This is a genomic window from Bradyrhizobium sp. USDA 4516 (genome assembly GCF_054055915.1).
In genome coordinates this window covers 8901419-8957883 of record NZ_JBSRXT010000001.1, presented here as the reverse complement: position 1 = coordinate 8957883, position 56465 = coordinate 8901419, and the positions used below count along the sequence as shown (strand labels likewise).

The 56465-nt window shown below is 63.7% G+C and carries 52 protein-coding genes (2 of these 52 running past the window's edge); 38 read left to right on the top strand and 14 right to left on the bottom strand.

All coding sequences use genetic code 11. The features are described 5' to 3' along the window. Nucleotides 1-446, top strand: the 3' portion of a protein-coding gene (locus ACVI1L_RS41635; RefSeq protein ID WP_057020520.1) for a TetR/AcrR family transcriptional regulator. Its footprint begins 241 nt before the window's first position; 446 of the gene's 687 nt are visible here — the last part of the coding sequence; its start codon lies off the left edge, out of view; its stop codon occupies nucleotides 444-446. A 6-nt stretch (nucleotides 447-452) separates the two neighbouring features. Here ACVI1L_RS41635 and ACVI1L_RS41630 read toward each other — a convergent pair whose 3' ends face one another. Together ACVI1L_RS41630 and ACVI1L_RS41625 are read right to left on the bottom strand one after the other, a co-directional pair. Continuing rightward, nucleotides 453-1328 (bottom strand): polysaccharide deacetylase family protein, encoded by an 876-nt coding sequence (locus tag ACVI1L_RS41630; protein WP_316398179.1) that lies wholly within the window; start codon nucleotides 1326-1328, stop codon nucleotides 453-455. Nucleotides 1329-1340: 12 nt separating this feature from the next. After that, nucleotides 1341-2438 (bottom strand): LLM class flavin-dependent oxidoreductase, encoded by a 1098-nt coding sequence (locus ACVI1L_RS41625; RefSeq protein ID WP_456785460.1) that lies wholly within the window; start codon nucleotides 2436-2438, stop codon nucleotides 1341-1343. A 169-nt stretch (nucleotides 2439-2607) separates the two neighbouring features. Here ACVI1L_RS41625 and ACVI1L_RS41620 point away from each other — a divergent pair, with 169 nt between their 5' ends. The 8 genes from ACVI1L_RS41620 to ACVI1L_RS41585 all read left to right on the top strand — a co-directional run bounded on the left by ACVI1L_RS41620 (nucleotide 2608) and on the right by ACVI1L_RS41585 (nucleotide 11088). Next, nucleotides 2608-3489 (top strand): FAD binding domain-containing protein, encoded by an 882-nt coding sequence (locus ACVI1L_RS41620; protein ID WP_057020517.1) that lies wholly within the window; start codon nucleotides 2608-2610, stop codon nucleotides 3487-3489. Further along, nucleotides 3486-3971, top strand: a complete 486-nt coding sequence (locus ACVI1L_RS41615) for a (2Fe-2S)-binding protein (RefSeq protein WP_057020516.1) — start codon at nucleotides 3486-3488, stop codon at nucleotides 3969-3971. Before ACVI1L_RS41620 ends, ACVI1L_RS41615 begins: the two co-directional genes overlap by 4 nt. Next, nucleotides 3968-6358 carry a xanthine dehydrogenase family protein molybdopterin-binding subunit gene (locus ACVI1L_RS41610; protein ID WP_456785459.1) on the top strand — a complete coding sequence of 797 codons (2391 nt, stop codon included), beginning with the start codon at nucleotides 3968-3970 and terminating at the stop codon, nucleotides 6356-6358. The genes ACVI1L_RS41615 and ACVI1L_RS41610 overlap by 4 nt, the downstream gene beginning before the upstream one ends. Before the next feature lie 67 nt (nucleotides 6359-6425). Continuing rightward, the gene (locus ACVI1L_RS41605) at nucleotides 6426-7679 is read left to right on the top strand and encodes an ABC transporter substrate-binding protein (RefSeq protein ID WP_456785458.1); all 1254 of its coding nucleotides are present in this window, start codon (nucleotides 6426-6428) and stop codon (nucleotides 7677-7679) included. A 53-nt stretch (nucleotides 7680-7732) separates the two neighbouring features. Next, a complete protein-coding gene (locus ACVI1L_RS41600) occupies nucleotides 7733-8617 on the top strand; it encodes a branched-chain amino acid ABC transporter permease (protein ID WP_038377831.1) in 885 nt (294 codons plus the stop codon). Between the two features lie 9 nt (nucleotides 8618-8626). Next, nucleotides 8627-9613: a branched-chain amino acid ABC transporter permease gene (locus ACVI1L_RS41595; RefSeq protein ID WP_057020513.1), complete on the top strand. Its 987-nt coding sequence runs from the start codon at nucleotides 8627-8629 to the stop codon at nucleotides 9611-9613. Beyond that, nucleotides 9610-10380, top strand: a complete 771-nt coding sequence (locus ACVI1L_RS41590; protein ID WP_456785677.1) for an ABC transporter ATP-binding protein — start codon at nucleotides 9610-9612, stop codon at nucleotides 10378-10380. The genes ACVI1L_RS41595 and ACVI1L_RS41590 overlap by 4 nt, the downstream gene beginning before the upstream one ends. 3 nt (nucleotides 10381-10383) lie before the next feature. Next, nucleotides 10384-11088 carry an ABC transporter ATP-binding protein gene (locus ACVI1L_RS41585; protein WP_310880003.1) on the top strand — a complete coding sequence of 235 codons (705 nt, stop codon included), beginning with the start codon at nucleotides 10384-10386 and terminating at the stop codon, nucleotides 11086-11088. A gap of 36 nt (nucleotides 11089-11124) precedes the next feature. Here the strand turns inward: ACVI1L_RS41585 and ACVI1L_RS41580 are convergent, their stop codons facing one another. Further along, nucleotides 11125-12273: a zinc-dependent alcohol dehydrogenase gene (locus ACVI1L_RS41580; RefSeq protein ID WP_456785457.1), complete on the bottom strand. Its 1149-nt coding sequence runs from the start codon at nucleotides 12271-12273 to the stop codon at nucleotides 11125-11127. Between the two features lie 194 nt (nucleotides 12274-12467). Here ACVI1L_RS41580 and ACVI1L_RS41575 point away from each other — a divergent pair, with 194 nt between their 5' ends. From ACVI1L_RS41575 to ACVI1L_RS41555, 5 genes are read left to right on the top strand one after another with little or no spacing between them, the layout of a single operon-like run. Next, nucleotides 12468-13475, top strand: a complete 1008-nt coding sequence (locus tag ACVI1L_RS41575) for an ABC transporter substrate-binding protein (RefSeq protein WP_069275426.1) — start codon at nucleotides 12468-12470, stop codon at nucleotides 13473-13475. 38 nt (nucleotides 13476-13513) lie between these two features. Beyond that, entirely contained in the window at nucleotides 13514-14329 is an 816-nt protein-coding gene (locus tag ACVI1L_RS41570) for an ABC transporter permease (RefSeq protein WP_057020508.1), read from the top strand. A 4-nt stretch (nucleotides 14330-14333) separates the two neighbouring features. Next, a complete protein-coding gene (locus ACVI1L_RS41565) occupies nucleotides 14334-15119 on the top strand; it encodes an ABC transporter permease (RefSeq protein ID WP_456785456.1) in 786 nt (261 codons plus the stop codon). Next, entirely contained in the window at nucleotides 15116-16180 is a 1065-nt protein-coding gene (locus ACVI1L_RS41560; RefSeq protein WP_456785455.1) for an ABC transporter ATP-binding protein, read from the top strand. The genes ACVI1L_RS41565 and ACVI1L_RS41560 overlap by 4 nt, the downstream gene beginning before the upstream one ends. 3 nt (nucleotides 16181-16183) lie before the next feature. Continuing rightward, nucleotides 16184-17020, top strand: a complete 837-nt coding sequence (locus ACVI1L_RS41555) for a phosphodiesterase (protein ID WP_057020505.1) — start codon at nucleotides 16184-16186, stop codon at nucleotides 17018-17020. Between the two features lie 217 nt (nucleotides 17021-17237). On the opposite strand, the gene ACVI1L_RS41550 is transcribed toward ACVI1L_RS41555, so the two are convergent. Next, on the bottom strand, nucleotides 17238-17390 hold the full coding sequence (locus ACVI1L_RS41550; RefSeq protein ID WP_225645868.1) for a hypothetical protein: 153 nt from the start codon (nucleotides 17388-17390) through the stop codon (nucleotides 17238-17240). On the opposite strand from ACVI1L_RS41550, the gene ACVI1L_RS41545 reads away from it, so the two are divergent. Then, nucleotides 17380-18051: a Crp/Fnr family transcriptional regulator gene (locus ACVI1L_RS41545; protein WP_229188843.1), complete on the top strand. Its 672-nt coding sequence runs from the start codon at nucleotides 17380-17382 to the stop codon at nucleotides 18049-18051. The genes ACVI1L_RS41550 and ACVI1L_RS41545 overlap by 11 nt on opposite strands. A 120-nt stretch (nucleotides 18052-18171) precedes the next feature. Next, nucleotides 18172-18453 carry a hypothetical protein gene (locus ACVI1L_RS41540; protein WP_057020504.1) on the top strand — a complete coding sequence of 94 codons (282 nt, stop codon included), beginning with the start codon at nucleotides 18172-18174 and terminating at the stop codon, nucleotides 18451-18453. A 64-nt stretch (nucleotides 18454-18517) separates the two neighbouring features. Here the strand turns inward: ACVI1L_RS41540 and ACVI1L_RS41535 are convergent, their stop codons facing one another. From ACVI1L_RS41535 to ACVI1L_RS41525, 3 genes are all read right to left on the bottom strand, one after another. Next, on the bottom strand, nucleotides 18518-19612 hold the full coding sequence (locus ACVI1L_RS41535; RefSeq protein WP_456785454.1) for an amidohydrolase family protein: 1095 nt from the start codon (nucleotides 19610-19612) through the stop codon (nucleotides 18518-18520). A gap of 103 nt (nucleotides 19613-19715) precedes the next feature. Continuing rightward, on the bottom strand, nucleotides 19716-20708 hold the full coding sequence (locus ACVI1L_RS41530; protein ID WP_456785453.1) for a Bug family tripartite tricarboxylate transporter substrate binding protein: 993 nt from the start codon (nucleotides 20706-20708) through the stop codon (nucleotides 19716-19718). Nucleotides 20709-20731: 23 nt separating this feature from the next. Next, nucleotides 20732-21469, bottom strand: a complete 738-nt coding sequence (locus tag ACVI1L_RS41525; protein WP_456785452.1) for a cyclase family protein — start codon at nucleotides 21467-21469, stop codon at nucleotides 20732-20734. Nucleotides 21470-21581: 112 nt separating this feature from the next. On the opposite strand from ACVI1L_RS41525, the gene ACVI1L_RS41520 reads away from it, so the two are divergent. Next, entirely contained in the window at nucleotides 21582-22388 is an 807-nt protein-coding gene (locus ACVI1L_RS41520; RefSeq protein ID WP_456785451.1) for an SDR family NAD(P)-dependent oxidoreductase, read from the top strand. Here ACVI1L_RS41520 and ACVI1L_RS41515 read toward each other — a convergent pair. From ACVI1L_RS41515 to ACVI1L_RS41505, 3 genes are all read right to left on the bottom strand, one after another. Further along, on the bottom strand, nucleotides 22385-23374 hold the full coding sequence (locus ACVI1L_RS41515; protein ID WP_456785676.1) for an IS481 family transposase: 990 nt from the start codon (nucleotides 23372-23374) through the stop codon (nucleotides 22385-22387). The genes ACVI1L_RS41520 and ACVI1L_RS41515 overlap by 4 nt on opposite strands. Nucleotides 23375-23659: 285 nt before the next feature. Further along, the gene (locus ACVI1L_RS41510; RefSeq protein WP_456785450.1) at nucleotides 23660-24361 is read right to left on the bottom strand and encodes a molybdate ABC transporter substrate-binding protein; all 702 of its coding nucleotides are present in this window, start codon (nucleotides 24359-24361) and stop codon (nucleotides 23660-23662) included. A 40-nt stretch (nucleotides 24362-24401) separates the two neighbouring features. Continuing rightward, a complete protein-coding gene (locus tag ACVI1L_RS41505; RefSeq protein ID WP_456785675.1) occupies nucleotides 24402-25322 on the bottom strand; it encodes a tripartite tricarboxylate transporter substrate binding protein in 921 nt (306 codons plus the stop codon). Nucleotides 25323-25527: 205 nt separating this feature from the next. On the opposite strand from ACVI1L_RS41505, the gene ACVI1L_RS41500 reads away from it, so the two are divergent. The 3 genes from ACVI1L_RS41500 (at nucleotide 25528) to ACVI1L_RS41490 (ending at nucleotide 29682) form a co-directional block, all read left to right on the top strand. Beyond that, the gene (locus tag ACVI1L_RS41500; protein ID WP_456785449.1) at nucleotides 25528-26598 is read left to right on the top strand and encodes an ABC transporter substrate-binding protein; all 1071 of its coding nucleotides are present in this window, start codon (nucleotides 25528-25530) and stop codon (nucleotides 26596-26598) included. A gap of 125 nt (nucleotides 26599-26723) precedes the next feature. After that, nucleotides 26724-28823 (top strand): molybdopterin oxidoreductase family protein, encoded by a 2100-nt coding sequence (locus ACVI1L_RS41495; RefSeq protein WP_456785448.1) that lies wholly within the window; start codon nucleotides 26724-26726, stop codon nucleotides 28821-28823. A 79-nt stretch (nucleotides 28824-28902) separates the two neighbouring features. Beyond that, nucleotides 28903-29682 (top strand): enoyl-CoA hydratase/isomerase family protein, encoded by a 780-nt coding sequence (locus tag ACVI1L_RS41490; RefSeq protein ID WP_456785447.1) that lies wholly within the window; start codon nucleotides 28903-28905, stop codon nucleotides 29680-29682. A gap of 81 nt (nucleotides 29683-29763) precedes the next feature. Here ACVI1L_RS41490 and ACVI1L_RS41485 read toward each other — a convergent pair whose 3' ends face one another. The 3 genes from ACVI1L_RS41485 to ACVI1L_RS41475 all read right to left on the bottom strand — a co-directional run bounded on the left by ACVI1L_RS41485 (nucleotide 29764) and on the right by ACVI1L_RS41475 (nucleotide 34050). After that, nucleotides 29764-30192, bottom strand: a complete 429-nt coding sequence (locus ACVI1L_RS41485; RefSeq protein WP_057020496.1) for a GlcG/HbpS family heme-binding protein — start codon at nucleotides 30190-30192, stop codon at nucleotides 29764-29766. Continuing rightward, complete coding sequence (locus ACVI1L_RS41480; protein WP_456785446.1) at nucleotides 30185-33163, bottom strand: FAD-binding and (Fe-S)-binding domain-containing protein; 2979 nt, start codon at nucleotides 33161-33163, stop codon at nucleotides 30185-30187. The genes ACVI1L_RS41485 and ACVI1L_RS41480 overlap by 8 nt, the downstream gene beginning before the upstream one ends. Before the next feature lie 134 nt (nucleotides 33164-33297). Continuing rightward, on the bottom strand, nucleotides 33298-34050 hold the full coding sequence (locus ACVI1L_RS41475) for a GntR family transcriptional regulator (RefSeq protein ID WP_057020494.1): 753 nt from the start codon (nucleotides 34048-34050) through the stop codon (nucleotides 33298-33300). A gap of 132 nt (nucleotides 34051-34182) precedes the next feature. Here ACVI1L_RS41475 and ACVI1L_RS41470 point away from each other — a divergent pair, with 132 nt between their 5' ends. The 9 genes from ACVI1L_RS41470 to ACVI1L_RS41430 all read left to right on the top strand — a co-directional run bounded on the left by ACVI1L_RS41470 (nucleotide 34183) and on the right by ACVI1L_RS41430 (nucleotide 44664). Then, nucleotides 34183-35385: a pyridoxal-phosphate-dependent aminotransferase family protein gene (locus tag ACVI1L_RS41470; RefSeq protein ID WP_057020493.1), complete on the top strand. Its 1203-nt coding sequence runs from the start codon at nucleotides 34183-34185 to the stop codon at nucleotides 35383-35385. A gap of 45 nt (nucleotides 35386-35430) precedes the next feature. Beyond that, nucleotides 35431-36714: an MFS transporter gene (locus tag ACVI1L_RS41465; RefSeq protein ID WP_157345167.1), complete on the top strand. Its 1284-nt coding sequence runs from the start codon at nucleotides 35431-35433 to the stop codon at nucleotides 36712-36714. A gap of 128 nt (nucleotides 36715-36842) precedes the next feature. Beyond that, a complete protein-coding gene (locus tag ACVI1L_RS41460; RefSeq protein WP_456785445.1) occupies nucleotides 36843-38036 on the top strand; it encodes a pyridoxal-phosphate-dependent aminotransferase family protein in 1194 nt (397 codons plus the stop codon). 48 nt (nucleotides 38037-38084) lie between these two features. Beyond that, the gene (locus ACVI1L_RS41455) at nucleotides 38085-38882 is read left to right on the top strand and encodes an enoyl-CoA hydratase/isomerase family protein (protein ID WP_057020490.1); all 798 of its coding nucleotides are present in this window, start codon (nucleotides 38085-38087) and stop codon (nucleotides 38880-38882) included. Between the two features lie 432 nt (nucleotides 38883-39314). Then, a complete protein-coding gene (locus ACVI1L_RS41450) occupies nucleotides 39315-40292 on the top strand; it encodes a Bug family tripartite tricarboxylate transporter substrate binding protein (protein WP_456785674.1) in 978 nt (325 codons plus the stop codon). Nucleotides 40293-40494: 202 nt separating this feature from the next. Then, complete coding sequence (locus ACVI1L_RS41445) at nucleotides 40495-41370, top strand: S-methyl-5'-thioadenosine phosphorylase (RefSeq protein WP_057020489.1); 876 nt, start codon at nucleotides 40495-40497, stop codon at nucleotides 41368-41370. A 40-nt stretch (nucleotides 41371-41410) separates the two neighbouring features. Beyond that, nucleotides 41411-42511, top strand: coding sequence for an S-methyl-5-thioribose-1-phosphate isomerase (mtnA, locus tag ACVI1L_RS41440; RefSeq protein ID WP_456785444.1), 1101 nt, complete (start codon nucleotides 41411-41413; stop codon nucleotides 42509-42511). Between the two features lie 76 nt (nucleotides 42512-42587). After that, on the top strand, nucleotides 42588-43130 hold the full coding sequence (locus ACVI1L_RS41435; protein ID WP_456785443.1) for a tripartite tricarboxylate transporter TctB family protein: 543 nt from the start codon (nucleotides 42588-42590) through the stop codon (nucleotides 43128-43130). Nucleotides 43131-43152: 22 nt separating this feature from the next. Next, nucleotides 43153-44664, top strand: coding sequence for a tripartite tricarboxylate transporter permease (locus ACVI1L_RS41430; RefSeq protein WP_456785442.1), 1512 nt, complete (start codon nucleotides 43153-43155; stop codon nucleotides 44662-44664). A gap of 55 nt (nucleotides 44665-44719) precedes the next feature. Here ACVI1L_RS41430 and ACVI1L_RS41425 read toward each other — a convergent pair whose 3' ends face one another. After that, nucleotides 44720-45913, bottom strand: coding sequence for a CaiB/BaiF CoA transferase family protein (locus tag ACVI1L_RS41425; protein ID WP_456785441.1), 1194 nt, complete (start codon nucleotides 45911-45913; stop codon nucleotides 44720-44722). A gap of 298 nt (nucleotides 45914-46211) precedes the next feature. Between ACVI1L_RS41425 and ACVI1L_RS41420 the strand changes: the two genes are divergently transcribed. The 9 genes from ACVI1L_RS41420 to asnB (ACVI1L_RS41380) form a co-directional block, all read left to right on the top strand. After that, a complete protein-coding gene (locus ACVI1L_RS41420) occupies nucleotides 46212-47765 on the top strand; it encodes a lipopolysaccharide biosynthesis protein (protein WP_456785440.1) in 1554 nt (517 codons plus the stop codon). 2 nt (nucleotides 47766-47767) lie between these two features. Next, nucleotides 47768-49606 (top strand): asparagine synthase (glutamine-hydrolyzing), encoded by a 1839-nt coding sequence (gene asnB, locus ACVI1L_RS41415; protein WP_456785439.1) that lies wholly within the window; start codon nucleotides 47768-47770, stop codon nucleotides 49604-49606. 3 nt (nucleotides 49607-49609) lie between these two features. Further along, entirely contained in the window at nucleotides 49610-50704 is a 1095-nt protein-coding gene (locus tag ACVI1L_RS41410) for a glycosyltransferase family protein (protein WP_456785438.1), read from the top strand. Nucleotides 50705-50854: 150 nt separating this feature from the next. Next, the gene (locus tag ACVI1L_RS41405) at nucleotides 50855-51694 is read left to right on the top strand and encodes a methyltransferase domain-containing protein (RefSeq protein WP_456785437.1); all 840 of its coding nucleotides are present in this window, start codon (nucleotides 50855-50857) and stop codon (nucleotides 51692-51694) included. Then, nucleotides 51691-52260, top strand: coding sequence for an acyltransferase (locus ACVI1L_RS41400; protein ID WP_057020481.1), 570 nt, complete (start codon nucleotides 51691-51693; stop codon nucleotides 52258-52260). Before ACVI1L_RS41405 ends, ACVI1L_RS41400 begins: the two co-directional genes overlap by 4 nt. After that, the gene (locus tag ACVI1L_RS41395) at nucleotides 52250-53101 is read left to right on the top strand and encodes a class I SAM-dependent methyltransferase (protein ID WP_229190098.1); all 852 of its coding nucleotides are present in this window, start codon (nucleotides 52250-52252) and stop codon (nucleotides 53099-53101) included. The genes ACVI1L_RS41400 and ACVI1L_RS41395 overlap by 11 nt, the downstream gene beginning before the upstream one ends. A gap of 15 nt (nucleotides 53102-53116) precedes the next feature. Beyond that, a complete protein-coding gene (locus ACVI1L_RS41390) occupies nucleotides 53117-54034 on the top strand; it encodes an NAD-dependent epimerase/dehydratase family protein (protein WP_338128948.1) in 918 nt (305 codons plus the stop codon). Between the two features lie 227 nt (nucleotides 54035-54261). After that, nucleotides 54262-55215, top strand: a complete 954-nt coding sequence (locus ACVI1L_RS41385) for a glycosyltransferase family 4 protein (protein ID WP_456785436.1) — start codon at nucleotides 54262-54264, stop codon at nucleotides 55213-55215. A gap of 170 nt (nucleotides 55216-55385) precedes the next feature. Then, nucleotides 55386-56465 carry the 5' portion of an asparagine synthase (glutamine-hydrolyzing) gene (gene asnB / locus ACVI1L_RS41380; protein ID WP_456785435.1) on the top strand. 735 nt of this gene lie beyond the right edge of the window, so 1080 of the gene's 1815 nt are visible here — the first part of the coding sequence; it begins with the start codon at nucleotides 55386-55388; the stop codon falls past the right edge of the window.

Below are 56465 nucleotides of genomic sequence, written 5' to 3'. Positions count from 1 at the left end.
AAATCGGCTGGGAGAAGGTGCTCTCGGACCGGTCACGTCCGCTCCGCGTGCGGCTCCAGGAATTTTACGAAATCTATACCGACGCGATCTTCAATCGAAGATGGCTCCGGATCTATCTCTACTCCGGCCTGAAGGGCCTCGATATCAATCGCTGGTATGTTGGCATGGTCAAGGACAAGATCCTGACGCGCATTCTCAGGGAATGCCGCCACGACGCCGGCCTCGCGACGCAAGGCAGGCCCAGCGCCGCAGAACTCGAGTTGGCCTGGGTGTTTCACGGCGGCATCTTCTATTATGGCGTACGCAAGTACATCTACGAAGCGCCTGTCCTCGAGGACAAGGCGCAGATGATCAGTGATGCGCTGGATATCTTCCTCGCGGGATTTGAGAGGATGGCCGAGAGCGCGACCGATCGTCGACGGGCGCCGATCAAGGTCGTCGGCTGACACGCGCTACATTGTCGCCATCTGACCCCGATACCAATCCCCGATCTCGCTTGCCGTCATGAGGGCGACGCCGTCATGGCCGATGACGTAGTCGAGCAGGGCCTCCAGGTACTTGATACGGTGCGGCACGCCCGTGATGTAGGGATGCACCGAGATGGCCATGATCCGCGCATTCTCTGCGCCCTCAAGGTACAGCCGATCGAACTGGTCAGTGCAGCGCGTCAGGAACTGTTCCGACGGAAGGTGTTGCAGCGCGTGAATGACGATGTCGTTGGTCTCGACCGAATAGGGAATCGTCGTCACGGTGCCGTGCGGCGTGGCGATGTCCTGGGGGAGATCGTCAATCACCCAATCGGCCACGTATTCGATCCCGTTGAGGCGCAGGAGATCGAGCGTTTCTTCGGTTTCGGTCAGGCCCGGGCTTTCCCATGATCGCGGCGGCTTGCCGGTAAATCCAGCAATCGTGTCGACCGCGCGCTTGATTGCGTCCGCCTGGTTCTCGACCTTGTGCATCGGGCCCTGAACAAACCCGTGTCCCATGAATTCGAATCCCGCCTCGCGCGCCGCCGACGCCACACGCGGATAGCTGTTGCAGACGTTGGCGTTCGCAGCCAGCGTCACCGGTATCTTTCGATCGGTGAGGGCTTTGAACTGTCGCCAGAAGCCGGCGCGCATGCCGTACTCATGCCACGACCAGTTCGGCACGTCGGGCAGCAGGGGCTGGCCCATCGGTGGGCTCAGCACGGTGCGTGGCATCGCATTCTCGATGCGCCATTCCTCGACATTGAGGATAACCCACACGGCAAGCTTCTTGCCGTCAGGTAATGTCAGTTTCGGTCGGTCGACCTGCGCCTGGTACGGAATGCGATCAGTAAAGGCCATGTCGAACCTCCTTCACGTCGATGATCCGGCAGCGGTGGCATTGATCCGCGGCAGGACCTTCTCGGCCATCAGGATCATCGATTGACGGCCAAGCTCGCGGTCTTTCCAATCCTTGCCGGCGTAAAGCAGGGTTCCAAAGGTGCCAATCTCTTCCTGGAACGCCAGCAACTGGTCAGCCACGCTTTCGGGCGTGCCGTAGATGATCAATTTGTCGCAGATCGATTCCAGTGTGACCTCAGCGTCGGCTTGATCCCGTCGCGTCTTGAACAACTCGAGCCGGCCGCTGCGCTTCAGCTTCGCGAACAACTGGTGATAATAGTACGCGTACGGACTGTCGGGCGACGTGGCATAGGCCTTCGCGGTCGCTGCATCCCTTGCCACGAACACGCTCTTGGCGACACGCCAATTGGCAGGCTCGGCTGCCCGGTTCACGCGCGCGCAACCCTCGACATATTTCGGCCAGTGACTCTTCACCCAGGCCGGCATCAGGAAGTTGGCCGAGATCGGATCCCAGCCGCGCGCCGCCGCCTCCGTGACGCCCTTTGAGAATGGCGCAACCGCGGTCACCACGATTGGCGGGTGAGGGGCCTGCAAGGGGCGAGCGACGATTCCCTGGCCGATATCCTCGATCAAAGTCCTTTTGACCGAAATGTTCCAATATTTGCCCTGCAAATCATAGGGCGGCTTACCGGCCCAGATATCAAGAACCTGATTGATGGCCTCGAGGAACATGGCATTACGGTCGGCATCGAGATTGCCGAAAACCTCCGCGTCGGACAGCAATCCACCAGGACTGATTCCAAGTATGAAACGGCCGTCAAGCATGTGATCAAGCATGGCGACAGCCGCTGCGACTGCTGCCGGATGCGTGTTTGGCATGTTGACGGTGCCGGTTCCAAGCTTGATCTGCTTGGTTGCGGCTGCGAGCCAGGCAATGAAGGCGATGCTGGAGGTGATGTTCTCGGCCTTGTCGGTGACGTGCTCGCCGACATACGCCTCGGTGAAGCCGAGCTCGTCCGCGAGTAGAAAAGCCTCGCGATCCTCCCGGAGCGATTGCCGCCAATCCTTGTCGAGAGGATGGATCGGCATCGTAAAAAAACCGAGCTTCATGATCCGCCTCCCCGCGACTTGAACTTTTGGTGGCAAGGAACCTGCGGCCTTCCCGAGGCGAAGACAAGCCCTGCCGCACAAATAATCACTCGATAAACAAGCTTGACCTTTGAAGAGGGCGGCCCTCTAATCGGGCAAACCAAAATTGGGCCCGGGAGGCCACGCCCACATGAAAGCCGCGGCTTTCGCCTACGCCCGCGCGACCAGCGTCGTGAACGCGCTGGAGTTGCTCGCCAAGCACGGCGACAAGGCGAAGGTTCTGTCGGGTGGTCAGAGCCTGATGCCGGCGATGAACCTGCGGCTCCTATCTCCGGACATTCTGGTCGATATCGGCGGCCTCGCCGAGTTGCGCGGCATCACCGTGAGGGGAGACGTGCTGGTCATTGGCGCGCTGACCCGGCACGTCGATCTGCTCAGATCGCCGGAGGTTGCACTGCACGCGCAGCTGTTGCGCGATGCCGTTGCCCACGTTGCCCATCCCGCAATTCGCAATCGCGGAACGATCGGCGGTAGCCTCGCTCACGCCGATCCTGCCTCGGAGCTGCCGGCCTGTGTTGTGGCGCTTGACGCCACGATCGTTGTTCGGGGCTCGGCCGGCGAACGCCGGATTACTGCGACGGAGTTTTTCAAGGGAATCTACGAAACGGCGCTGCTGCCGGACGAGTTGCTTGTCGCGGTCGAGGTGCCGGTCGCAGGCCAAGGCTCGACATTTTTCTTTCAGGAATTCGCCCGGCGGCATGGCGACTACGCTGTCGTTGGTCTCGCCGCCCGTGCTGTTGTTGCAGCCGGCGGGTTCTCAGCCCTTCGGCTCGGCTTCTTTGCTGTTGGCGATCGGCCATTGCTCGCAGCGGCGGCCGGCAAACTGATCGATGCCACGGTAACTCCCGCCTTGCTCGCAGAGGCGGCGGCCGCATTGGCCGATGAACTCGATCCACAGGAGGACCAGCAGGCGACCGCGGCCATGCGTCGACACCTCGCGACGGTCTTGCTCCGGCGCTGCGTGGCAGCATTGCTCGCACGGCCAGAACTGGAAACGGGAGTCGGCAAGTGAACGCTCCGGTGCCGGTCTCGCTTCTGGTCAACGGCGAACCCATCAACGCCTTCGTCTTGCCGCGGCTCAATCTTGCTGATTTCCTCCGGGAAAATCTCAAACTGACCGGAACCCACGTTGGGTGCGAGCACGGCGTTTGCGGTGCCTGCACGGTCCGACTCGATGGCGAGATCGTTCGCTCCTGTCTGATGCTGACGGTCCAGGCGCAGGGCGCGTCAGTTGAGACAATCGAGGGGCTGTCTGACAGCGGTGAAATAGCCGATCTTCAGGCGGCATTTCGCGAACGCAATGCATTGCAGTGTGGCTATTGCACGCCTGGGATGCTGATCACGGCGCAGGACCTGCTGAAGCACGTGTCCGTGCCTGATCGTCGAGCAATCCGCGAGCATCTTTCCGGCAACTATTGCCGCTGCACGGGCTATCAGGCCATTGTGGATGCGGTTGAGGCGACAGCCATCACGCGCGCGGAGCGGGGCGTATGACGGTGACGCGGGCGCCAGCAGACGCGCTTTCGGTGCTTGATCGCCCGAATTCCTACATCGGCAAGACCGTACCGCGGCCGAACCTCGACAGGTTGCTGCAGGGGCGGGGCCAATATGTCAGTGATCTCGAATTGCCGCGGATGGCGCATGTGGTTTTTCTACGGTCGCCACATGCCCACGCCAAAATCGCAGCGATCGACGCCGACGCGGCAAGGCGCATGCCCGGTGTCGTTTCCATCGTCACGGGTCGTGAACTTGAAGCGGTCATCACGCCGTGGGTCGGGGTGCTCTCGCACCTGAAGGGACTCAAGTCAGCGCCGCAGCACGCGATCGCGGTCGACCGCGTGTGCTGGCAGGGCGAGGCTGTTGCAGCGATTGTGGCTGCCAGCCGTGCTGCAGCCGAAGATGCCATGGAGCATATTTCGGTCGACTACGAGGAGCTCGAGGCGGTCACGGACATGCGTGCTGCGCTCGATCCGGCAGTTCCCGTCATTCACGCTGCGCTCGGCGACAATCTTGCCTTTGAGCGGACGCTCGACGCCGGCGACGTCGATCGTGCATTGTCGGGGTCCGAACTCGTTGAGGCCGACTTCGTATTCGGGCGCCACACCGGCGTGACACTTGAACCGCGGGCCGTCGTTGCCGATTGGAATGCGGCCGAGGCACGGCTCACGATCTATCAGGGCACGCAGGCGCCCCATATGGTGCAGAACATCGCGGCGCTGCATCTTGGGTTAAGGGAAGCGCAGGTCCGGGTGGTCTGCAAGGATGTCGGCGGCTCGTTCGGCATCAAGGTCCATATCTACGCCGACGAAATGGCGACCTACGCGCTGTCCAAGCTGTTGCGCCGGCCAGTCAAGTTCGTGGCGGACCGCGTCGAGAGTTTCAACACGGACATCCACGCCCGCGATCATCGATGCAGGGGGCGGATCGGCGTCAGGCCGGACGGCACCATCACAGCCTTCGAGATCGACGACCTGACGGGGATCGGCCCGTATTCGATGTATCCGCGCACCAGCGCCATCGAGGCAAATCAGGTGGTCAATCTGGTCGGTGGGCCCTATGCCACGGCGAACTATCGGGCGCGGGCGCGCGTCGTTTTCCAGAACAAGAACGTGATGTGCCAGTACCGGGCGGTCGGACACCCGATCGCCTGTTCGGTCACCGAAGGCTTGGTCGATCTGGCGGCAGCGAAGATCGGCATGGACCCCGTCGAAATCCGGCGGCGCAATCTGATCGCCGACGATGCCTATCCGTGTGCATCACCCTCGGGCATGAAGTTCGAGCAGCTCTCGCATCACGCCTCGTTGACCAAGCTGCTTCAGATGATGGATTATGACGCGTTGCGCGCTGAGCAAGCGGCCTTGCGCGCCAGAAACGTCCATCGCGGCATCGGAATCGCGAGCTTCATCGAGGTGACCAATCCCAGCGCTGCCTTCTATGGCGTGGGCGGCGCGAAAATCTCGTCGCAGGATGGCGTTGCAGTCCGGCTCGACGCGCAAGGGTCGGTGATCTGCCAGACCAGTATCACGGAACAGGGGCAAGGGTCGGAATCGCTGACGGCCCAGATCGTCGGCAGCGTGCTTGGCGTTTCGATGGAACGCGTTCGCGTCATCCTGGGCGACACCGACAACACGCCCTATGGCGGTGGCACCTGGGCCTCGCGCGGTGCCGGCATCGGTGGCGAAGCTGCATTGCAGGCAGCCAAGGGTCTGCGAGAGAACATTCTGAACGTCGCCGCGGCCATCCTGCAATCGACGCTGGACGGGCTCGATATCGTCAACAACACGATCGTCAATGCCGACGACGGCGCGCCGCGCATCGAACTGAACGAGCTGGCGCGGATCGTCTATTTTCGGCCCGACACCCTGCCGCCCGGCATCCAGCCCGAATTGATGGCGACCCGGCATTTCGTTCCGCGCCAGTATCCCTTTGCGTTCACCAATGGCGTTCAGGCCTCATGGCTTGAGGTCGATACCGGGACCGGGTTCGTTAAGCTGCTGAAGCATTGGGTTGTCGAAGACTGCGGCACCATCATCAACCCGCAACTGGTCGACGAGCAGATCCGGGGCGGGGTCGTGCAGGGGCTCGGCGCGGCGCTATTCGAGAAGTGCATCTACGACGAACGCGGTCAGCTGACCAATGCCAATATGGCGGACTATCTGGTCCCGATGTCCGGGGAGATGCCCGATATCGAGGTCGGCCACGTGGTGTCTCCGACGCAGGAATCGGAGCTGGGAGCCAAAGGGGCAGGGGAGGCGGGGACGGCCGGCGCGGCAGCGGCGGTTGCCAACGCGGTCAATGACGCGCTCCGGCCGTTTGGCGCAACAATTACCGAGATTCCGCTCACGCCTCAGGTTATCCTGACCGCCTTGGGACGGATCTGAGCGGAGACGTTCCGGGCAACGATAATACGATAAGCAAAGCGCAGACAGTTCTTGGGGAGGAATAGTCATGACGAAGAAGGTCACCAAAGCTGGATCGATATCACGGCGTCGTCTGCTGACGACGGCAAGCGCCGGCGCCGTTCTCGCCGTCTCGCCTTTTCGCATCAATCTGCTTCGGGCCCAGGATGCGCCCATCAAGATCGGCTTCCCGGTTCCTTTGACCGGTCCATACGGCGCCGAGGCCCAGGATCAGGTGCGGGCGGGTCAGCTTGCTGTCGCCCAGTTCAATGATGCTGGCGGCCTCCACGGCCGCAAGGCCGAACTCGTCGTGCGTGACGACAAGCTGAATCCCGGTGAGGCCGCGACACGGACCCTGGAATTGGTCGAGAAGGAAAAGGTGAATTTCGTCGTCGGCAGTCTGTCCGCGGCGGTTCAGCTCGCGATCAACAACGTCACCAAGGAGCGCGGCGTCATCTTCAATTCGATTAGCCAGTCCGACGCCATCAACGAGGCGGCAGATTTCAGCAAATACACGTTTCACGAAGCGCTGAACCCGCACATGACGTCAGGGGCGGTCGGTCGCTACGCCTTCACCAAATTCGGCAAGAAGGTGGCGTTCCTCACGGCGGACTATGCTTACGGTCACGAGATGGTTCGCGGCTTTCTCGAGGTCGGCAAGGAATTCAACATCGAGAATCTCGGTGACATCCGCCATCCGTTAGGAACGACTGATTTCTCGACCCTGCTGCCACGTCTCCAGGCGCTGAAGCCCGATATTCTATGCATCAGCAATTTCGGCCGGGACCAGCAAATCGCACTGAAACAGGCAACCGACTTCGGCATCAAGAAATCGATCCAGATCATCGCGCCGCTGCTGTCGCATGCCAGTCGCGTTGCGGCGGGCCCCCAGGCATTCGAAGGCGTCGTCGGGGGCTGCTCGTTCTTCTGGGGCATCGAGGACAAGTTCGCCTCGACCAAGGCGTTCAACGACGCGTTCCGCAAGATGTATGACGGCAAGTTGCCTACCGACTACGGTGCGCTCGGCTATGGCGGTGTTCGGACGGTGCTCGAGGCGGTCAAGGGTGCGGGCAGCGTGGAGACCGACAAGGTCGTCGCGGCGTTGGTGGCTCTGAAGTACGACTACTACAAGGGGCCGCAATACTATCGCAAATGCGATCACCAGTCGGTGCAATCGGTGCTCGTAATCAAGTCGAAGTCCAAGGACATGAAGAACGAGTCCGACGTCTTCGAGGTTCTATCGACCGAAGAGCCTAACGAGAAGAACCTGCGTAGCTGCGACGCGCTTGGCCACAAGAGCTGAGCCATGCGCCGACGCGCACCGCGGGGCGGTGCGCGTCGCGCTGAGGGGGACAAATGGCGGGCCTGAGCTTTGACCTGATTGCACTGCAACTATTCGCCGGGCTGGCGCTTGGTGCCATCTACGTGCTGTTTGCGATCGGCCTCTCGCTGATCTTCGGGATGTTGACCGTCGTCAACTTCGCCCATGGCGCCTTCTACATGGTCGGCGCCTATGTCGGGCTGTACCTGATCTCGATCGGCGGCAATTTCTGGCTCTGCTTGCTGGCGGTACCGCTTCTGATCGGGCTGTTCGGCCTTGCCGTCGAGCGCGTGCTGATCCGGCCGCTCTACGGTCGCGGCATCGATTATCCGCTGCTGCTGACCTTCGGGCTGAGCTACGTCATGGTCGAATGCGTACGCATTGCGTTCGGCAAGACCGGTTATCCCTTCGATACGCCCGAGCTTCTGCAGGGGGCTGTCAACATCGGTGTTGGATATTTTCCGCTCTACCGCTTGTTCGTGATCGGCGCGACGGCCGTCGTCTTGTTGGCGCTCTGGCTGTTTCTGGAAAAAACCAGCTTCGGACTCATTATCCGCGCCGGCGCGCGCGATCCGCAAATCGTCCGCGTCCTTGGGGTCGACGTTTCCAGGGTCTGGTTGATCGTGTTCGGGATAGGCACCGCGATTGCTGGCTTTGCCGGGCTGTTGGCTGCGCCGCTTCAAGGCGTCATTCCCGAGATGGGCGGCACGATTCTCGCCGAGGCTTTCGTGGTGACGGTCGTAGGAGGTATGGGTTCGATCGGTGGCGCCGTACTGGCGGGCCTCCTCGTCGGTGTGGTGGTCAGCATGACCTCGCTGTTTGCGCCCGAGATGGCCAAGGTCTCGATCTTTGCCCTGATGGCGATCGTCCTGATCGTTCGTCCCCAAGGCTTCTTCGGCCGCGCCGGATTGATGAGCTGAGAGCCAAGGATGACCGGAGCCACCGAATCCGTCAAACAACCACATGCCACGACGGGCAGTTGGTACGAATTCGCAACGCGCCATCGCGCCAGCATTGTGGCCGCGGCGATCCTGATTTTCCCGTTGGTGATGCCGTTCACGGCCCTCGCGGTGAACATCCTGATCTATGGATTGTACGCCGTCGGCTTCAACCTCGTGTTTGGTTATCTCGGTCTGCTGTCGTTTGGTCACGCGGCGCTGTTCGGAACCGGCGCCTACCTCTGTGGCATCGCCATCGTGCATTTTGGCTGGCCATGGTATGCGGCCATCGCGGCCGGGATCGCCGGCGGCCTGTTGATGGCTTCGTTGATTGGCGTACTCGCGATCAGGACCCGCGGCATCTACTTCGCGATGGTGACGATGGCGCTGTCGCAATGTGTCTACTACCTGTTCTATCAGGCGGTTGACCTGACCGGTGGCGAAAACGGCCTCCGCGGCATCAACGTCCGCACCATCGATCTGTTCGGCTTGCGGCTCGACTTCATCAATCCGATGATCCGTTACTATGTTATCGCCGCCTTCGTGATTGCCGCTTTTTTCGTGATGTCGCGCATTCTTGCCTCGCCATTTGGCGCCGTCATTGAGGCCGTGCGGGAGAATGAGATGCGCGCCCGCGCGTCAGGCTATGACGTAACCAAGACCCGATTGCTGACCTTCGTTTTGTCTGGCGGCTTCTGCGGTCTCGCGGGAGCCTTGCAGGCGCTGCATCTGTCGATCGTTCCGATCGAGATCCTGCACTACGAGACGTCGGGCCTGGTCGTGATGATCGCATTGCTGGGCGGTATGGGAACATTCTTCGGACCAATGATCGGCGCCGCCGTCTTCCTGGTCCTGGAGAACGTGGTCTCGGTGTGGACGGTTCACTGGCAACTGATCGTTGGCGCCATTTTCATTGCCTGCGTGCTGTTCTTCCCCGCCGGCATCTGGGGCACACTGATCGCGCGAGGCAGGCGATGAGCGCCGCGGAAGGCCAAACCAAGGAAATCATTCTGCGCACCAGGGGCGTCGGCAAGACGTTCGGGAAGTATGTTGCGCTGAACGATATTTCGGCGGAGTTTTCCCGAGGAGCGATCACCTCCATTATTGGTCCGAACGGGGCCGGCAAGAGCACCTATTTCAATTTGCTGTGCGGCGCGTTTGCGCCCACTAAAGGCAGCGTTGAATTCGAGGGGAAGGATGTCACCGGCCTGCCGCAGCACCGCTTTGCGCATATGGGCATCGCAAAGTCCTTTCAAATCACCAGCGTGTTTCCGCAGCTCACGACCCGTGAAAACATCCGCGTCGGTCTGCAGGCGCTGGTGTCGAGATACGATATCTGGCGTCCCCGCGCGCGCCTGACCGAGCTGGTCGAGCGGGCGGACGAGCTGCTTGCCCTGGTCGGATTGTGGGAATCTCGCGAACGTGCCGCCAAGACGCTGGCCCATGGCGAGCAGCGGGCGCTGGAAATCGGCATGGCACTTGCGAGCCAACCCCGGTTGCTGTTGCTGGACGAGCCGACGGCCGGCATGAGCCCGGAGGAAACCCGGACCATGATGGATCTGATCGTGAAGCTCGCAAAGGAGCGTACGGTCATCCTCGTCGAGCACAAGATGAAGCTGGTGCTCGGGATCAGCGATCGCATCCTCGTGCTGCATCACGGAGAACTCCTCGCCGAAGGAACGCCGCAGGAGGTCCGGCAGAACGAGGCGGTGAAGCGGGTCTATCTCGGCCAGCGGGAGCATTGACGAATGCTGCAGATCGGCAAGCTCAATGCCTGGTACGGTGCAAGTCACGCGCTGCAGGACATCACTCTTGACGTGACCAAAGGCGAGATCGTCTGCCTGATCGGCCGCAATGGAGCCGGCAAGACAACGACGCTGAAATCGATCATGGGGTTGATGGGACGAACGCGCGGCTCGGTCACCTTCAAGGGCAAGGAGCTGCTGAGCCGGCCGGCGCATGTGCGCTTCGCGCTGGGACTTGCCTATGTTCCCGAAGAGCGGCGGATTGTGCAGGGATTGTCGGTCCGGGAAAATTTGCGGCTCGGGCTGGTGGCGTCGCCGGCGAAGAAGCGGGAAGCCGAGCTGATCGACGAGATCGCGATGATATTCCCGCGGCTGGCCGAGCGCATGGACCAGGAGGCGGTCACGATGTCCGGCGGCGAGCAGCAGATGCTGGCGATCGCGCGGGCGATGATCGCAAAGCCCGACCTGATCATGCTGGATGAGCCTTCGGAGGGCATCATGCCGGTCCTGGTCGACGAGATGTTCGAGCTATTCCGCAACATGAAGGCGCAGGGAACGACGGTGCTGCTGGTTGAGCAGAATGTCGAGCTCGCGCTTGGCATCGCCGATCGTGCCTACGTCCTTGATCAGGGGGCGGTGGTGCACCAGGCGTCGGCGCAGGCCCTGCTGGCCGACGACGAGATCAAGGAACGATATTGTTCGGTGTGAACGGGCTGTCCGGTCTCCCGCCGGCGCGAACGGACCTCACTCCGCAGCGCGCGCGATCGCGTCGGCCTTGCGAGTGGTGACGACGACCTTGATCGCGTCATCCACGCGATCCCGTGCATATCTGAGCGCCGTCGGCAGGTCTTCCAGCGGAAACGTATGCGTGTGGATCCTCGTCGCGTCGAACCGCTTCGCCGCCATCAATTCCATGGCGCGGTGAGTGGCGCTGCGGCCCTCGCCGCGGATCCCGTAAGCATAGATGTTGTTTCGCACGAGATGCGCGATGTCCAGCGTCGCAGCCTCGTGCGGGAAGGCGGCCAGACAAATCTTGCCGCCACGATTGGTCATGTGGATGGCCTGGTTGAGTGTCGCTTCGGTGCCGGCACATTCGACGACATAGTCCGCACCGATCCCCCCTGTTAGTTGCTTTACGACCTCAACGGCGTCTTCGTCGTTGATGTTGATGACGCGGTCGGCCCCCAGTTCCTGGCCGATCGCCAGCCGCTTGTTGCGCGTGCCGGTCAAAATCACCGGACTTGCGCCAAGCGCCTTGGCCACAGCAACTGCGAGAAGTCCGATCGGCCCCGGGCCGATCACCACGACGCTCTCGCCGGCCACCAATCCTCCCAATTCCGTCAAGCCGTACATCGACGTGCCCGCGGTCACCACGAGCGTCGCCTCCGCGTCGCTCATGCTATCCGGTACACGCGCCAGCGTATTGATGTGGTTGACCGCGTACTCCGCGAATCCGCCGTCGGTCGTAAAACCATTGGCGCGGTGGCCCTTCTCCGGCTTTCCATAGTTGAGACAGGACGTGTACATGCCCTGGCAGCGTTTGCATTGACCGCAGCCGGCGTGGATTTCGACGCTGACCCGCTCACCGATCCTGAATTCGTCAACGTCCGGCCCGAGTGCGGCGACCGTGCCCATGTACTCGTGCCCCGGCGTAAAGTTCTTGTTGAAGGGCAGGCCGCCCTGAATGCTTGCCGGCGACCCGGCATGGATAATTTCGAGATCGGTGGCGCAGATCGCAACCGCGTCGATGCGCACCAGCACCTCGGCACGCGAGGGGACCGGCGTCGGCTTTTCGCGAAGCAGGAGCTGGCCGGGGTCACCAAGGACCCAGGCTGTCATCAGGCCGGGAACGGGCAGATCGGGCGATGTGCTGACGCCGGGCGGCTGGTACATGGGCGCTTCCTCTTTTGGCTCGCAGCCTAGCGCGAAACGACGGGCTGCCGTGAGCGCCCGATGGTCGGCATCGGGGCCGTTGCATTTGCTGCACGGCAGCAAGCGCGTCGCAAAACATTCATACGCGGCCTATACTTGGTCGCCCGGTTGATGTTGAAATCCTCATTGCATCCTCTCCCAGACCGGAGCCTCCCATGAAGACCGTCCGCCTTGTCCTTGCGTTGCTGGCGCTGATGCTGATCGCGCCGTGGCAATCCGCCAGGGCGGCCGACGTGATCTGCTACAATTGCCCGCCGGAATGGGCGGATTGGGCGTCGATGCTGAAGGCGATCAAGGCGGATCTCAACTACGATATCCCGCACGACAACAAGAATTCCGGTCAGGCACTGGCCCAGATCCTGGCCGAGAAGAGCAATCCGGTCGGCGATATCGGCTATTTCGGCGTGACTTTCGGCATGAAGGCCAAAGCGCAGGACGCGCTCGAGCCTTACAAGCCGGCGCATTGGGATCAGGTCCCGGCTGGCCTCAAGGACGCGGATGGCTACTGGACCACGATCCACTCCGGCACGCTCGGCCTGTTCGTGAACAAGGATGCGCTTGGCGGCAAGCCGGTGCCGGCCTGCTGGAAGGATCTCCTGAAGCCCGACTACAAGGGGATGGTCGGCTATCTCGATCCGTCGTCGGCGGCGGTCGGCTATGTCGGCGCGGTCGCCGTCAATCTGGCGCTCGGCGGCTCGCCAGGCAACTTCGATCCGGCGATCAGCTTCTTCAAGGAGCTGCGCAAGAACGATCCTATCGTACCCAAGCAGACGTCGTATGCCCGCGTCGTCTCCGGTGAGATGCCGATCCTGTTCGACTACGACTTCAATGCCTATCGTGCGAAATATTCGGAGAAGGGCAACTTCGAGTTTGTGATTCCCTGCGAGGGATCGGTGGTGTTTCCCTATGTCGTTGGTCTCGTGAAGAACGCGCCCGACAAGGAGAAGGCCAAGAAGGTGATGGACTATCTCTTGTCCGACAAAGGGCAGGCGATCTGGACCAATGCCTATCTGCGTCCGGCCCGTCCGATCGAGCTGCCGGCTTCCGTGAAGGGGAAATTCCTCCCCGACAGCGACTACGCCCGCGCCAAGAGCGTCGACTGGGGCGAGATGGAAAACGTGCAAAAAGCCTTCGTCGACCGCTATCTCGCCGAGGTTCGCTGAGGCAATATGGTGCCCTTCGCCGGGGCACCATTCTTCCGATGTCGCAAAAATCCTTCGTTTGGCTTTGCCTGCTGCCGCTCGCGGTCGTGACCACGGCATTCTTCCTGCTGCCGATGGCACGGCTGGTGGTTGCGGGCGCCGAAGGACCGCACGGGCTCGCCGAATATCTCGCCATCCTGACCGAAGCTCGTTATCGCGCGACGCTGATCAATACTGTGTTGCTGGCGGCGGCAACGACGGTCGTCACGCTGATCGTGGCGACGATTGCCGGAATGTTTCTGCAGCGGCACCGCTTTCCAGGGCGGGCCGTGCTGATCGCGACGCTGACTTTTCCGCTGGCGTTTCCCGGCGTGGTGGTCGGCTTCATGATCATTCTGTTGGCCGGGCGGCAGGGGCTGATCGGCGATCTGTCGAACCGGATCTTCGGCGAGAAATTCGTCTTCGCCTATTCGATCTACGGGTTGTTCCTCGGCTATCTCTACTTCTCGATCCCGCGCGTGATCCTCACCATCATGGCGGCCGTGCAAAAGCTCGATGTCGGTCTGGAGGAAGCCGCGCGTTCGCTCGGCGCCAGCCCCTGGGCGGTCCAGCGTGACGTCGTGCTGCCCGCGCTCGCGCCGGCCTTCGTTGCGTCCGGCGCGATCGCATTTGCGACCGCGATGGGGGCCTTCGGGACTGCGTTTACGCTGGCGACGAATATCGATGTGCTTCCGATGCTGATCTATACCGAGTTCACGCTGGCCGCCAATTTCGCGACCTCGGCCGCGCTGTCGGTGGGACTTGGCCTGATCACCTGGCTCATCCTCGCGCTCGCCCGCTCGTTCAGCGGTAGCGCGGTCGCGGCGGCCGGGTGAACGCATGCGCGATCGCTTGATCTTCGGCGGCCAGTTCATCTTCACGCTGCTCGTTGCCGCCTTCCTGGTGGTCCCCGCGGGTTTGTCGATCTCCGCCGGCGTCACCGTGAACTACTTCCGGGGCATCCAATCCGGCGTGACCCTGCAATGGGTCGCGCAGGTCTGGGAGCTCTATGCCGGCACCATCCTGCTCTCCTTCGTGATCGCATTCGCGACCCTTGCCGTCACGCTGCTCGCCGGCGTTCCCGCAGCCTATGCGCTGCATGCGCGGGGAGGCCGGCTTGCGCGCATCGTCGAGGAGATCATTACGCTGCCCTTGGCGATCCCCGGACTTGCGATTGCGCTTGCACTGCTGCTCGCCTATGGCAGCTTCGGCGACTTTCGCCGTTCCTGGCTGTTCATCCTGGTCGGCCACGTGATCTTCACTATGCCGTTCATGGTGCGGTCGGTGATGGCGGTGTTCGCAACCGTGGACATCAAGACGCTGGATGAGGGGGCGGCTTCGCTGGGGGCGTCGCCATGGCGACGCTTCCGCGACGTCATCGTGCCGAACGCACTGCCGGGAATTCTCGCCGGCGCGTTGATGGTGGTCACGCTGTCGCTCGGCGAATTCAACCTGACCTGGATGCTGCATACGCCGTTGACGAAGACACTGCCGATCGGGCTCGCCGACAGCTACGCCTCGATGCGGCTCGAGGTGGCGTCGGCCTATACGTTGATCTTCTTCGTGATGATCATTCCGCTGCTGGTCGCGATGCAGCTGCTGGCCGACAGGGATCACAAGCGATGAGCACGGCCGGGCATGGCGCAGCGGTGCGGATCGAGGCGTGCGGCAAGACCTTTGCCGACGGCACGCGCGCGCTCGATCCCGCAACCCTCGACATTGCGCGCGGCGAGACGCTGGTGCTGCTTGGGCCGTCCGGCTGCGGCAAGACCACGATGCTGCGCATCATCGCAGGGCTCGAGCTGCCGGATGTCGGCGGCAAGGTCCTGTTCGACGGCAAGGACATGACCTCGGTCCCGATCGAGCGGCGCAATGTCGGGATGGTGTTCCAGTCCTACGCCCTGTTCCCCAACATGACGGTGGCGGACAATATCGCCTACGGGCTGAAGATCCGTGGTGTTGCCAGGGGCGAGCGTGCCGCACGCGTCGCCGAGCTGGTTGCTCTGACGAACATCACGGGATTGGAGAATCGCCGCATCGACCAGCTTTCGGGCGGCCAGCGTCAGCGCGTCGCACTGGCACGTGCCGTCGCGATCCGGCCCGGGATTTTGCTGCTCGACGAGCCCTTGACCGCGCTCGACGCCGCGCTGCGGGACCGGCTGCGCGGCGAGCTCAACCGGCTGTTGCGCGCGCTTGGGATCACGACGATCTATGTCACCCACGATCAGGCCGAAGCCATGGAATTGGGCGACCGGATTGTCGTGATGCGGAAAGGCGCAATCGCCCAGATCGGCACGCCGCGCGAGGTCTACTTCGCGCCGAAGGACCGGTTTGTGGCGGAGTTCATCGGAGCGGCGAACATTGTCGAGGCTCCGATCGAGAACGGCGTGTTGATCCTGCCCGGCGGGCGACTGCCGATCGAGGGTGGCGCGACGACCGCGAACGCGACCGTCATGATCCGCCCTGAAACCATTCGCGTGACGGAGGCGGGCGAGGGGATACTCTCGGGAATCGTCGATTCCGTCAGCTTCATCGGCGACCGGCAGCGGCTCGTCGTGAGTGATGCATCGAGCAAGCCGCTCAATGTCGACGCTCCCAACACGATTCAAGCCAGGATCGGCGATCGTGTCGGGCTTTCGATTGCGCCCGACGCTGTCCGTCTGCTTTCCTCCGAACCACGAGATTGATCGATGCCGTCGAAACCGGTCCTCATCGCCCAGATTTCCGACCTCCACATCAAGCCGCCGGGAGCGTTGGCCTATGGCCGGGTCGATACCGCGAAGGCGCTTGAACGCTGCGTGGCCGCGCTCGGCGCATTCGAGCCGGCGCCTGATTTCGTCGTCATCTCGGGTGACCTTGTCGATACGCCGTCGGTCGAGGAATACGACTATCTCAAACGACTGCTCGCGCCGCTGCGCGTTCCGTTTGCCGGAATTCCCGGCAATCACGACTCGCGTGCGTGGATGCGCGCCGCGTTTCCTGCCGCACCCTATGTTCACGCGACAGGCCCGCTCGACCAGCAGATCGAGGTGAATGGCCTCGATCTGCTGCTGCTTGACTCAAGCGTTGCCGGGAAGCCTCATGGCATGCTCGAACCGTCGACGCTGCAATGGCTGGACGCGACACTGGCGGCAGCAGACCGGCCCGCGCTGCTTTTCCTGCATCACCCGCCGTTCAAGGGCGGTATCTGGCACATGGACCGCCAGGACCTTTTCAATGCCGCAGAACTGGCAGCAATCATCAGGCGTCACCCGCGGGCGCGTTTGATCGGCTGCGGGCATGTGCATCGTGCCATGCTGACTTCCTTCGCCGGGATTCCCGTGACATTGTGCCCCGCGCCGAACCATGCGGTCGACCTTGACCTCGGACAGCTCCGCGAGCCATCGTTCAAGGTGGAACCGCCGGCGTTTCACGTGCACACGTGGTTTTCCGGGCCGGATTTTGGACAGTTGGTCACGCACCAGGTCCCGATCGGTCAGTTTGACGGGCCGCATCCGTTCTTTGGGCCAGACGGCAAGCTGCTGTGAGTTGGCCGCGTTGACCCCTCGTACAGACGGATCCACCAGGCGAGATTGTTGCGGATCGGCCGAGCATGTCAGATCAAGGGCAGCCCGCAGCTGCAATTGAGCGTTGCATCGACGCAGATTTATTCCAAATTGTACCTTGGATGCCTTCTGTCCCAACTGCGCGGGCCCGGACCTTTGTTGCTGTAGGGCCCCGGGGGGGCTATACTTCCGTCTGCTTTCATTGATCGATGGCTTTGTCGGCGTCCGCTGTGCTGGCGGGCCGATTGAACGCAACACAATCAGTCTGGATCACGATGACCGGTGCGTCGCCCATAGAACGAACTTCCGGCGCGCCGTTGTTTTCGAACAACAAGCTGTCGGTGTTGCGCAAGCATCCCTATTTCGCCGATCTCGAGCCCGAGGCATTCGATCAGCTCTGCCGCTACGCCAAGCACACCACGCTGAAGCGGGGCACGACGATCTTTTCCAAGGGCGATCCGGGCACCAGCCTGATTGCGGTGATCTCGGGCACGGTCAAGATCAGCATCTCGTCGCCGGATGGTCGCAACGCGATTTTGAACCTGATCGAGGCCGGAGAGATATTCGGCGAGATCGCGCTGCTCGACGGCTTGTCGCGGACGGCCGATGCCACCGCCAACACCAATTGCGAGCTGTTCGTCATTGACCGGCGCGAGTTCATTCCGTTCGTGCGCAGCCAGCCGACGCTTGCGATGAAGTTCATCGAGCTGCTTTGTGAAAGACTGCGCCGGACCAGCGATCAGGTCGAGCAGGTCATCCTGCAGAACTTGCCCGGCCGTTTGGCCAGCGCGCTGCTGCGCCTGAGCGACAAGCACAAGCCGCAAGGACGCACCATCTCGATCACCCAGCAGGAGATCAGCGAGATGGTCGGGATGACGCGCGAGAGCATCAACAAGCAGCTCCGCGCGTGGGCGATACGCGGTTGGGTCAGGCTCGAGCATGGCGCGATCGTCGTGCTGAAGCCGGAGACGCTCCAGGAACTGGTCGACGCCGGGGCGAACGACGGCGAGTAGTCGCGCCGGCTGCCCGGTTGGTCGCGCATTTCACGAAACGGTGAGCTGAACAAGGCCTGTGAAGCCATTCACATCGGCCTTGCGTGCGCTGCGGTAAGTGACGCGTCAGGGGAGCACAATATGGACGAATCCATGCAGAGCTCTTTCGACAAGCGACGCCAGGACCCACAGCACAATTACCAAAGCTTCAGCATCAAGCTTGTCGCGTTGCCGTTGCTCGTCGTCGTTGCGTTGATCGGGATGCTGGTCAGTCGTCCGGCGGCGGTCAGATGGATATCGGACGCGGCGCAAGCCGAGTTCGTCGGAACCGACACCGTCTACACTGATCCGATACCCAATATCGCGCGGGTGGCACCAACGATTCGGCCGGGCAGCGAGATCCGGACGGTGAAGGCCTACTGATCGTTGATGCTGTCGTTGCGCGGCAAGGCGCGACGACAGCCGCTTGTCCAGCAGCAAGCCGTCCTCACGCGGCTACGCCAAGCAGCTTTGCTGCGGTCCGCCCGAGAATATTGGCTTTGTCATCGTCGCTCAGCGACGACGAGGCGAAGATGTGGTCGACCGGTGCCAGTTGCCATGGATAGGGATAGTCGCTTCCCAGCACGATCTGACTGGCGCCAACCTGGGCGACGAGGTGCCTGATCGCCTCCGGCGTGAAGATCAGAGAGTCGAAATAAATCTGCTTCAGATACTCCGCCGGCGCCTTCTGGAGCTTGATCTCCGGATTGCATCCCTTGGGTCCAACCAGACAGGCATGGTCCGAGCGGTCGGCGTACGAGCCGAGATAACCGCCGCCATGTGCGGCGATGATTTTCAGCCCCGGGAAGCGATCGAGCGTGCCCTCGAAGATCAAATGGGAGAGTGCGATCGTCGTCTCGAGCGGATTGCCGATCGTGTTGCCGAGCCACCCATTGCCGGAGAGCCGCTTGTTGAGCTCGGGCACGCCCTGCGGATGGATGAACAGCGGGACGCCGAGCTCCTCGGTCTTCGCCCATACCGGATGAAACTTCGGGTCGGAGAATTCGACGCCATCGACGACACCGCCGATCGCCGCGCCTTTCAGCCCCTGCTTTTTCACCGCCGTCTCCAGCTCCTGCACCGCAAGGTCCGGAGCCTGCAGCGTCAGCGAGGCGAAAGCCGCGAACCGGTCGGGCTTCGAGGCACACAGTTCGGCGAGCTTTTCATTCTGGATTTTCACGATCTGCGCGGCAAGGTCGCGGTCGCGTTCGTACCAGAACGGATTGATCGAAAGCACCTCCATGTCGACGGCCTGCGCGTCCATCGCAGCCAGCCGCTTGTCGATCTCGACAAAGGCCTCGGAGGCGCCGTTGACCGGTGGCAGTTGATATTTTCCGGCGTCCGCGCCGAGCAGCGCGCCCGCCTCGCGGAAATGGCAATGCGCGTGAATGTCGATCGTCTTGACACGTTTGCCGTTGACCGTGACCGGCAACTGCTGGCGCGATTGCTGCGCATTTGCGTTGTGGATGAGCCCGCAGCCGCAGAACACGATCCCTGCCGCCGCCGTTGCTCCCGCTTTCAGGAAATCCCGCCTTGTGGTCATGACGATCGCCTCCCTGGTTGTTTTGTTCTGGAGGGGGAGCCTAGGGATGCTGGCTAGTGCTCGCAAGATCACACGCTGTGCGTGTCGCGCAATGTTGATCTGCTCAGACCGGCTTGATCCCCGCCTTTGCGATGATGTCGCGCCATTTCGTCACTTCGTCAGCAATACGCCTGCGCATGCCATCGGGCCCGTTCGCAAGCACCTCGAAGCCGTCGTTGCGCAGCTGTTCCGCGATCTTCGGCGTCTTCAGAATCTCGATCGATTTCGCCGACAGCAACGCGACAACGGAGGAGGGCGTATTCGCAGGCGCGAGAAAACCCTGAAAGGTGTCGGAGACGAAATCCCTGTAGCCGAGCTCGATCATGGTCGGCACATCAGGCAAATCGAACCATTGATGGGTTCCGGTGACCGCCAATGCTTTCAATGCCCCTGACTCGATGTGCGGATGGGCAGGCGGAAGCGCCGCGAAGGCGACCTGGGTCGTTCCGCCCAGGATCGCCTGGATGGCGGGACCGGCGCCCGAGAACGGCACATGTGTCATCTGGAGCTGGCCCATGATCTTGAGCAGCTCGCCGGCGAGATGTGGCGTCGTCCCGAGGCCTGGGCTGGCATAGTTCAGTTCGTCCGGGTGGACCTTTGCGCGTGCGATCAGCTCGGCGATTGAATTGATCCCGAGCTTCGGATCGACCAGGATCACGTTCGGTGACGTGCCAAGCTCGGCAATCGGCGCGAAGTCCCTGACCGGATCGTACGGGATCTTGGCGTAGAGGCCGGGATTGACGACGTAGGCGCTCGACGTGATCAGGAGCGTATAGCCGTCGGGCTCGGCATGTGCGGCAATGCCGATTCCGATATTGCCACCGCCACCGGGGCGGTTCTCAACCACGATGGTCCCGCCGAGCGCTTCGCCAAGATGGGTGCCGAGGATGCGGGCCATGATGTCGGTCGGTCCGCCCGGCGCAAACGGCACGATGACCTTGATCGGGCGTTCCGGGTAGCCGGCGGCCTTGGCCTGCCCGGCAAGACCAGCGATCGCAAGCGCGCTGCACCCTTTCAGGATCGAACGACGCGAGGGACCGGCTGATCTACCTGTCATCGGATATGCCCCCGCATCACGATCTAAAGGTCGAATACCGCTACGGCGCGGATCGGCGACGCCGTCCCGTCGCGCCATTTCATCGGCAGACCGATAAAGGTGAATTGCCCCTGGCCGAGCAGGGCTTCCAGATTGCACAGGCTTTCGATGTGGGTGATGTCGAGATCGAGGCAGGCCTTGTGGACGAGCAGGTTCTCGTCGCTGTCGGGACCTGGACGCATCGAGTCGATACCGAAATGAACGATGCCTTGTTGCGCCAGCCACTCGGTCGCCGCGACATTCACGCCGGAATTGTCGGTCGCATATTCCTTGCGCGGAAACGTCCGGGCATGGTGGCCGGTGCAGAGCAGGACGGTGCCGCCCATCGGGATCGGTTGTCCGGCCTTCGTCACGGCAGTTTCGAGGTCGGAAGGGGTGATCTCGGCACGCGGCGCAATGTGGCGAAGGTCGAGACAGATGCCCGGTACAATGCACTTTTCCAGCGGATATTCATTGATCGGTATGCCGCTGGGGCCGAAATGCCGTGGCGCGTCGATGTGGGTTCCGCCGTGGTCAGGCATCGAGATGAACATCGATGCCAGACCATAGACGTTTCTCGATTCCGCCAGGGCTTCCTCGTGGTTCTTCCACATCCCGTGCATGATGGGCGGATGGCCGGGATAGCTCGGCGTGCGGTGATAGAGCTCTCGGCTCAGGTCAATGATCCTCACGACGGGTGCCCTTTCTTGACGGAGCTGGCGCAGGCGCGCTTCTGCCCACAATGCTGACGCGTTTGCCACGCTTGCGCAAGATGGCGCTTGCCCTCGGTGTCGAACCTGAAGCAAATCGGGAAAGTGTTGCATTCCGGCATGCGTCGCCGAAGGGAGGATTCACGTGACCGACTATCGCAAGCTATTCGATCTCACCGGCAAGACCGCCGTCGTGCTGGGAGCGGCCTCAGGAATCGGCAAATCCTCGGCCGAAGCGCTGGCCTCGCTCGGCGCGCGCGTGCTCTGCGCCGATCGCGCACAGGAAGGCGCGGAGGCAACGGCCGCTGCAATCCGGCAGCAGGGCGGATCGGCAACGTCAGCCAGCTGCGATGCGGCCGATCGTGCCGACGTCGAGGCGCTGGCGGCGAGGGCGCTGGCGGAATTCACGCGGATCGACATCGCGGTGACGACGCCGGGACTGAATATCCGCAAGACCATCCTCGATTACACCGAGGAGGATCTCGACCGCGTCATCAACCTCAACGTCAAGGGCACGGTCTGGTTCTTTCAGGCGTTCGGTCGCACCATGGTCAAGCAACAGGGCGGCAGCCTGATTGCATGCTCCTCGGTGCGTGCCGTGACCATCGAGCCGGGACTTGCAGTCTATGGATCGACCAAGGCGGCGATCGGCCTTCTGGTCAAGGGCTTTGCGTCCGAGGTCGGGCGATCCGGCGTTCGCGTCAATGCGATCGCGCCGAGCATCGCGGAGACCGCATTGACCGGTCCGTTCAAGCAGCGGCCCGATATCTACAACCTCTATGCCGGTCATACGGTGTTCAATCGCTGGAGCAGCGCCGACGAGGTCGCGACCGCGGTCGCCTACCTTGCATCGGACGCGGCGAGCTATGTCAGCGGCAGCACGCTGTTCGTCGACGGCGGCTGGACCGCGGTCGATGGACCGCCGACCGGTCTCACGCAATTGGCGGGCTAGGTGTTCAGTCCCGAGGTCAAGTGGATGGGATCGATCCTGAAGCGGTTTGGTTCGTCGGCCCATGCTTTGCAGATAGCTTCATAGGGCGTGAGACCACGCAGGGTCTTAAGGCGTCTGGCGAAGTTGTAAGCATCAAGGAAGGCAGCGAGGTGATCTTCCAATTGCTCGTGGGTCTCGTAGTGGTATCGCCGGACGGTTGCCTCCTTGAGCGTGCGGTTCATTCTCTCGACCTGACCGTTAGTCCAAGGATGATTGGGCTTGGTCAGGCGATGCTCGATGCCGTGTCCCAGGCAGGCCCGGTCGAAGGGATGGCCGCGCCAGCTTGCAGTGGCGCCATCACGATTCTTAGGCAGGTCGGCGAACTGGATACCGTTGTCGGTCAGTACAGTGTGGATCCGGAAAGGGACGGCCGCCACCAGTTCTTCGAGGAAGGCCCTGGCTGCTGCACCCGTGGCCTTCTTCACCAGCCGGGCGAAGGCGTATTTGGCGGTCCGGTCCACCGCCACGAAGAGATAGAGTTTGCCTTCCTCGGTGCGGACCTCAGCGATATCGATGTGGAAGTAGCCAATGGCGTAGCGCTTGAAGGGGTGCCTGGCGGGCTTGTCGCCGGCGATCTCGGGTAAGCGGCTGATCCCGTGACGTTGCAGGCAGCGGTGCAAGGACGAGCGCGTGAGATGCGGGATCGTCGCCTGCAGCGCATAGAGACAGTCATCCAAAGGCAGGAGCGTGTGCTTGCGGAAGGCGACGACCATCGCCTCTTCCTCGGCAGAAAGCACGGTCGAGCGCACGGTCTTTGGCCCCATCGGCGCATCGTGGACAAAGGTGCGCTTACGCCACTTGGCGACCGTCTTTTGGTTGAGCCCGTGCTGGGCGGCTAGCTCTTTGAGCGGAGCCTTCGATCGCTGTATTGCCGCTCGGATCGCGTGCGTGGTCGTGGCGCTGCCATGGAGTATCTGGCCATAGGTCCTCCCGGAATGAAGGACCAGTTTGGCTGATTCCCCCACACTCCGGGACCAGACACCTAGAGCGCGATGAGATTGGGTCGAACAGCGCCGCGGCGGCGCTGTGCTCCCTCGCCCCGTTCTTACGGGGAGAGGGTTGGGGTGAGGGGCTCTTTCTGCGTATTCGGAGCTAGCTGCATTTGCGGAGAGCCCCCCTCACCCGGAACGCATCTAACGATGCGTTCCGACCTCTCCCCGCACGCGGGGCGAGGTGAAGCAGAGTCCGCCGCTCGATTCAACGTAAAGTCACCCCGCACTGGGCGGCAGTGTCTACGACGAGACAAAGCCAGCCTGGCTGCGGGCCTCAGACGTTTCCGGCGACGTCAGTAGCGCGATCAGGCGTTGCGCCTGCGATGCCGACGATGCCTGCGTCGGGATCGCAGCCGTATACATCGTCGCGAGCCCGCATTCCGACGGCAAGGCGCCCGACAGCACGACGCCAATGGTGCTGATGATCTCGGTCGATTGCGTGCAACCGATCGGCTGCCGGTCATTGGACTCCGCCAGATGCCGCATCGCGGTCGCGCCATTCGGAAAGATTCTCAGTCGATCCGCGACGACATCAGCGATGCCGAGCTGCGCCAGCAGCTTGACGACATGAATTCCGGCCGTCGACGCCTTCGTATCGGGCACGAAGATCGCGTCCGCCGCGAGCAACGCCGCACGCAAGCTGGCCGCGTCGTCGGCCCCGACCAATGGAGCGCCGGCCCGAACTGCGAGGGCGGTTTCAACCCGGCCGATGTCCGTGATCGAGCTGCGCAAAACCAGCCCTTCATCGGCGAGCTTCGCGATCAGAGCGGCGGTCAGGATGACGATGTCGGTCGGTACGCCGGCGCGCAATCTGTCGGCCATGGCGCCGACCGCGCCAAAATCGCCGGCAATGCCGAGGCCGGTTTCAGCTTCAAATGCTGGCGCGAGGCTGCGCACAAGGCCCTGCGCCGCACCGCCGCTCAGGATGTTCAACGTCTTCATGTGCACTGTTCCTTCGCTCGCGGTCTTTGCCGCTGCGCGCTTACTGGGGCTTGTCCAGCCTTTTGACGACGCCTGCCCACTTCACGATATCGGCGCGCAGGAATGCGCCGAACGCCTCCGGCGTCATGGTCATCGGCACCGCGCCCTGCGCGGCCCAGAGCTTCTCGAGCTCCGGCCGCCTGATCGCCGCATTCACCGCCGCGTTGAGCTTGTCGACGATCGGCTTCGGCGTGCCCGCCGGAGCCATCAGGCCGAGCCAGATCGTCGCCTCATAGCCGGACACGCCCGCCTCGATCACCGTCGGAACGTTGGGCAGCACCGTCGAACGAGTCTTGCCGGTCGTTGCGAGCGCTCGCACCTGGTTTTCGGCGACATTCGGCGCCATCGCGGGAACGGCATCGATCATCATCTGGACCTGGCCGCCGATGACGCCGCCGCGGGCTTCGCCGCTGTTGCGGTAGGGCACGTGCACGACGTCGATCCCGGCCATGGCTTTGAACAGCTCGCCCGCCATGTGATACGGCGTGCCCTGACCTGACGACGCATAGTTCAGCTTTCCGGGCTGGGCCTTTGCGAGGGCGATGAACTCCTGCAAGGTCTTTGCCTGCACGGCGGGGTGGACCACGATCACGAGATCCGAAGTGTTCAACGACGCGATCGGCGTCAGGTCGCGCATCAGCTCATATTTGCGCTGCGGTACCAGCGATTCGTTCGCGGTCTGGGTGTTCGACATCATCAGGAGGGTGTAGCCGTCGGCCGGTGCCTTTGCGACCTCGAGCGTGCCGATCACGCCGCCGGCGCCGGTGCGGTTTTCCACCACGAAGGGCTGGCCGAGGCTTTCCTGCAAGATGCTGCCGATTTGTCGCGCGACGACGTCGGCCGGACCGCCGGGACCGAAGGGAACGATGATCCTGACCGGCCGTGCAGGATAGTCTTCGGCGTCAGCATATGAGCCTGACATGGACACGGTCAGCAACGCCGCGACAAACACCAAGGCGTATCGCAGGCTCACCATTGACTGAATCCCCCAACTTTAGTCTTGTTTCTTGATCAGAAGTCTAGCTGCAACCTGAAGCCTCTGTCGACGACAGACTCCGTTTTCGCGCATCGGAATAAGAGCGGGAGGACGGTGTACTCAAACTTCGCCATCGCGTGCGGGGAATCATATGAGGAAACATCTTGGGCTATCGCGCCGCGACATGCTGAAGGGCTCGGGCACGGTGCTGGCCGGGGCCGCCCTTTCAACGCGCGTGATGGCCGCCGCGCCACCTGCGGAACCGGTGACGCAGACGTTGATCGAAGCGGCGAAGAAAGAGGGGCAGGTCGTCTACTACACGTCGACCGATCTGCCGGTTGCCGAGAAGCTGGCAAGGGCATTTGAAGCGAAATATCCCGATATCACCGTGCGCGTCGAACGCACCGGCGCCGAGCGCGTGTTCCAGCGGGTCGGCCAGGAATATTCCAGCAACATTCATGCCGTCGACGTCGTCAATTCCTCCGACGCCGCGCATTTCATTGTGTGGAAGCGCGACGGCATTCTCGCGCCCTATGTTCCGGAGGAGGTCGCGAAATACTACCCCGAGGAGCATCGCGACGCGGACGGGCAATTCGCAAGCTTCCGGGTCTGGTTGTCGATCATTGCCTACAATACCAATCTCGTGAAGGCCGAGGAGGCGCCCCAGAGCTTTGCCGATCTGCTCGATCCGAAATGGAAGGGCAAGATCGTCAAGGCGCATCCCGGCTATAGCGGCACCATCATGACCGCGACCTATCAGATGCAGCGCGATCTCGGCTGGAGCTTCTTCGAGAAGCTCGCCAAGCAGAACATCATGCAGGTGCAGTCCTCGACGGATCCACCCAAGAAGCTCGATCTCGGCGAGCGTGCGGTGATGGCCGACGGCAACGAATACAACATCTTCCAGATGAAGGAGGCCGGCCGCCCGGTCGAGCCGGTCTACGCCACCGAGGGGTCGCCGATCATTGTCGGCCCCAACGGGATCTTCAAGGACTGTCCGCATCCGAATGCCGCGAGGCTGTTCCAGTCGTTCGCGCTCGGGCGTGAGGGCCAGCAGCTCAATGTCGAGATCGGCGGCCTCAGATCCGTCCATGCACAGGCCAAGGAGAAGGCTGGACGCAGGCCGCTAAAGGACATCAGGACCATGAAGGACGATCCGGTGGCGGTGGAGCGGGAAGGGGAATCGATCAAATCGCACTACACCCGCATCTTCCGCGTCTGATGGGACGGCTCAGGCCAATAGCTGCCCGTCCGGGCGCCTGCCGCATGGCACGTGCCCGGATTTCGCGCCGGCTGGGTCGATAATGCCCCTCGGCGGAGGCGGCATTTGATGTTACCAATTTGGCCATGAACCAGCATGCCAAGGTCGACATCCGCCATTCCACCTGTCCGCACGACTGCCCCTCGGCATGTGCGCTCGACGTCGAGGTGATCGAGGGACGCTCGATCGGGAGGGTGCGCGGCTCAAAGCAGCAGACCTATACGGCCGGTGTGGTCTGCGCCAAGGTGGCGCGCTATGCCGAGCGGATTCATCACGCCGAGCGGCTGATGTATCCGCTGCGCCGGACCGGCCCGAAGGGCTCCGGCCTGTTCGCGCGGATCTCCTGGGACGAGGCACTGGACGAGATCGCGGCGCGCTTCGACGCGGCCGAGCGGGAGTTCGGCGCCGAGTCGGTCTGGCCCTATTACTACGCCGGCACGATGGGGCTGGTGATGCGCGACGGCCTCAACCGGCTGTCGCATGTGAAGAAGTATTCGCGCTTCTACGGCACGATCTGCGCAACCATCGCGCGCATCGGCTTTGCCGCCGGGACCGGCAAGATCGCCGGCGTCGATCCGCGCGAGATGGGCGTCTCCGACCTCGTCGTGATCTGGGGCACCAATCCGGTGAACACCCAGGTCAATGTGATGACGCATGCATCCCGCGCGCGCAAGGAGCGCGGCGCGAAGATCGCGGCGGTCGACGTCTACAACAACGAGACCATGAAGCAGGCCGACATCAAGATCCTGCTGCGGCCGGGGACGGACGGCGCGTTCGCCTGCGCTGTGATGCATGTGCTGTTCCGCGAGGGATTTGCCGATCGCGATTATCTTGCGCGCTATACCGACTGCCCGGACGAGTTGGAGGCGCATCTGAAGACGCGCACGCCGCAATGGGCTTCAGCGATCTCGGGCGTGCCGGTCGACGAGATCGAGGCGTTCGCGCGGCTGGTCGGGACGACCAAGCGCTCGTTCTTCCGTCTCGGCTACGGCTTCACCCGTAGCCGCAACGGCGCCGCCCAGATGCACGCGGCCTCGTGCATCCCCGCGGTCACCGGTGCCTGGCAATATGAGGGCGGCGGCGCGTTCTTCAACAATGCCGCAATCTGGCGTTTCGACGAGTCGATCATCGAAGGCCACGACGCGATCGATCCCTCGACGCGGGTGCTCGATCAGTCCAAGATCGGCCGCATCCTGACCGGCGATGCCGAGGCGCTCAGGGGCGGCGGCCCGGTCAAGGCAATGCTGATCCAGAACACCAACCCGATGACGGTGGCGCCCGAGCAGGCGCTGGTGCGCCGGGGCTTTGCGCGCGAGGATCTGTTCGTCGCGGTGCACGAGCAGTTCATGACCGAGACGGCGCAGATGGCCGATATCGTGCTGCCGGCAACGATGTTTATGGAGCACGACGACCTCTATTACGGCGGCGGTCATCAGCACATCTCGGTCGGCCCGAAGCTGATCGATCCGCCCGGCGAGTGCCGCTCCAATCACGAGGTGATGCAGGGGCTCGGCCGCCGGCTCAATGCCGTGCATCCCGGTTTCGACATGACGCCGCGCCAGCTGATCGATGCGACGCTGAAGAAGAGCGGCCACGGCGACATCGACACGCTCGAAGCCGAGCTGTGGCGCGATCTGCAGCCTGATTTCCGCACCTCGCATTATCTCGACGGCTTTGCCCATGCCGACAAGAAGTTCCACTTCAAGGTCGATTGGGGCAAGGTGCCGGTCGGCACCGGCGGGCTGATGGGCGCATGGGACAAGATGCCCTCGCTGCCCGACCACTGGACCATCATCGAGGAGGCGGATGCGCAGCATCCGTTCCGGCTCGCGACCTCGCCGTCCCGCAGCTTCCTCAACACCAGCTTCAACGAAACGCCGTCGTCGCAGGCCCGCGAGGGCGCGCCGACCGTGATGATCCATCCCGACGATGCGGCTGATCTCTTGATCGCCGATGGCGACGCGGTGACGCTCGGCAACATGCGCGGCGAGACCACGCTGACCGCAAAACTGTTCGACGGCGTTCGCCGCGGCGTGCTGATCGCCGAGTCGATCCATCCGAACAAGTCCCATATCGGCGGGCGCGGCATCAACATGCTGACCGGGGCGGAGGCCGTCGCACCACTCGGCGGCGCCGCGTTCCACGACAACAAGGTCTGGATCCGGAAGGCATCGACCGCCGCATAAATCCTGCTTGCAGTCGGCGCCGGTCCTGCCGCAAATGTCGGCTGACAACGGCACACGGGCAAGAAAACAGGCAGGAAACATGACCGACAACAGCGTTCTTCTCAAAAAGCGCGGGCAGGCGTTCTGGATCACCATCAACCGCCCGGACAAGCGCAACGCGCTCAATGCCGCTGTGATCGCGGGTATCGCCCAGGGCTATCGCGAGGCGCATGACGACAAGGACGTCCGCGTCATCGTGCTGACCGGTGCGGGTGACAAGGCGTTCTGCGCCGGCGCCGATCTGCAGAACAGCGGCGCGGCGTTCTCGATGGATTTCTCGCGCCCCAATGTCGACTATGCCGACCTGTTGCGGCTGTCGCAGAACGCGACCAAGCCCGCGATCGCGCGGATCGGCGGCGTCTGCATGGCCGGCGGCATGGGACTGTTGTGCATGACCGACATGGCAGTCGCGGCCGATGGCGTGATCTTCGGTCTGCCCGAGGTGAAGGTCGGCGTGTTCCCGATGCAGGTGCTGAGCCTGCTGCAATCGATCGCGCCGCCGCGCCTCGTCAACGAATGGGCGCTGACCGGCGAGCCGTTCGATGCCAGGTCCGCACAGGCCGCAGGTCTGCTCAACTATGTGGTGCCGGCGGCCGAGCTCGACGCCAAGGTCGATTGGCTGATCGGGCGCATCGTCGACAAGTCGCCGACGGCGATCCGTCGCGGCAAATACGCGATGCGGGCGATCGCCTCGATGTCGTTCGACGAAAGCATCGCCTACACAGAAAGCCAGATCGCGCTGCTCGCGATGACCGAGGACGCCAAGGAAGGCCTCAAGGCCTTCGGCGAGAAGCGCAAGCCGACCTGGACCGGCCGCTGAAGCATCATCGTGCCGCTTCACCCGTCTGCGGGGAGAGCCGGAACGCATCACGCGATGCGTTCCGGGTAGGTCGGCTGAGCTCTAGCCCGCGTTGGGCTTCAGGCCGGCGGCTTCGATGCCGGCCACGGCGCAGATCTCGTCATTGTCCGAGGTGTCGCCGCTGACGCCGACGGCGCCGAGCAGGGTCGTGCCGTCCATGATCAGGACGCCGCCGGGGACCGGCACCATCCGGCCCTGCGCCAGCGTGTTCACGGCATCGACGAAATAGGCCTGCTCCTGCGCGCGCTGAAACAGCGCCCGCGATCCCATCCCGAGCGCAAGCGCGCCATAGGCCTTGCCATGGGCGATCTCGGCCCGCATCAGGCTGGTGCCGTCCTGTGCCGCGGTCACCTTCACCGCGCCGCGCGCGTCGAGGATGGTGACGACCAGCGGCTTCAACTTCTTCTCGACGCCCTTGGCGAGCGCGGCATCCAGAATCTTGCGGGCAGTATCGAGCGTAAGCTCAGCCATGGGCCTCTTCCTTTATCGGCAATGATTGGTCGGATTTCGATGTCGCACGTTTCAGGCTCATCGCCAATACGCTGGCGACATGCAGCGGCGTGCGCCCGCTGCCGTCCTTGATCTGGTGCCGGCATGAGGTCCCGTCAGCCACGATCAGCGTGTCCGGATCGGCGCTGCGGACCGCGGGCAGCAGCGACAGCTCGGCCATCTCGATCGAGGCCTGATAGGTGTCGGCGCCATAGCCGAACGCGCCGGCCATGCCGCAGCAGCTCGACTCGATGGTCTTGACGTCGAGGCCCGGCACCAGGCGCAGCACCTTCTCCACCGGCTTGAACGCGCCGAAGGATTTTTGGTGGCAATGACCATGCACGACGGCCTTGCCGGCGACCGCGCCGAGCGGCAAAGCGAGGCGCCCGGCCTCGGCCTCGCGCACCAGAAATTCCTCGAACAGCAGCGCGTGCGCGCTGACCGTCTTGGCGGCCTCATCCGAGCGCAGCGACAGCAGCTCGTCGCGCAAGGTCAGCAGGCAGCTTGGCTCGAGACCGATGATCGGCACGCCGCGGGCCGCGAACGGGACGTAGGTCGCAACCAGCCGGTCAAGCTCGGCACGGGCCTGCTCCACCAGTCCGGCCGACAGGAACGTCCGCCCGCAGCACGGCGGCCGTCCGCCGTTCGATGGCCTCGGCAGATGCACGCGATAGCCGCCGGCGACAAGCACCTCGATCGCGGCGTCGAGATTCTCCCGCTCGTAGCCGCGGTTGAACGTATCGGCGAACAGCACCACTTCGCGGCCATCCACTGGGCCCAGTGCCTCGGCGTCGGGCCGGAACGTGTCGCTGCGAAATTCCGGCAACGCGCGCCTGGCGCTGATCCCTGCAAGTTTCTCGAACAGCGCGCGCAGCAGCGGGCTGCGGTTGCGCCAATTCGCGACCGGCGCAAGGCGCGAGGCGAAATCGACATAGCGCGGCAGATAGCCGACCAGCCGGTCGCGCAGCGACAGGCCGTGCGTCGCGGCGCGCGCGGCGAGCACCTCGATCTTCATCTTGGCCATGTCGACGCCGGTCGGGCATTCATGGCGGCACGCCTTGCAGGAGACGCAGAGCTTCAGCGTCTCCATCATCTCGTCGGAGGCGAGCGCGTCCGCACCCAGCTGGCCCGAGATCGCCAGCCGCAACGTATTGGCACGGCCGCGGGTGACGTCCTTCTCGTTGCGCGTGGCACGATAGGACGGGCACATCACGCCGCCTTCGAGCTTCCGGCAGGCGCCGTTGTTGTTGCACATCTCGACGGCGCCCTGGAAACCGCCGCCGGCGCCGGGATAGGCCGACCAGTCCAGCACCGTCTTCATTTCGCCGACGCGATAGTCCGGCGCGAAGCGGAACAGCGAACGGTCGTCCATCTTGGGCGGATCGACGATCTTGCCCGGGTTGAGCGTGTTGGTCGGATCGAAGCGCTGTTTGACCTCGCGGAAATCGGCCACGATGCGCTGCCCGAACATCGCTTCGTGGAATTCCGAGCGCACCAGGCCGTCGCCGTGTTCGCCGGAATGCGAGCCCTTGTATTCGCGCACCATCGCGAAGGCTTCCTCGGCAATGGCGCGCATCGCCTTGACGTCCTTCTCCAGCTTGAGATTCAGCACCGGGCGCACATGCAGGCAGCCTTCGGAGGCATGCGCATACATCGTGCCGCGGGTGCCGTGCTTGGCGAATACGGTATTGAGCCGCTCGGTGTAATCGGCGAGATGCGGCAGCGGTACCGCGCAATCCTCGACGAACGAGACCGGCTTGCCCTCCTGCTTCATCGACATCATGACGTTGAGGCCGGCCGCGCGGAAATCGGCGATGCCGGTTTGCAGCGCGGGCTCAATGATCTCGACCACGCCGCCCCATTTGCGCTGCGGCTTGTCCCAGCCGAAGCCGAGGTCGGCCATCAGCTCGCCGAGCTGCCTGAGGCGGGCGAGGTTGTCGGCCTGGTCCTCTTCGGCGAACTCGACCACCAGGATGGCGTCTGGATCGCCGCGCACCGCAGCCGAGATGATCGGCTGGAACATCGCGATCTCGCGGCCGAGCGCGATCATGGTGCGGTCGACCAGCTCCACAGCAATCGGCCGCAGCTTGACCAGATGCTGGGCCGCGTCCATCGCCTCGTAGAAGCTGCCGAAATGGCAGACGCCGAGCGCCTTGTTGCGGATGACGGGCCATAGTTTGAGCTTGACCTGCGTCGTGAAGGCGAGGGTGCCCTCCGAGCCGACCAACAGATGCGCCAGGTTGTTCGGCGCGTTGCGCGGCACCAGCGCGTCGAGGTTATAGCCGCCGACGCGGCGCTGCACCTTGGGGAATTTGTCGGCGATCTCGAGCGCCTCGCGCTCGCCGAGATCGAGCATGTCGCGAAACAGCTTCAGTCCGCTGTCGGACGAATTGACCCGCGTCAGGTCGCGCGAAACCTCGCCGAAATGCAGCAGTGTACCGTCGGCGAGCGCGGCATCCATAGACAGGGTGTTGTCGCGCATGGTGCCGTAGCGCAGCGAGCGGCCGCCGCAGGAATTGTTGCCGGCCATGCCGCCGATCGTGGCGCGGGAGGCGGTCGAGACGTCGACCGGAAACCACAGCCCGTGCTTCCTGAGTTGCCTGTTGAGGTCGTCGAGCACGATGCCCGGCTCGACCACGCAGGTCCGATTCTCGACGTCGAGCGAGAGGATCCGGTTCAGATGCTTGGACAGGTCAACCACGATGCCGTCATTGACGGTCTGGCCGCATTGCGAGGTGCCGCCGCCGCGCGGGGTGACGATCCGCCCGGCGTCGCGGACGATCGCAAGCGTCCGCAGCGCCTCGTCGACGGTTCTCGGCACCACCACGCCGGCCGGCATGATCTGGTAGAACGAGGCGTCGGTCGCGTAGCGGCCGCGGTTGAAGGCGTCGAAAAGCACGTCGCCGGCCAGTTCGGACCGCAGGCGCTGTTCGAGCGAGGAGGCGTTCTTCATCCCAGATCCGATGTGATCCATAACGCCACCGCAGTCGCTCATGGATTATGCATTCTCTCGACGTGAGAATTACATTATGAATTCATAATGGGCAAGGATGGCTGCCCTCCAGCCATCCTTGTGTGCCGGCCCCTTCAGTCGTTCTGGGGCGCCGTCTCCAGGCCGCCGTCCGGGCCCTCCGCGAGGTGATCGATGGCGGCGGCCCGCTTGTTGCGCAGGTGCTGGAACAGGATATCGCTGAGTTCGCTTGCCGCGCGCCGGCGCAGCGCATCGAGGATCGCCTCGTGCTCGCGCATCGCCTCGGCCCAGCGCTGCCGCTTGCGGGCGAAATTCGCGGAATAGCGCACGCGGCGGATCCGGCCGGCGAAGTTGGCATAGGTCGCCTTCAGCGTCTCGTTGCGCGCAGCCGCAACGATGCTCTCGTGGATTTGCTGGTTGGTCTGGAAATAGCCGTGCATGTCGCGATGCAGGTAATGGCCGTACATCTCGTAGTGCAGGCGCTCGATCGCGACGATTTCCTCGTCGGTGATGATCTCGCATGCCAGTCGTCCGGCGAGGCTCTCGAGCCCGGCCATGACGTCGAACAATTCCTCGAGGTCGCGCGAGCTGAGCCGGCGCACCCGCGCGCCGCGGTTGGGCAAGAGCTCGATCAGGCCCTCGGCGGCCAGCACCTTGAGCGCTTCGCGCAGCGGCGTCCTTGAGATACCCAGCATCTCGCAGAGCTGCCGCTCGGGAACGCGGGCGCCCTCGGGAATGTTGCCCTCCACCACATAGTCGCGGAGCCGCAGCAGGATCTCGCCGTGTAGCGAGGCCTCCTGGCGGTCGCCGCCGTTGCCGGCGGCGGGCGGGGTGATTGGAACCCCGGCTTCGGGAATCGCGGATTTCATATTCTGAACAATAATTTGCCGGCGCGGTCGCGTCGATGCTCTCGATCGAATACCAAAATTGGATTGAAAAGACAAAAAATGAATGCAAAATAGCTCGTAGAGGAGCCGAAATCCGGCGATTGGGAGGTTCTCATGCATCAAGGGCGCCATTTTCTGCAGATTCCAGGGCCGAGCCCGGTCCCGGATCGCATTCTTCGCGCGATGGATATGCCGGTCATCGACCACCGCAGCGCCGAATTCGCCGCGCTCGGCCGTGCCGTGCTCGAGGGCAGTCAGAAGGTGTTTCAGACCAGGGGTCCGGTGGTGATCTTCCCGTCGTCCGGGACCGGCGCTTGGGAGGCCGCGATCGTCAACACGCTGTCGCCGGGCGACAAGGTCCTGATGGTCGAGACCGGCCACTTCGCCACCCTGTGGCGGCAGATGGCCGGCCGCTTTGGCATCGAGGTGGATTTCATGGCCGGCGACTGGCGCCGCGGCGCCGACCCCGCCCAGATCGAAGCAAGGATCGCCGCGGACACGGCGCACAGCATCAAGGCGGTGATGGTCGTCCACAACGAGACCTCGACCGGCGCGACCAGCCGGATCGCCGACATCCGTGCCGCGATCGACCGCACCGCGCATCCGGCGCTCCTGATGGTCGACACCATCTCCTCGCTGGGCTCGGTCGATTACCGGCACGACGAGTGGAAAGTCGACGTCAGCGTCAGCTGCTCGCAGAAGGGCTTCATGCTGCCGCCCGGCCTCGGCTTCAATGCCATCTCGGAGAAGGCGCGCGCCGCGTCGCGCACCAACAAGATGCCGCGCTCCTATTTCGACTGGGAGGAAATGCTGAAGCCGAACGCCAAGGGCTTCTTCCCCTACACGCCGGCGACGAACCTGCTCTACGGGCTGCGCGAGGCGATCGCGATGCTGCTGGAGGAGGGGCTCGACAACGTGTTCGCCCGCCATCAGCGGCTGGCCGCCGCGACGCGCGCCGCCGTCAATCAGTGGGGGCTCGAGGTGCTGTGTCAGGAGCCCTCGGAATTCTCGCCAGTGCTGACCGCGGTGATGATGCCGCCCGGCCATGACGCCGATCAGTTCCGCAAGGTCGTGCTCGACAACTTCAACATGTCGCTCGGTGCCGGCCTGTCGAAGGTCGCAGGCAAGGTGTTCCGCATCGGTCATCTCGGCGAGTGCAACGAGCTGACGCTGCTTGGCGCGCTGACCGGCGTCGAGATGGGATTGTCGGTCGCCGGTGTGCCGCACCGCTCGGGCGGCGTCGAGGCGGCGATGAAACTTCTCGAACAGCGCGACCAGCGCAATACACCGCCGCATCTGAAAGTCGTCGGCACCTAGCAGCCAGCGCGTCAACAAACTCAAAAAAATCGCAGGGGAGGGGATATGAGGCTTCGGTTCAAGGCCACCCATGTCGTGTTGGCCATGCTCTGCGTGATGTATTTCATCACCTATGTAGACCGAGTGAACATCGGCACCGCGGCCGGCGAGATCCAGAAGGAGCTCGGCCTGTCCAACACCGAGCTCGGCCTGGTGTTCTCGGCCTTCGCCTATCCATACCTGCTGTTCCAGGTGATCGGCGGCTGGGTCGGCGATCGCTTCGGGCCGCGCCAGACCTTGTTCTGGTGCGGCATGATCTGGGCCGCGGCGACCATCATGACCGGCTTTGTCCATGGCCTTGCCGCGCTGTTCGTCGCGCGTTTCGCGCTGGGGTTCGGCGAAGGCGCGACGTTTCCGACCGCGACGCGCGCGATGCAGTACTGGACGCCGGCGAACCGCCGCGGCTTCGCGCAAGGCCTGACGCATTCATTCGCGCGGCTCGGCAATGCCATCACCCCGCCGGTGGTCGCGCTGCTGATCCTCTGGCTGACCTGGCGCGGCGCGTTCGTCGTGCTCGGCGTCGTCAGCCTGATCTGGGGCATCGCGTGGGTCTGGTACTTCCGCAACGAGCCGCGGGACCATGGCTCGATCACCGCGGCCGAGCTTGCGACCTTGCCGCCGCGTCCGCAGGGCGAGCGGCCGAAGGTGCCGTGGGGACCGCTGCTGCAGCGGATGTGGCCGGTGACGCTGACCTATTTCTGCTACGGCTGGTGCCTGTGGCTCTATCTCAACTGGCTGCCGCTGTTCTTCAAGAACAACTACAGCCTCGATCTGAAGAACTCGGCGCTGTTCGCATCCGGTGTGTTCTTTGCCGGCGTCGTCGGGGACAGCATCGGCGGCGTCATCTCCGACCGCATTCTCGAGCGCACCGGGAATGTACGGCTGGCGCGACTCAGCGTGACGGTCGTGGGCTTCGCCGGCGCGCTGCTGTCGCTGATGCCGATCCTGTTCGTCCACGACATCACGGTGGTGGCGCTCTGCCTGTCGGCCGGCTTCTTCTGTGCCGAGCTCGTGATCGGCCCGATGTGGTCGATCCCGATGGACATCGCGGCGAAATATTCCGGCACCGCCGCCGGGATCATGAACACCGGCTCGGCTTTCGCAGCCATCGTCTCGCCGCTGGTCGCCGGCTTCGTCATCGACGCCACCGGAAACTGGTACCTGCCGTTCCTGATGTCGATGGGCCTGCTGCTGGTTGGCGGCTTCTCGGCGTTCCTGATGCACCCCGAGCGGCCGTTCGAGGAGACGAACGAATCGGTGGTGCCGGGCAAGGTGGTGGCCGCCGAATGAGGCGCAGCAGGCCCGGCGGAGCGCCGTCAGATATGCATGACGGACCCCCGCCGGGCCTAGGACAAACCCGGCGAATAGTGATATGCGAGCGGCTCACCACGACCAAGACGAGACCGGGAAAGACGCTCATGACCGTGCATACTGGAAGGCATTTTCTGCAGATTCCGGGACCGACCAACGTGCCGGACCGGGTGCTGCGGGCCATGGATATGCCGACCATGGACCATCGCGGTCCCGAGTTTGCCGAGATCGGTTTTGCCGTGCTTTCCGCGATGCAGCGTGTGTTCCGGACCAAGCAGCCGGTGATTATCTACCCGTCGTCGGGGACCGGTGCCTGGGAGGCCGCGATCGTCAATACGCTGCAGCCCGGCGACAAGGTTCTGATGTGCGAGACCGGCCAGTTCGCGGTGCTGTGGCATGGCATTGCCGACAAGTTCAAGCTCGACGTCGATTTCATCGCGGGCGACTGGCGCCACGGCGCCGACCTCGAGCAGATCGAGGCCAGGCTGTCCGCCGACAAGGCGCACAAGATCAAGGCGGTCTGCGTCGTCCATAACGAGACCTCGACCGCCTGCGTCACCTATCCGCGCGACGTCCGCAAGATCCTCGACACGCTGAAGCATCCGGCGCTCTTGATGGTCGATACCATCTCCGGCCTCGGCTCGCTGGAATATGAGCACGATGCATGGGGCATCGATGTCTCCATCGCCGGCTCCCAGAAGGGGCTGATGCTGCCGCCCGGCCTCGGCTTCAACGCCGTGTCCGAGAAGGCGCTCGCCGTGGCCAGGGCCAATCCGGGCATGCGCTCCTATTGGGATTGGCAGGAAGTCATCAACATCAACAAGGCCGGCACCTGGCCGTATACGCCCGCCACCAACCTGCTGTTCGGCCTGCGCGAGGCCGTGAAGATGCTGGAAGAAGAGGGCCTCGAGAACGTCTTCGCCCGCCACAAGCGCCACAGCGAGGCGACGCGCGCGGCGATCAAGGTCTGGGGCCTCGAGACACAGTGCCAGGAGCAGGGCGCACACTCGCCGGCGCTGACCGCGGTGCGGGTGCCCGATGGCCACGACGCCGACCACTTCCGCAAGGTTGTGCTGGAGAATTTCGACATGTCGCTCGGCACCGGCCTCAACAAGGTCAAGGGCAAGGTGTTCCGGATCGGCCATATCGGCCACTTCAACGACCTGATGCTGATGGGCACGCTGTCCGGCGTCGAGATGGGCCTCGATCTGGCCAAGGTGCCGCATCGCAGCGGCGGTGTGCTGGCGGCGATGGACGTCCTGAAGGGCCGCGACGCCGCGCAGTCGAAGGCTGTCGCTTAAAAAGGCTGTCGCCTCAAATCGAAACGCAAACAACAGAAAGAGCGAGACATGAACGCGCCCGTCACTTCGACCGAAGACCTGATCTACTCCGTCGAGGACGGGATCGCGCGCATCACGTTCAACCGGCCGCAGGCGCGCAATGCGCTGACCTTTGCAATGTACGAGCAGATGGCGGCGATCTGCGAGAACATCAATCAGGATCGCTCCATCAAGGCGCTGATCATGACCGGCGCCGGCGACAAGGCGTTCGCCTCGGGCACCGACATCTCGCAGTTCCGCGCGTTCAAGACGGCGCAGGATGCGCTCGACTATGAGGCGCGGATCGATCGCGTGCTGGGAACGCTCGAGCAGTGCCGTGTGCCTGTGATCGCGGCGATCGCCGGCGCCTGCACCGGCGGTGGCGCCGGCATCGCCGCCTGCTGCGATATCCGGATCGGCACCGAGGCGACGCGGATCGGCTTCCCGATCGCCCGCACGCTCGGCAACTGCCTCTCGATGTCCAACATCTCGCGGCTGGTGTCGCTGATCGGTCCGGCGCGGACCAAGGATCTGATCTTCAAGGCGCGCCTCGTCGAGGCGCCGGAAGCGCTGGCGCTCGGGCTGTTGAACGAAGTCGTCCCCGATGTGGAAACGTTGCAGCGCCGCGCTACCGAGACGGCGAAGCTCGTCGCCGGCCACGCGCCGATCACGCTCGAAGTGACCAAGGAGGCGGTCCGCCGCATCCGCCGCACGCTGTCGCGCGAGGAGGGCGAGGACCTGATCCTGCGCGCCTATATGAGCGAGGATTTCCGCGAGGGCATGGACGCCTTCCTCAACAAGCGCGCGCCCAACTTCAAGGGCAAGTGACAGCGGCTTCAGGTGCCGTCGCAACCACAGTTATCCATTGTTGAGCGATGCTGGAGCGACGGTTCTCGTTCACAACTTCCGCCGCGGAGTATGGGTCCCTGCTTTCGCAGGGACGACAGCGAACAAGCTGTTTGAAAGTTGAATCAAAACTCACCCCGTCATCCTGAGGTGCGAGCGGAGCGAGCCTCGAAGGATGCACGGCCCGGCTGGTGGCCGTCGATCCTTCGAGACGCGCGTTCCGCCCTCTCAGGATGACGGGACTGTTGCAAAGCGGTTATGCGAAACGACGCACGCACCTCATTCCAAAGTCATAGGCCATGCGGCAGTTCGCGGCTTGAACTCACCTTCATTCTCGGCACAATGACGCGAGCCCGCCACCTCGCAGGTTTTGCCAAGCCGAACAAATAGATAGGGAAGAAACACGTGGGACAGATTGTAAAAACCACGGCTGCAATCGCGGCCCTCTTGCTGAGCACGCCGGCCTTTGCCGGCTGGGAGCCGAGCAAGCCGGTCGAAATCGTGGTCGCGGCCGGTGCCGGCGGCGCCTCCGACCAGATGGCGCGCATGATGCAGGCGGCGATCCAGAAGAACAATCTGATGAAGCAGCCGATGGTGGTGTCGCTGAAGGGCGGCGCGTCGGGTGCGGAAGCGCTGATGTACATGAAGTCCAGCGAGGGCGATCCCAACAAGGTGCTGATCGCCTATTCGCTGATCTACATGCTGCCGCTGTCGGCCAAGATTCCGTTCAACTGGCGCGACCTCACCCCGGTGTCGGTGATCGCGCTCGACCAGTTCGTGTTGTGGGACAACGCCTCCGGTCCGAAGACCGTGAAGGAGTTCATCGCTGCCGCGAAAGCGGCGAGTGCGCCGTTCAAGATGGGCGGCACGGGCTCCAAGCGCGAAGATCACGTGCTGACCGTCTTCATGGAGCAGAAGACCGGCGCGAAGTTCTCGTATCTGCCGTACAAGTCTGGCGGCGAGGCCGCGACCCAACTGGTCGGCGGTCACACCGAGTCCAACGTCAACAATCCCAGCGAGAACCTCGAAGTCTGGCGCGCCGGACAGGTTCGCGCGCTCTGCGTGTTCGACAAGGAGCGCATCTCCTACAAGACCAAGGTCACCGATACGCAATCCTGGAACGACATCCCGACCTGCAAGGAGGAGGGACTCGACGTGCAGTATCTGATGCTGCGTGCGATGTTCCTGCCGGGCAAGGTCACGCAGGAGCAGCAGGCGTTCTATGTCGACCTGTTTCAGAAGGTGACGCAGACGGATGAATACAAGGACTACATGGAGAAGCAGGCGCTGAAGCCGATCTTCCTCACCGGCAAGGACATGGTCGAGTTCCTCGAGGATGACGACAAGCAGAATGCGTCGCTGATGAACGCGGCAGGGTTCGTCGCGAAGTAGCGGATCCGCCGTCATTCCGGTGCGCATCGGGGAATCTCGAGATTCCGGGTTCACCCTTCGGGGGCTTTCCTCTTAACTTGGAATTGCCTTGCAAGCGGCTGCGGCGCAGTGATTACTGCGCCGCAGTATGGCCGAACGTCCGGCGAGCCCGATCGGGCTGGGTCACCCCTCCGGCGCCGTTGCGGGACCGTGAGGAGCGATCATGACCAAAGCCGTGTTGGGGATCATCGGTGGATCCGGCATCTACGATCTGCCGGGCCTGGAAAATGTCCGCGAGGAGGCGATCACAAGCCCTTGGGGCGAACCGTCAGCGCCGCTCCGCCGCGGCGAGATGGCGGGGCTGCCGATCGTGTTCCTGCCGCGCCACGGCCATGGACACGCGCTGTCGCCGTCCGACATCAACTATCGCGCCAATGTCGATGTGCTGAAGCGGGCAGGGGTCACCGACCTCGTCGCGCTGTCCGCGTGCGGCTCGTTCAAGGAAGAGCTGCCGCCGGGCACGTTTGTATTGGTCGACCAGTTCGTTGATCGCACCCACAAGCGCGAGAGCTCGTTCTTCGGCAAGGGCTGCGTCGCGCATGTCTCGATGGCGCATCCGGTGTCCCCCTTGCTGGCGAGGCATCTCGCCGCCGCTGCCGAGGCCGAAGACATCGCGTTCGCCCGCGGCGGCACCTACCTCTGCATGGAGGGGCCGCAGTTCTCCTCGCTCGCCGAAAGCCTGACCTACAAGGCGCAGGGCTATTCGGTGATCGGCATGACCAACATGCCAGAAGCCAAGCTCGCCCGCGAGGCCGAGATCTGCTACGCCAGCGTGGCGATGGTCACCGATTTCGATTGCTGGCATCCGGCGCATGATGCCGTGACGGTGCAGGATATCATCCGTGTGCTGAATTCGAACGCCGAGAAGGCAAAGGCGCTGGTCGCGCGGCTGGCGCGGGATTTCCCGCGCGAGCACGAGCCGTGCCCGGTCGGTTCGGATCGGGCGCTTGATACCGCGCTGATCACGGCGCCTGCGGCCCGCGATCCGCAGCTGCTGGCCAAGCTCGATGCCGTCGCCGGACGGGTGTTGCGGTCGTGATGAAGTCCTCCAGGAGCGCGCGACGCGAAGGGCATAGGACATGAAAGTCGATGGACGACATTTTCGCAGCATCTGGCTCGAGCCCGACGGCTGGTCGGTCGGCGCGATCGATCAGCGCCGGCTGCCGCATGAATTCATCGTCGCCAAACTCACCACAGCGGACGAGGCCGGCGAGGCGATCCGCTCGATGCTGGTCCGCGGCGCGCCGCTGATCGGCGCCACTGCAGCCTATGGCATGGCCTTTGCGATGCGCGCCGATGCCTCCGACGCGGCGCTCGAACGCGCCGGCAGGATGCTGCTGGCGACGCGGCCGACCGCGGTCAATCTGAAATGGGCCGTTGACGAGATGCAGCGCGCGCTGGCGCCGCTCGCGGCTTCGGCCCGGGCCGAGGCGGCCTATGCCCGCGCGCGCGAGATCGCCGATGAGGATGTCGGGATCAACCGCGAGATCGGCCGTCACGGGCTCGGCCTGATCGAGACGATCGCCGCGACCAAGAAGCCGGGCGAGGTGGTGAACGTCCTGACGCATTGCAACGCCGGCTGGCTTGCAACCGTGGATTGGGGAACGGCGACATCGCCGATCTACCAGGCGCACGATCGCGGCATTCCGGTCCATGTCTGGGTCGACGAGACGCGGCCGCGCAATCAGGGCGCTTCGCTCACCGCCTGGGAACTCGGGCACCACGGCGTGCCGCACACCGTGATCCCCGACAACACCGGCGGCCATCTGATGCAGCATCGCATGGTCGATCTCGCGATCGTCGGGACCGATCGCGTCGCCGCCAATGGCGACGTCTGCAACAAGATCGGCACCTATCTGAAAGCGCTCGCGGCCCACGACAACAGCGTGCCGTTCTATGTCGCGCTGCCGTCACCGACCATCGACTTTAGTATCGATGACGGTGTCAGGCAGATTCCGATCGAGCAGCGCGCGGCCGACGAGGTGACGCACCTCACGGGACGCACGGCGGATGGCCGGATCGAGACCGTGCGCGTGGTTCCGGACGGCTCGTCGGTTGCCAATTTCGGTTTCGACGTCACGCCGGCGCGGCTGGTGACCGGATTGATCACCGAGCGCGGCGTTCTCAAGCCGGAGCGTGCTGCACTTGCGAGCGCCTTTCCCGAACGTTCCACCGTTTAACTGAAGGCTGCATTGACGGTGGTTGCATCTGCACGCTATCCCAATCGTTGCCCTCGCAACCCAGACCGTCTCATCCATGTCCAATACCGAACTTGAGATCGTCGTCGACGATCCGACCGCACCTGAAGATAACTCGCCGGCGGTCGTCAGCACCGGCGTCATTGACGTCGTCGTGTCGCTGCTGTTGCTTGCGCTCGCCGTGGTGCTCGGCTGGGACAATTGGCGCACCGGCGCGTCGTGGGACTCGACCGGGCCGCAGCCGGGCTATTTTCCGTTCTACCTCTCGGTCATCCTCGGCAGTGCGAGCCTCTATGGTCTCGGCGCGGCCTTTCTTTCGCGCCGGGAAGCCGCCGAGACCTTTGTCACCCGCGCCCAGCTTCGCCGGGTGATGGCGGTGTTCGTGCCGACGTTGCTGTTCTGCCTCGCCACCCAATATCTCGGCCTCTATGTCGCGAGCTTTCTCTTGATCGCTGGCTTCATGCGCCTCGTCGGCAAGATCGCGCTGTGGAAGTCGCTGCTGACCGCCTTCGTCTTCACCGCCGCGATGTTCATAACGTTCGACGTCGCGTTCGACGTCATCATGCCAAAGGGGCCGCTCGAAGCGGCTCTCGGCCGCTAGCGAACCGACAGGATTTCGAAACATGGAAGCTTTCGGTCTCCTGCTGCACGGCTTTGCCGTCCTTCTGACGTGGAAGACGCTGCTGTTGATGATGGTCGGGCTGGTGCTCGGCATCTTCGTCGGCGTGCTGCCCGGGCTTGGCGGCCCCAACGGCGTCGCGATCCTGCTGCCGCTGACCTTCACGATGGACCCGACATCGGCCATCGTGATGCTGTCGTGCATCTACTGGGGCGCGCTGTTCGGCGGCGCCATCACCTCGATCCTGTTCAATATCCCGGGCGAAGCCTGGTCGGTCGCGACCACGTTCGACGGCTATCCGATGGCGCAGCAGGGCAGGGCGGCCGAGGCGCTCACCGCGGCGTTCACCTCGTCCTTTGTCGGTTCGCTGGTCGCGGTGCTGCTGATCACCTTCCTGGCGCCGATGATCTCGTCGTTTGCGCTGAGGTTCGGCCCGCCGGAATTCTTCGCCGTCTATCTCCTGACCTTCTGTTCCTTCGTCGGCCTCGGCCGCGAGGCCAAGCACAAGACGGTCATCTCGATGTCGCTCGGGCTGCTGCTCGCCGGCGTCGGCATGGATACGGTGTCCGGGCAGTTGCGCATGACGTTCGGCTCCGGGGAGCTCTTGCGCGGCATCAACTTCCTCGTCGCTGTCATCGGCCTGTTCGGCATCAGCGAGATCCTGCTCACGATGGAGGAGCGCCTCGCGCTGCGCGGGCACGCCGCCGGGATCAGCCTGCGCGTCGTGCTCTCGGTGTGGAAGGACTTGCCGAAATACTGGGTGACGCTGCTGCGCTCGTCGGTGATCGGCTGCTGGCTCGGCATCACGCCGGGCGGCGCGATCGCGGCCTCCTTCATGGGCTACAACCTCGCCAAGCGCTTCGCCAAGGATCAGGAGAGCTTTGGCAAGGGCCGGATCGAGGGCGTGTTCGCGCCAGAGACAGCCGCGCATGCCTCGGGCACCTCGGCGCTGTTGCCGATGCTGGCGCTCGGCATTCCCGGCTCGGGGACCGCTGCGATCCTGCTCGGCGGCCTGATGGTGTGGGGCCTCAACCCGGGGCCGTTGCTGTTCGTCGAGCACAAGGATTTCGTCTGGGGCCTGATCGCCTCGATGTATCTCGGCAACGTCGTCGGCCTGGTGCTGGTGCTGACCACGGTGCCGATCTTCGCCTCGATCCTGCGCGTGCCGTTCGCGGCCGTAGCGCCGATGATCGTGGTGTCCTGCGCGATCGGCGCTTATGCGATCCAGAATGCGATGTTCGATATCTGGCTGATGCTGGGCTTCGGCGTCGTCGGCTACGTCTTCAAGAAGATCGGGATCCCGCTCGCGCCGTTCACTCTCGCATTGGTGCTCGGCAACCGCGCCGAGGATGCGTTCCGCCTCTCGATGATCGGCTCCGGCGGCGACATGAAGGTGTTCTGGTCGAACGGCCTGGTCGGAACCATCACGACACTGGCGATCGTGCTGCTGTTCTGGCCGGTGATTGACAAGGCGTTCGTCGGGCTCGGACGAATGTTGCGGCCTGCACGGGCGTAGTCGCGGTCCGGGATCGGGCGACCTCGAACCGCTAGGCGTTGGTGGTTTGATACCGTCAAACCACCTTGCGCTGACGGAGCTCGGCGATCTCATCCTTGCCGAAGCCGAATTCGGCCAGCAGCTCTTCGGTCTGCTCGCCGAACTCCGGCGGGCGGGCGGCCATCCTGCTCGGCGTCCGCGACAGCGTCACCGGCTGGCTGACCAGCTGGATCTGCCGGTTCTCGTCATTGGGCACATGCTGGGCCATGCCGAGATGCTTGACCTGGGCATCCTCGAACATCTGGTCGATCGAGTAGATCGGCCCGCACGGCACGCCCGCGGCGTTCAGCTCCTGCACCCAGGTCTCGGTCGATTTCTTCTCGGTCAGCGCGCCGATCCTCGCATTTAGCGCGTCACGGTTCTTCGAGCGCGCCGGCGCGGTCGCGTAGTCGGGGTCGATGATCAGCTCGGGCGCGCCGATCGCCTGTGCACAACGCTCCCAGATCCGCCCGCCGGTCGTGGCGATGTTGATGTAACCGTCGGAGGTCTTGAACACGCCGGTCGGGATCGAGGTCGGATGGTTGTTGCCGGCCTGCTTGGCCACTTCCTTCTCCATCAGCCAGCGCGCCGCCTGGAAATCCAGCATGAAGATCTGGGCCTGCAGCAGCGAGGTCTGCACCCACTGGCCTTCGCCGGATACGTCGCGCTCCAGCAGCGCTGTGAGGATGCCGATCGCACAGAACAGACCCGCGGTAAGGTCGGCGACGGGAATGCCGACCCGCATCGGTCCGCCGCCGGGCGCGCCGGTCACCGACATCAGGCCACCCATGCCCTGGGCGATCTGATCGAAGCCCGGGCGCTTGTGATAGGGGCCGTCCTGGCCGAATCCGGAGATGCTGCCATAGACGATCCGCGGATTGATCTTGCGGATGCTCTCGTAATCGATGCCGAGCTTGGCCTTGACGTCCGGCCGGAAGTTTTCGACCACGACATCAGCCTGTTCGGCCAGCCGCTTGAACACCTCGAGCCCCTTGCGGTCCTTCAGGTTCAGCGTCATGGCGCGCTTGTTGCGATGCAGGTTCTGGAAATCGGACCCGCCGCGCGGGCCGCCCGGCTGCTCGCCACCGCTGTCCTCCAGAAGCGCATCGATCTTGACGACATTGGCGCCCCAATCGGCGAGCTGACGCACGCAGGTCGGCCCAGACCGGACCCGGGTCAAATCCAGCACGGTGAAACGGGACAGGGCTTGGGATGCGCGGGGAAAGGGCATTGAGACACCTCTTGTTGGGCGGGCTGCCCGGGGCTTGAGCCCATCTGCCATAGACAATTTGGCAGGCCTTTCCAACTGTTACCCGGATCACAAACAGGGCCGGAAACAACCAGCCATGGTTCCGCGGAGATCGGCTCCTGCATTTGCCGCGGCCATGGCCCGGACCCACGCCTCCCCGCCGTCCGCCAACCCTCGACAATCACCGCGCCGGCTGCTAGCCCGTCGCCATGCCGAATGGGGTTTTGCCCTTACGGAAGAGGCACTTGAGGCGTATCGGAGCGATGGACCGAAAGCGGGCATGGCGGTGAAAAAGGGTCCATCCCATCTGCTCGGTAACTCGGCATGGAACGCGACCGCCTTCGCGGTCGCGGTGCTGCTCAATCTCGCGATCCTACCGTTCGTGATTTTCCGGCTCGGTCTCGCCGCGTTCGGTGTTGCGGGTCTGGTGACGGCCTGTGTCGCGCCGGCGCTGATGTTCAGCAATGCGCTCGGCCTTTCGACGGCGCGCGAGCTCGCGCAAAGGTTGGAACCGTCCGATCGCGACATGGCGCGGCGATTTTTCGCGACCGCTCTGGCGCTTGCCATCGTCCTTGGCGGCCTGATCGCGGCGTTGCTTGCCTTTGCCGGCGCGCCGCTGGCACGGCTGGGATTCCACCTCGGCGGCCCGGCCGCCGACGACCTCGGGCTCACCTTCGCATTGGCCGGTGCCGGTTGGCTGTTCCAGTGCCTGTTCGCCGTCTTCCTCTCGCTGTTCACGGCGCGCCAGGACTATCGGCGGATCGCGTCGATCAGCATCACGGGCACGGTGGTGACGACGATGTCGATGCTGCTGCTGATCCCCTACGCGCCGCGTGCCTCGACCTTCCTCGGCTGTCAGGCCTTGGGCTTTGCGACAAATCTCGTGATGGCGTTCGCCTGGTCGCGCCACGCCTTCAGCGACTGGCTGGCGAGGCCGGCGCTCGATCGCGGCGCGCTGCGTGCGCTGGTCAAGCTTGGCGGTTGGCAGTTCGCAGCGCAAAGCGGCGCGCTGTTCGCCGGGCAGGCGGACCGCTATCTGCTCGGCGCGCTGCTGCAGCCGCAATTCGTCGGCTTCTACAGCGTCGCGCAGCGGCTGGAGGAGGCGGTCTATATCGGTGTGCTGAAGATCGGCGAGATCTTGTTCCCGTTCTTCAGCACCCTGCAGAGAGAGGATGACGATCGCAAGGTCGACCTCCTGCTGCGCTCGTCCTGGATTCTCAATGTGCTTGCCGCGAGCGCGCTGGGCGGCCTGATCCCGGTCGCAGGCGCATTGCTGCATCGATGGACCGGTGCCGAGGTCGCCGCCGAGGCCCAGCTGGTGCTGGTGGTACTCGCGATCAGCGGAATATTGGGGTCCAGCGCCAATGTGTTTGCGTTCTATCTGCTGTCGCAGGGGCGCTCCAGTTCCAACGCGCTGATCTCGCTCGTCACGGGCATCTTCACGCTGGCGACCAGCGCCGTCGCGCTGCCGTATTTCGGCTGGGAGGCGGCCGGTTGGAGCTCCTGCGTCGGGATGGTCGCCCAGATGGTGATCACCGTGCTGTTGCTGCGGCGAACCTTCCGCCTTTCAGGTATGTGGTCACGGATGTTGCATTTCGTATTGATTCCGCTCGGCACGGGAGTAGCCATCGCGCTGGCGCTGCGTTCGCAGCTCGGCCACGCGTCATTCGACCACGCGCCGTCATGGTGGTATGTGGTGTCGCTCTACGGCGTGTCGGCGGCGGCCATCTTTGTCGCCGCCGTTGCCGCGTCGCAGCTCGGTCCCTATCGCGCCGTGTGCTGGCGGGATCTCCGCGTCATCAGCAGTCGCTTCCTGCCCTTCAAGGCCATCTAGACATGTGCGGCATCGCAGGCATCGTCAATCTGCGCGGCGCTCCCGTGGAGCCGGCCGACATCTCGCGGCTCACCAATTTGATCGCGCATCGCGGTCCGTTCGGCGAGGGCACCTGGTTCAATGCCAAGCGAAACGTCGCCTTCGGCCATCGTCGGCTCGCCATCATTGATCCCGGTGAGGGCGGTTATCAGCCGATGGTGTCAGGCGATGGCCGCCATGTGATCGTCTACAACGGCGAGATCTACAACTTCCTCGAATTGCGCCGCGAGCTCGAGGCGAAGGGCGCGGTTTTCCGCAGCCAGTCCGATACCGAAGTGATCCTTGCCGCCTGGCAGGCTTGGGGCGAGGACATGCTGCTGCGCTTCAACGGCATGTGGGCGCTGGCGATCTACGACACGGCCACGGATGATTTGTTCCTGGCGCGCGATCGCTTCGGCATCAAGCCGATGCTGTATGCGTTGTCATCCGAGCGCTTCGTGTTCGCGTCCGAGCAGCGCGCGCTGGCGCGGAGCGGGCTGGTCGAGACGTCGCTCGATGTCGATGTGGCGCGGCGGCTGTTGCTTGACCCGTTCGGGATCGAAGGCAGCGAGCGGACCCTGTTCGCGCAACTGCGCCGCCTGCAGGGCGGCCACTGCATGTGGTTGCGCCAGGGGCGTGTGCAGGTGCGCCGCTGGTGGCGGACCGTGGATCACCTGCCGGCGATTCCGGATACCGAGGCCGAACGCGTCGAGCGCTTTCGCGAATTGTTTCAGGATTCCGTCGCGCTGCGGATGCGCAGCGACGTTCCGATCGGGACCTGCCTGTCCGGCGGCTTCGATTCGTCCGCGGTGATCTGCGCCATGGCGACCCATGAGAAGGCCGGCATGGGGCCGCGTGACTCCACGGCCTGGCGACACGCCTTTGTCGCGACCTTTCCCGGCGCCAGCAATGACGAGCGGCCGATGGCGGAGGAAGCGGCCGCGTGGGCCGAGGTGGCACCGAGCTTTCTCGAGATCGGGCGCTCCGACGCGCTCACCGACCTTGACCGCATCCTCGACGACAATGACGACGTCTATATCGGGCTGCCGAGCGCGCCGTGGTTGATCTATCGCGAGCTCCGGCGCCAGAACGTCACCGTGTCACTCGACGGCCACGGCGCGGACGAATTGATGGGCGCCTACCTGCAGGAGGGACAGTCGGCCGCATTCCGGATCCGGAACGCAGCAGCCGCGCTCACCTCACGATCGCAGCTGGCGCAGCGCGGCATCGACTTCCTGCGCGCGCAGATGATCAGGCGCGAGGGGCACTACTTCCTGCGTGGAGGCGCTACGGCCGCGCCCGCGCCGCTGCCGCTGGTCGCCGAGGATGACGAATTGCCTGATACATGGGGCGCGTTGAACCGGCGCCTCTACCGCATGTTCCATTCGACCACGCTGCCCACCATCTTGCGCAATTTCGACCGGCTCTCGATGGCGCACGGGATCGAGGTCCGCATGCCGTTCATGGACTGGCGGCTGGTCACCTACACGATGGCGCTGCCGGAAACGAGCAAGTCGGCAGACGGCCTGACCAAGGTGGTGGCACGGCAGGCGATGGCGAACCTGATGCCCGAAAGCATCCGCACCGCGCGCCGCAAGGTAGGCTTCAACTCGCCGATGCCGGAATGGCTGAACGGGCCATTGGCGGGCTGGACGGCAGAGCTGCTCGAGCGGAATGTTCCAGCATTCGCCGAGTTCGTCGATGAAACGCCGCTTCGAAAGGCGGTCGGCCGCTTGACGGCGTCGCAGAGCTGGGATTGGAAGAGTGTCGGCCGGATCTGGCCTTATTTGAACATGAAATGGATGTTGGCAAGGTCCGCGTAACCAATGCGTCTGTTCCAGAATAGCGGTCTCTATCCGTCCTATTTGCCGAGGCTGAACCAGCTCGCGGCAAAGGCGTCAAGTTTCGACGCGCGCCGCGACGTGTTCCTGCATGATCGGTTTGGCGCCGCGCATTTTCTCAAGCCCGTGCTCGACGGCGCAGCTGAAGCCTTTTTCACGAATGGCGACGACGAAGTGCTGCAGCGCCAGTGGGCGCGTGAGCAGGGCATGAAGGAAGCGCCGACGCTCGAGGCCATTCTGCTCGCGCAGATCGAGCATCACAGAACCGAGGTGTTCTACAATCTCGATCCGGTGCGCTATCCGAGTGCGTTCGTCGCCAAGCTTCCCGGCTGTGTGAAGAAGACGCTGTGCTGGCGCGCCGCGCCTTCCGGAAATGCTGATCTCACCGCCTATGGCGCGGTGCTTGGAAACTTCCCCTCGATCCTCGAGGCGTGGCGCAGCAAGGGGTGCCGGGCGGAGCTCTTCTTTCCCGCGATCGACCCCGTCATGGAGCAGTACGGCCACGGCGAACGGCCGATCGACGTGGCGTTTGTCGGTGGATATTCGCGGCATCATAGCGCGCGGGGCAGGACGCTCGAACAGGTCGCCGCGCTGGCGGCTGATCGCAAGATCGTATTCTGCCTCGATGCGTCGCGGCTGACACGGCTTGCCGAAAGCGCGGTCGGTCGATTGCTGCCGCTGCGCAAGCACCGGCGCCCCGACGCCATCGCGCGAATCGCGAGGTTGCCGCTGTTCGGCAGGGACCTCTACGAGCTGTTCGGATCGGCGAAGATCGTGCTCAACGGCGCAATCGACATGGCCGGCAACGATCGCGGCAATATGCGCTGCTTCGAGGCGATGGGTTGCGGGTCGCTGCTCGTGTCGGATGCCGGCAACTATCCGGAGGCGATGCTGGACGGCGTCACGATGCGCACCTACGACGCTCCCGAGCGGGCCGCTGAGGCGATCTCAAGCAGCCTGCAGGATTGGCCTCAATGGGCTGGGATCGCCGCCTCCGGCAGGAGCCGCGTGCAGGAGGCCTACAGCAAGGCCTCGCAATGGGCGCAGTTTATCGACCTCGTCGCGCGGATTGAGCCGTGATAGAGCGTTTTCGAGCGAAGTGGGCGCCGGTTCGCGCAGGGAAAATGCGTCAAAACAACAATCTGGAGCCCCGTTCCGATTCCATCGGAACGGAAAAGGCTCTAGACGGTGCACAGGGCCGGCCAGCGGGCGGGCGATCGGGCCGAGATGATGTCTGCAAGTGACTTGATCCATCAGCTGAAATGGGTGGCCGACGGGCTCGCCGTGCCGCTGTTCAAGCTGCGGCCGCGGCCGTTCGGCCCGGGCTATCAGACGGTCAAGCGCGATACCATCACTGCGGCCATCGATACGGGCCTGCTTCAGGCAGGAAAGGAGCTTCCGCCTGGCTACGGCGTCGCCATGGACGAGCGCGTGGTGGAATACCCCTGGGTCTACGCCCGATTGAACAATGTCGGCAAGATGCTGGACGCGGGATCGACGTTCAACCACGATTTCCTGCTGCAGCGTCCGCCGTTGCGCGGCGCGGATCTCACCATCATGACGCTGGCGCCGGAGAAGCGGTGCTATTGGCATGACGGCTACTCCTATGTGTTCGGCGATCTTCGCAACACGATGTTCGGCGATCAGGTCTTCGACACCGTCGCCAGCATTTCGACGATCGAGCACATCGGCCTCGACAATCAGATGCTGTACACGGGCGATCCGCGCGACGCCGAGACCGATCGCGACGGCTTCGTTCCGGCGGTGCGGGAGTTCAAGCGCATACTCAAGCCCGGCGGGACCTGCTTGATCTCGGTGCCGTTCGGCAAGCGCGACAATCTCGGCTGGTATCAGGTGTTCGATCTTGCCATGATCGAGCGGATCATCGAGGCATTCGGCGCGACATCTCACCATGTCGATTATTTCGGCTATTCGCGGCAGGGCTGGTCGCGCCAGAGTGCTGAGGCGCTCGCCGACGCGACCGTTTTCGACGTCCACACCGGCAAAGGGCAGGGCAATGACCTTGCGGCGTCGTCGCGCGCCGTCGCTTGCCTGCAGTTGACGGCATGAATGTCGATTACCTGATCCAGCGCCTGATCGGTCGCGCGACGTGCCGGCTGCAGCCGGACGCGGCGCTCGGCCGCTATGCCAGGATCAGAAACATCCGCGGCGATTCCGACAAGATCGTCGTGGGCCGCAATAGCCGCATTCTGGGTGAACTCCTGACCTTCGCGCATGGTGGCGAGATCAAGATCGGCGAATGGTGCTATGTCGGAGAAGGAACCCGGATCTGGTCGGCGGCGTCGATCGAGATCGGCAACCGCGTCCTGATCTCGCATTCGGCGAATGTCTTCGACAATCTCACGCACCCGCTGCGGGCGGCCGAGCGGCACAAACAGGTCCAGCAGATTTTCACCCGCGGGCATCCGAACGATATCTCGCTTGATGAGAGTCCGGTCAAAATCTGCGATGATGCCTGGATCGGCGCGAGTGCGATGGTCTTGCGCGGTGTGACGGTGGGCCAGGGCGCCATCGTCGCGGCCGGCGCGGTCGTGACCAGGGATGTCGCGGCGTTTTCGATCGTGGCGGGCAATCCGGCCGTATTGGTGAGGGAGCTCGGGCCTGATGAACGGTGAGCGCAAGTTTACCACCTGGGAGGATGCGGTGGTCTGGCTGCGCAATCAGCCGGATCAGCGCCAGCTTGTGCTCGATGCATTCTACGACGATCCGCTGGCCGGCGCTGCCGAACGCTATTTCCAGAGCTCCGAGTGGCAGGCGGTCGCTTCGCTGCTGGCCGGCCGGTCCGGCACCGCGCTCGACGTTGGCGCCGGCCGCGGCATTGCGAGTTACGCGCTCGCCCGAACCGGCTTTGCCGTGACGGCGCTCGAGCCGGATCCGAGCGCAATCGTGGGAGCGGCGGCGATCCGCGATCTGGCAGGGCAGACGCAACTGCCGATCCGGGTGGTCGAAGAGTTTTCCGAGCGGCTGCCGTTCGCCGACGCGGCGTTCGATCTCGTCTTCGCCCGCGCCGTGCTGCACCACACGCGCGATCTCGAGGGAGCATGCCGGGAGATGTTTCGCGTGCTGCGGCCCGGTGGCATGCTGATCGCCGCGCGCGAGCATGTCATCAGCAAGGAGACGGACCTTCCCCAGTTCCTCGCGCAGCATCCGTTGCATCATCTTTACGGGGGCGAGCATGCCTTCCTGCTCGATCGCTACACCGGCGCGCTGACCGCCGCAGGCTTTTCCGCGATCGACACGCTGGCGCCGCTGCAAAGCCCGATCAACCTGTTTCCCTACACGGTGGAGACCCTGAAATCGGCGATCGTGACCAGGTTGACGCAAAAGGTTCCGGTGGCGCCGCTGTGGCGAACCGCGTTTGCGTCACGCCTTGTGTTCGGCTCGCTGCTGTCGATGGCGGAACGCTTCGACAATCGACCGGGCCGGCTCTACTCCTTTGTCTGTCACAAGGCCTGAGCGATGATCGTCTGGGTGACAGGCGCGAATGGGTTCATCGGCCGCCATCTCGTGCATGAGCTGGCGGGAGCGGGCCACGCGGTGCACGGCGTCGGGCACGGCGCACTCGATGCAGCGGAATCCCGGCGGCTTGGTTTGCAGAGCTGGATCAACGGTGAAATCGACGCGGCCAATCTCAACGCGCTCGCTGCCGCGCACGGGCTACCGGCGCAGATCTTTCATCTGGCTGGCGGATCGTCGGTCGGCGTCTCGATCGAGCGGCCGTTCGAGGACTTTTCGCGGACCGTGGCGAGCACCGCGCGGCTGCTCGAATGGCTGCGCGGATCCGCGCCGAACTGCGCGGTGATCGCGGCGTCAAGTGCGGCCGTCTATGGAGCCGACCATGTCGGCCCGATCGCTGAAAACGCAATCGCAACTCCGATGTCGCCCTATGGGCAGCACAAGTTGATGATGGAGCAATTGTGCGGGAGCTACGCGCAGTCGTTTGGCATCCGCTGCACGATCGTGCGGCTGTTCTCGGTCTATGGACCCAATTTGCGCAAGCAGCTGCTCTGGGACATCTGCTCGCGGCTGGCGGCCAAGGAGCAGGTGCTCACGCTTGGCGGGACGGGAAACGAAATCCGCGACTGGACCGACGTGCGTGATGTCGCAAGGCTGCTCGCAAGCGTCGCAACACCGTCGTCGCAGGCGGCCTTCCGGGTCATCAATGGCGGGTCGGGCCGCGGGACCAGCGTTGCCGATATCGCGGCCGGCCTCATCCGGCAGTGGGGCGGCAATACCGTTGTGCGGCACTCGGGCGTAAGCCGGCCCGGCGATCCCCTGAGCCTGTTGGCCGACGATGCCGTGCTGCGTCAGATCGGGTTCGATTGGCGCATTCCGCTCGATCAGGGCCTTGCCGACTACGTGGCCTGGTTCAAGGGGCAGGCTTCGTGACGCCCCGCCCATTGCGGTTCGCGTTCAGTCACATTTCGCGACGGCTTTGGGCCGGCGGCTACAATTATCAGCGCAATCTGTTTGCGGCGCTTGCCAGGTTTCTGCCCGGCGAATTCGTTCCGATTGTCTTTGCCGGGAACAGGGCCGAGCAGAATGAGCTCGCGGAGCTTGCCGCAATACCGGGTGTCGACGTCGTTCGATCGGACGCGTTCGATGGACAGCCAGGGTTGGCCGCGGCACTCGGGCTTGGTCTGGATCGCGGCGCCGCAGCGGCGTTTCGAGGCGCCGGGATTGATGTCGTCGTCGAATCGGCACGTTTCTTTGGTTGGCGGCTCGCGCATCCAGCAGTGGCATGGATTCCGGATCTGCAGCACCGCTCTCTGCCGCAACTGTTTCCAACGACGGCACGCTGGCGCCGCGAGCTTGGCTTTCGCATGCAAATCGCCTCAGGCCGAACCATCATGCTGAGCAGCGAGAGTGCGCTGCGGGATTTCAAGGCCTATTATCCAGGCGCAAGAAACCAGGTCTGCGTCGTTCGCTTCGCAACCCAGCCGCCGGCCGCGTTCCTGAACACGGACCCGGCGGGAGTGATCGCGGCATATAATCTGCCGGCGAACTATTTCTATCTGCCCAATCAGTTCTATCGCCACAAGAACCACCAGCTCGTCGTCGACGCCTTGACGATCCTGAAGGGGCGGGCGATCGACGTGGTGATCTGTGCATCCGGCAGCAAGGAAGACCGGCGCGAGCCGGGCTATTATGATCTGGTCAACTCCGAGATCCAGAAGCGCGGCCTTGAAGCGCAGTTCCGCCACCTCGGTGTTATCCCGCTGCCGCATGTCTACGCGCTGCTGCGCGCTTCAACCGCACTGATCAACCCATCGCGCTTCGAGGGCTGGAGCACGACCGTCGAGGAGGCGAAATCGTTTGGCGTTCCGATGATCCTGTCCGACATCGACGTGCATCGGGAGCAGACCGCGGGTAGCGCCCGCTATTTCGGCGTGGACGATCCGGTCGCGCTGGCGGACCACCTGATGCAGGCCGCGCAGGAAGCCCACGGACCCATCATTCGGAACGTCGTCCCGCACCAGGACGACAACGTCAGCGCGTTCGCAGCGAGTTTTGCGGCGACAATGCGACAGGCGGCAGGTCAGGATATCGCTGAACCGATCGAAACATAGACGTTAAGTCAGCTCGCGCGAGCGCTCCTTCACCCGGTGAGGTTGACGTTCATCGCGTGAACGGGTTAGAGGTGAGCTCAGGCGCCGGATGGGATTTCAAGCCATAGCGGCTCGAATGCGTTTCCTGTCGCATTGTCCACGAAACCCAAGCGGATATAGGTCAGTCACTCGTGTGCGGCATATTCGGCCTAGTCGCCAAGAACGGGCTCGTTGATGCTGATCAAGTCGATCGACTGACCGATCTCGTCGCTCACCGCGGTCCGGATGGACGCGGAGTGAGGGTCAATGGCGCGGTCGGGTTAGGGCACCGGCGGTTGGCCATCATCGACTTGACCGACGACGGCGCGCAGCCGATGCGCGATCGACTGCTCCCGATTTGGATCACCTACAACGGTGAGATCTACAACTATCTCGAGCTTCGTGCAGAACTCGAAGCGCTCGGTCACGTCTTTCATACCGCCTCCGACACCGAGGTCTTGCTGGCGGCCTATGTCCGCTGGGGCGAGAAGTGCCTCGACCGTTTCAACGGCATGTGGTCGTTCGCGATTCACGACGAGCGCGACAATACGCTGTTCTGCGCGCGCGATCGTTTTGGCGTAAAGCCGTTCTACTTCGCAAACACGGCGACGCAGTTCGCCTTCGGCTCGGAAATTCGTCAGCTGCTTCCCCTGATCGGGCGTTCGATCGCGGACGACGATCTCGTCAGGGATTTTCTCGTCTGCGGCTTGAGCGATCACACCAGCCGGACCTTCTTCAAGGGTATCGAGAAGCTGCCGCCCGGACACAAGATGCGCGTCGACGTGTCGACAGGCCGGATCGAGATCCAGCGCTATTATTCGCTGGCGCCTCGTTTGGCCGTGGCGAACGAACAGGATGCGGCCAGGTTGCTGGCGGAGCTGCTCGACGATGCGACGCGCCTGCGCCTGCGCTCGGATGTTCGCGTCGGAACCTGCTTGTCGGGAGGTTTGGACAGTTCGAGCGTCGCGACACTGGCCGCAAGGCACTACGCGTCGTCCTCCAATGGTCGCTTCTTTGCCATCACTGCGGTGAGCGAGCAGGCAGCGAACAACGAGGAAGCCTACGCGGCCGACGTCGTGGAAAAGGCCGAGCTGAACTGGCTGCGCACCAAGCCGAGCTATGAAGATTTCGCATCGACCGCGGAAGCCTTGCTCGAGGTGCAGGAAGAGCCGTTCGCTGGTCCCTCGATCATGATGCAATACGAGGTGATGAAGACGGCGCGCGCGAACGGC

Excerpts from the sequence above, each read along its gene's own strand:
- ACVI1L_RS41630 (WP_316398179.1), bottom strand. The coding sequence starts at position 1,328 with ATGGCCTTTACTGATCGCATTCCGTACCAGGCGCAGGTCGACCGACCG.
- ACVI1L_RS41625 (WP_456785460.1), bottom strand. The coding sequence starts at position 2,438 with ATGAAGCTCGGTTTTTTTACGATGCCGATCCATCCTCTCGACAAGGAT.
- ACVI1L_RS41620 (WP_057020517.1), top strand. The coding sequence starts at position 2,608 with ATGAAAGCCGCGGCTTTCGCCTACGCCCGCGCGACCAGCGTCGTGAAC.
- ACVI1L_RS41610 (WP_456785459.1), top strand. The coding sequence starts at position 3,968 with ATGACGGTGACGCGGGCGCCAGCAGACGCGCTTTCGGTGCTTGATCGC.
- ACVI1L_RS41605 (WP_456785458.1), top strand. The coding sequence starts at position 6,426 with ATGACGAAGAAGGTCACCAAAGCTGGATCGATATCACGGCGTCGTCTG.
- ACVI1L_RS41600 (WP_038377831.1), top strand. The coding sequence starts at position 7,733 with ATGGCGGGCCTGAGCTTTGACCTGATTGCACTGCAACTATTCGCCGGG.
- ACVI1L_RS41595 (WP_057020513.1), top strand. The coding sequence starts at position 8,627 with ATGACCGGAGCCACCGAATCCGTCAAACAACCACATGCCACGACGGGC.
- ACVI1L_RS41590 (WP_456785677.1), top strand. The coding sequence starts at position 9,610 with ATGAGCGCCGCGGAAGGCCAAACCAAGGAAATCATTCTGCGCACCAGG.
- ACVI1L_RS41585 (WP_310880003.1), top strand. The coding sequence starts at position 10,384 with ATGCTGCAGATCGGCAAGCTCAATGCCTGGTACGGTGCAAGTCACGCG.
- ACVI1L_RS41580 (WP_456785457.1), bottom strand. The coding sequence starts at position 12,273 with ATGTACCAGCCGCCCGGCGTCAGCACATCGCCCGATCTGCCCGTTCCC.
- ACVI1L_RS41575 (WP_069275426.1), top strand. The coding sequence starts at position 12,468 with ATGAAGACCGTCCGCCTTGTCCTTGCGTTGCTGGCGCTGATGCTGATC.
- ACVI1L_RS41570 (WP_057020508.1), top strand. The coding sequence starts at position 13,514 with ATGTCGCAAAAATCCTTCGTTTGGCTTTGCCTGCTGCCGCTCGCGGTC.
- ACVI1L_RS41565 (WP_456785456.1), top strand. The coding sequence starts at position 14,334 with ATGCGCGATCGCTTGATCTTCGGCGGCCAGTTCATCTTCACGCTGCTC.
- ACVI1L_RS41560 (WP_456785455.1), top strand. The coding sequence starts at position 15,116 with ATGAGCACGGCCGGGCATGGCGCAGCGGTGCGGATCGAGGCGTGCGGC.
- ACVI1L_RS41555 (WP_057020505.1), top strand. The coding sequence starts at position 16,184 with ATGCCGTCGAAACCGGTCCTCATCGCCCAGATTTCCGACCTCCACATC.
- ACVI1L_RS41540 (WP_057020504.1), top strand. The coding sequence starts at position 18,172 with ATGGACGAATCCATGCAGAGCTCTTTCGACAAGCGACGCCAGGACCCA.
- ACVI1L_RS41535 (WP_456785454.1), bottom strand. The coding sequence starts at position 19,612 with ATGACCACAAGGCGGGATTTCCTGAAAGCGGGAGCAACGGCGGCGGCA.
- ACVI1L_RS41530 (WP_456785453.1), bottom strand. The coding sequence starts at position 20,708 with ATGACAGGTAGATCAGCCGGTCCCTCGCGTCGTTCGATCCTGAAAGGG.
- ACVI1L_RS41510 (WP_456785450.1), bottom strand. The coding sequence starts at position 24,361 with ATGAAGACGTTGAACATCCTGAGCGGCGGTGCGGCGCAGGGCCTTGTG.
- ACVI1L_RS41505 (WP_456785675.1), bottom strand. The coding sequence starts at position 25,322 with ATGTCAGGCTCATATGCTGACGCCGAAGACTATCCTGCACGGCCGGTC.
- ACVI1L_RS41500 (WP_456785449.1), top strand. The coding sequence starts at position 25,528 with ATGAGGAAACATCTTGGGCTATCGCGCCGCGACATGCTGAAGGGCTCG.
- ACVI1L_RS41495 (WP_456785448.1), top strand. The coding sequence starts at position 26,724 with ATGAACCAGCATGCCAAGGTCGACATCCGCCATTCCACCTGTCCGCAC.
- ACVI1L_RS41490 (WP_456785447.1), top strand. The coding sequence starts at position 28,903 with ATGACCGACAACAGCGTTCTTCTCAAAAAGCGCGGGCAGGCGTTCTGG.
- ACVI1L_RS41485 (WP_057020496.1), bottom strand. The coding sequence starts at position 30,192 with ATGGCTGAGCTTACGCTCGATACTGCCCGCAAGATTCTGGATGCCGCG.
- ACVI1L_RS41480 (WP_456785446.1), bottom strand. The coding sequence starts at position 33,163 with ATGAAGAACGCCTCCTCGCTCGAACAGCGCCTGCGGTCCGAACTGGCC.
- ACVI1L_RS41475 (WP_057020494.1), bottom strand. The coding sequence starts at position 34,050 with ATGAAATCCGCGATTCCCGAAGCCGGGGTTCCAATCACCCCGCCCGCC.
- ACVI1L_RS41470 (WP_057020493.1), top strand. The coding sequence starts at position 34,183 with ATGCATCAAGGGCGCCATTTTCTGCAGATTCCAGGGCCGAGCCCGGTC.
- ACVI1L_RS41465 (WP_157345167.1), top strand. The coding sequence starts at position 35,431 with ATGAGGCTTCGGTTCAAGGCCACCCATGTCGTGTTGGCCATGCTCTGC.
- ACVI1L_RS41460 (WP_456785445.1), top strand. The coding sequence starts at position 36,843 with ATGACCGTGCATACTGGAAGGCATTTTCTGCAGATTCCGGGACCGACC.
- ACVI1L_RS41455 (WP_057020490.1), top strand. The coding sequence starts at position 38,085 with ATGAACGCGCCCGTCACTTCGACCGAAGACCTGATCTACTCCGTCGAG.
- ACVI1L_RS41445 (WP_057020489.1), top strand. The coding sequence starts at position 40,495 with ATGACCAAAGCCGTGTTGGGGATCATCGGTGGATCCGGCATCTACGAT.
- mtnA (WP_456785444.1), top strand. The coding sequence starts at position 41,411 with ATGAAAGTCGATGGACGACATTTTCGCAGCATCTGGCTCGAGCCCGAC.
- ACVI1L_RS41435 (WP_456785443.1), top strand. The coding sequence starts at position 42,588 with ATGTCCAATACCGAACTTGAGATCGTCGTCGACGATCCGACCGCACCT.
- ACVI1L_RS41430 (WP_456785442.1), top strand. The coding sequence starts at position 43,153 with ATGGAAGCTTTCGGTCTCCTGCTGCACGGCTTTGCCGTCCTTCTGACG.
- ACVI1L_RS41425 (WP_456785441.1), bottom strand. The coding sequence starts at position 45,913 with ATGCCCTTTCCCCGCGCATCCCAAGCCCTGTCCCGTTTCACCGTGCTG.
- ACVI1L_RS41420 (WP_456785440.1), top strand. The coding sequence starts at position 46,212 with ATGGCGGTGAAAAAGGGTCCATCCCATCTGCTCGGTAACTCGGCATGG.
- asnB (WP_456785439.1), top strand. The coding sequence starts at position 47,768 with ATGTGCGGCATCGCAGGCATCGTCAATCTGCGCGGCGCTCCCGTGGAG.
- ACVI1L_RS41410 (WP_456785438.1), top strand. The coding sequence starts at position 49,610 with ATGCGTCTGTTCCAGAATAGCGGTCTCTATCCGTCCTATTTGCCGAGG.
- ACVI1L_RS41405 (WP_456785437.1), top strand. The coding sequence starts at position 50,855 with ATGTCTGCAAGTGACTTGATCCATCAGCTGAAATGGGTGGCCGACGGG.
- ACVI1L_RS41400 (WP_057020481.1), top strand. The coding sequence starts at position 51,691 with ATGAATGTCGATTACCTGATCCAGCGCCTGATCGGTCGCGCGACGTGC.
- ACVI1L_RS41395 (WP_229190098.1), top strand. The coding sequence starts at position 52,250 with ATGAACGGTGAGCGCAAGTTTACCACCTGGGAGGATGCGGTGGTCTGG.